This window comes from Pseudomonas sp. BF-B-15 (genome assembly GCF_019946675.1).
Lineage (GTDB): Bacteria > Pseudomonadota > Gammaproteobacteria > Pseudomonadales > Pseudomonadaceae > Aquipseudomonas > Aquipseudomonas migulae.
The window spans coordinates 1-57,671 of record NZ_JAGYFZ010000023.1; the positions used below are offsets into that span (position 1 = coordinate 1).

51 protein-coding genes (1 of these 51 running past the window's edge) are annotated in these 57,671 nt (G+C 61.1%); 27 read left to right on the top strand and 24 right to left on the bottom strand.

Annotated features, from left to right (window positions below; translation table 11 throughout):
• Positions 1-194 precede the first annotated feature (194 nt).
• The 4 genes from KGA97_RS10085 (at position 195) to trxC (ending at position 7,354) form a co-directional block, all read left to right on the top strand.
• Entirely contained in the window at positions 195-1,937 is a 1,743-nt protein-coding gene (locus KGA97_RS10085; protein ID WP_008025108.1) for a potassium/proton antiporter, read from the top strand.
• A 34-nt stretch (positions 1,938-1,971) separates the two neighbouring features.
• Complete coding sequence (gene mscK, locus KGA97_RS10090; RefSeq protein WP_223480696.1) at positions 1,972-5,322, top strand: mechanosensitive channel MscK; 3,351 nt, start codon at positions 1,972-1,974, stop codon at positions 5,320-5,322.
• A gap of 48 nt (positions 5,323-5,370) precedes the next feature.
• The gene (gene selO / locus KGA97_RS10095; RefSeq protein WP_223480697.1) at positions 5,371-6,834 is read left to right on the top strand and encodes a protein adenylyltransferase SelO; all 1,464 of its coding nucleotides are present in this window, start codon (positions 5,371-5,373) and stop codon (positions 6,832-6,834) included.
• An 85-nt stretch (positions 6,835-6,919) separates the two neighbouring features.
• Positions 6,920-7,354, top strand: a complete 435-nt coding sequence (gene trxC / locus KGA97_RS10100) for a thioredoxin TrxC (RefSeq protein WP_008042033.1) — start codon at positions 6,920-6,922, stop codon at positions 7,352-7,354.
• A 134-nt stretch (positions 7,355-7,488) separates the two neighbouring features.
• On the opposite strand, the gene KGA97_RS10105 is transcribed toward trxC, so the two are convergent.
• Positions 7,489-8,259: a ParA family protein gene (locus KGA97_RS10105; protein ID WP_008025116.1), complete on the bottom strand. Its 771-nt coding sequence runs from the start codon at positions 8,257-8,259 to the stop codon at positions 7,489-7,491.
• Positions 8,260-8,614: 355 nt separating this feature from the next.
• On the opposite strand from KGA97_RS10105, the gene KGA97_RS10110 reads away from it, so the two are divergent.
• The 22 genes from KGA97_RS10110 to KGA97_RS10215 all read left to right on the top strand — a co-directional run bounded on the left by KGA97_RS10110 (position 8,615) and on the right by KGA97_RS10215 (position 29,073).
• On the top strand, positions 8,615-9,340 hold the full coding sequence (locus KGA97_RS10110; protein ID WP_008042032.1) for a beta-ketoacyl synthase chain length factor: 726 nt from the start codon (positions 8,615-8,617) through the stop codon (positions 9,338-9,340).
• Positions 9,316-10,125 (top strand): lysophospholipid acyltransferase family protein, encoded by an 810-nt coding sequence (locus tag KGA97_RS10115; RefSeq protein ID WP_008025119.1) that lies wholly within the window; start codon positions 9,316-9,318, stop codon positions 10,123-10,125. Before KGA97_RS10110 ends, KGA97_RS10115 begins: the two co-directional genes overlap by 25 nt.
• Positions 10,106-10,366 carry a phosphopantetheine-binding protein gene (locus tag KGA97_RS10120; protein ID WP_008025122.1) on the top strand — a complete coding sequence of 87 codons (261 nt, stop codon included), beginning with the start codon at positions 10,106-10,108 and terminating at the stop codon, positions 10,364-10,366. Before KGA97_RS10115 ends, KGA97_RS10120 begins: the two co-directional genes overlap by 20 nt.
• A 9-nt stretch (positions 10,367-10,375) precedes the next feature.
• Complete coding sequence (locus KGA97_RS10125; protein ID WP_008025124.1) at positions 10,376-10,630, top strand: acyl carrier protein; 255 nt, start codon at positions 10,376-10,378, stop codon at positions 10,628-10,630.
• Complete coding sequence (locus KGA97_RS10130) at positions 10,627-11,172, top strand: hypothetical protein (protein WP_008025126.1); 546 nt, start codon at positions 10,627-10,629, stop codon at positions 11,170-11,172. Before KGA97_RS10125 ends, KGA97_RS10130 begins: the two co-directional genes overlap by 4 nt.
• Positions 11,169-12,851 carry an acyl-CoA synthetase family protein gene (locus KGA97_RS10135; RefSeq protein ID WP_223480698.1) on the top strand — a complete coding sequence of 561 codons (1,683 nt, stop codon included), beginning with the start codon at positions 11,169-11,171 and terminating at the stop codon, positions 12,849-12,851. The genes KGA97_RS10130 and KGA97_RS10135 overlap by 4 nt, the downstream gene beginning before the upstream one ends.
• 128 nt (positions 12,852-12,979) lie before the next feature.
• Positions 12,980-13,714: a glycosyltransferase family 2 protein gene (locus tag KGA97_RS10140; protein WP_008025129.1), complete on the top strand. Its 735-nt coding sequence runs from the start codon at positions 12,980-12,982 to the stop codon at positions 13,712-13,714.
• Complete coding sequence (locus tag KGA97_RS10145) at positions 13,711-14,658, top strand: glycosyl transferase (protein ID WP_192226881.1); 948 nt, start codon at positions 13,711-13,713, stop codon at positions 14,656-14,658. Before KGA97_RS10140 ends, KGA97_RS10145 begins: the two co-directional genes overlap by 4 nt.
• Positions 14,639-16,183 (top strand): histidine ammonia-lyase, encoded by a 1,545-nt coding sequence (gene hutH / locus KGA97_RS10150; protein ID WP_223480699.1) that lies wholly within the window; start codon positions 14,639-14,641, stop codon positions 16,181-16,183. Before KGA97_RS10145 ends, hutH begins: the two co-directional genes overlap by 20 nt.
• Positions 16,176-16,601: an acyl-CoA thioesterase gene (locus KGA97_RS10155; protein ID WP_223480700.1), complete on the top strand. Its 426-nt coding sequence runs from the start codon at positions 16,176-16,178 to the stop codon at positions 16,599-16,601. The genes hutH and KGA97_RS10155 overlap by 8 nt, the downstream gene beginning before the upstream one ends.
• Entirely contained in the window at positions 16,598-17,302 is a 705-nt protein-coding gene (locus tag KGA97_RS10160; RefSeq protein WP_223480701.1) for an outer membrane lipoprotein carrier protein LolA, read from the top strand. Before KGA97_RS10155 ends, KGA97_RS10160 begins: the two co-directional genes overlap by 4 nt.
• Complete coding sequence (locus KGA97_RS10165) at positions 17,286-19,625, top strand: MMPL family transporter (protein ID WP_008039903.1); 2,340 nt, start codon at positions 17,286-17,288, stop codon at positions 19,623-19,625. Before KGA97_RS10160 ends, KGA97_RS10165 begins: the two co-directional genes overlap by 17 nt.
• Positions 19,625-20,782: a hypothetical protein gene (locus KGA97_RS10170; RefSeq protein ID WP_008025140.1), complete on the top strand. Its 1,158-nt coding sequence runs from the start codon at positions 19,625-19,627 to the stop codon at positions 20,780-20,782. Before KGA97_RS10165 ends, KGA97_RS10170 begins: the two co-directional genes overlap by 1 nt.
• On the top strand, positions 20,769-22,016 hold the full coding sequence (locus tag KGA97_RS10175; protein ID WP_207284691.1) for an NAD(P)/FAD-dependent oxidoreductase: 1,248 nt from the start codon (positions 20,769-20,771) through the stop codon (positions 22,014-22,016). Before KGA97_RS10170 ends, KGA97_RS10175 begins: the two co-directional genes overlap by 14 nt.
• A complete protein-coding gene (locus tag KGA97_RS10180; RefSeq protein WP_008025142.1) occupies positions 22,013-22,738 on the top strand; it encodes a class I SAM-dependent methyltransferase in 726 nt (241 codons plus the stop codon). The genes KGA97_RS10175 and KGA97_RS10180 overlap by 4 nt, the downstream gene beginning before the upstream one ends.
• Positions 22,738-23,355 carry a hypothetical protein gene (locus KGA97_RS10185; protein ID WP_223480702.1) on the top strand — a complete coding sequence of 206 codons (618 nt, stop codon included), beginning with the start codon at positions 22,738-22,740 and terminating at the stop codon, positions 23,353-23,355. The genes KGA97_RS10180 and KGA97_RS10185 overlap by 1 nt, the downstream gene beginning before the upstream one ends.
• Positions 23,352-24,548: a beta-ketoacyl-[acyl-carrier-protein] synthase family protein gene (locus KGA97_RS10190; RefSeq protein ID WP_223480703.1), complete on the top strand. Its 1,197-nt coding sequence runs from the start codon at positions 23,352-23,354 to the stop codon at positions 24,546-24,548. Before KGA97_RS10185 ends, KGA97_RS10190 begins: the two co-directional genes overlap by 4 nt.
• Positions 24,545-25,033 (top strand): hotdog family protein, encoded by a 489-nt coding sequence (locus KGA97_RS10195; RefSeq protein WP_223480704.1) that lies wholly within the window; start codon positions 24,545-24,547, stop codon positions 25,031-25,033. The genes KGA97_RS10190 and KGA97_RS10195 overlap by 4 nt, the downstream gene beginning before the upstream one ends.
• A complete protein-coding gene (gene fabG / locus KGA97_RS10200) occupies positions 25,030-25,758 on the top strand; it encodes a 3-oxoacyl-ACP reductase FabG (protein ID WP_008039909.1) in 729 nt (242 codons plus the stop codon). The genes KGA97_RS10195 and fabG overlap by 4 nt, the downstream gene beginning before the upstream one ends.
• Positions 25,758-26,984 carry a beta-ketoacyl-ACP synthase gene (locus KGA97_RS10205; protein ID WP_223414650.1) on the top strand — a complete coding sequence of 409 codons (1,227 nt, stop codon included), beginning with the start codon at positions 25,758-25,760 and terminating at the stop codon, positions 26,982-26,984. The genes fabG and KGA97_RS10205 overlap by 1 nt, the downstream gene beginning before the upstream one ends.
• Before the next feature lie 230 nt (positions 26,985-27,214).
• Positions 27,215-28,363, top strand: a complete 1,149-nt coding sequence (locus KGA97_RS10210) for a DUF2515 family protein (protein ID WP_223480705.1) — start codon at positions 27,215-27,217, stop codon at positions 28,361-28,363.
• Entirely contained in the window at positions 28,360-29,073 is a 714-nt protein-coding gene (locus KGA97_RS10215; protein ID WP_223480706.1) for a hypothetical protein, read from the top strand. Before KGA97_RS10210 ends, KGA97_RS10215 begins: the two co-directional genes overlap by 4 nt.
• 79 nt (positions 29,074-29,152) lie before the next feature.
• Here KGA97_RS10215 and KGA97_RS10220 read toward each other — a convergent pair whose 3' ends face one another.
• Both KGA97_RS10220 and KGA97_RS10225 read right to left on the bottom strand, forming a co-directional pair.
• On the bottom strand, positions 29,153-29,416 hold the full coding sequence (locus tag KGA97_RS10220) for a DUF6124 family protein (RefSeq protein WP_008025157.1): 264 nt from the start codon (positions 29,414-29,416) through the stop codon (positions 29,153-29,155).
• A 649-nt stretch (positions 29,417-30,065) separates the two neighbouring features.
• A complete protein-coding gene (locus tag KGA97_RS10225; RefSeq protein ID WP_223480707.1) occupies positions 30,066-30,968 on the bottom strand; it encodes a LysR family transcriptional regulator in 903 nt (300 codons plus the stop codon).
• Between the two features lie 167 nt (positions 30,969-31,135).
• On the opposite strand from KGA97_RS10225, the gene KGA97_RS10230 reads away from it, so the two are divergent.
• The gene (locus tag KGA97_RS10230) at positions 31,136-32,368 is read left to right on the top strand and encodes an MFS transporter (protein ID WP_225609813.1); all 1,233 of its coding nucleotides are present in this window, start codon (positions 31,136-31,138) and stop codon (positions 32,366-32,368) included.
• On the opposite strand, the gene gspM is transcribed toward KGA97_RS10230, so the two are convergent.
• The 21 genes from gspM to KGA97_RS10335 form a co-directional block, all read right to left on the bottom strand.
• Positions 32,361-32,792 carry a type II secretion system protein GspM gene (gene gspM / locus KGA97_RS10235; RefSeq protein WP_223480708.1) on the bottom strand — a complete coding sequence of 144 codons (432 nt, stop codon included), beginning with the start codon at positions 32,790-32,792 and terminating at the stop codon, positions 32,361-32,363. The genes KGA97_RS10230 and gspM overlap by 8 nt on opposite strands.
• On the bottom strand, positions 32,789-33,895 hold the full coding sequence (gspL, locus tag KGA97_RS10240; protein WP_223480709.1) for a type II secretion system protein GspL: 1,107 nt from the start codon (positions 33,893-33,895) through the stop codon (positions 32,789-32,791). The genes gspM and gspL overlap by 4 nt, the downstream gene beginning before the upstream one ends.
• On the bottom strand, positions 33,892-34,743 hold the full coding sequence (locus KGA97_RS10245) for a type II secretion system protein GspK (protein ID WP_223480710.1): 852 nt from the start codon (positions 34,741-34,743) through the stop codon (positions 33,892-33,894). The genes gspL and KGA97_RS10245 overlap by 4 nt, the downstream gene beginning before the upstream one ends.
• Positions 34,740-35,282 carry a type II secretion system minor pseudopilin GspJ gene (gspJ, locus tag KGA97_RS10250; RefSeq protein WP_008041833.1) on the bottom strand — a complete coding sequence of 181 codons (543 nt, stop codon included), beginning with the start codon at positions 35,280-35,282 and terminating at the stop codon, positions 34,740-34,742. Before gspJ ends, KGA97_RS10245 begins: the two co-directional genes overlap by 4 nt.
• Positions 35,275-35,658 carry a type II secretion system minor pseudopilin GspI gene (gene gspI / locus KGA97_RS10255; RefSeq protein WP_223480711.1) on the bottom strand — a complete coding sequence of 128 codons (384 nt, stop codon included), beginning with the start codon at positions 35,656-35,658 and terminating at the stop codon, positions 35,275-35,277. The genes gspJ and gspI overlap by 8 nt, the downstream gene beginning before the upstream one ends.
• Positions 35,651-36,118 carry a type II secretion system minor pseudopilin GspH gene (gene gspH / locus KGA97_RS10260; protein ID WP_223480712.1) on the bottom strand — a complete coding sequence of 156 codons (468 nt, stop codon included), beginning with the start codon at positions 36,116-36,118 and terminating at the stop codon, positions 35,651-35,653. Before gspH ends, gspI begins: the two co-directional genes overlap by 8 nt.
• Before the next feature lie 3 nt (positions 36,119-36,121).
• Positions 36,122-36,577: a type II secretion system major pseudopilin GspG gene (gene gspG / locus KGA97_RS10265; protein ID WP_207284680.1), complete on the bottom strand. Its 456-nt coding sequence runs from the start codon at positions 36,575-36,577 to the stop codon at positions 36,122-36,124.
• A gap of 3 nt (positions 36,578-36,580) precedes the next feature.
• Positions 36,581-37,789, bottom strand: a complete 1,209-nt coding sequence (gene gspF, locus KGA97_RS10270) for a type II secretion system inner membrane protein GspF (RefSeq protein WP_223480713.1) — start codon at positions 37,787-37,789, stop codon at positions 36,581-36,583.
• A gap of 3 nt (positions 37,790-37,792) precedes the next feature.
• The gene (gspE, locus tag KGA97_RS10275; RefSeq protein ID WP_223480714.1) at positions 37,793-39,274 is read right to left on the bottom strand and encodes a type II secretion system ATPase GspE; all 1,482 of its coding nucleotides are present in this window, start codon (positions 39,272-39,274) and stop codon (positions 37,793-37,795) included.
• On the bottom strand, positions 39,271-41,199 hold the full coding sequence (gene gspD, locus KGA97_RS10280; protein WP_223480715.1) for a type II secretion system secretin GspD: 1,929 nt from the start codon (positions 41,197-41,199) through the stop codon (positions 39,271-39,273). The genes gspE and gspD overlap by 4 nt, the downstream gene beginning before the upstream one ends.
• 7 nt (positions 41,200-41,206) lie before the next feature.
• Positions 41,207-41,716 (bottom strand): type II secretion system protein N, encoded by a 510-nt coding sequence (locus KGA97_RS10285; protein ID WP_223480716.1) that lies wholly within the window; start codon positions 41,714-41,716, stop codon positions 41,207-41,209.
• Complete coding sequence (locus tag KGA97_RS10290; protein ID WP_223480717.1) at positions 41,713-42,255, bottom strand: cytochrome b; 543 nt, start codon at positions 42,253-42,255, stop codon at positions 41,713-41,715. The genes KGA97_RS10285 and KGA97_RS10290 overlap by 4 nt, the downstream gene beginning before the upstream one ends.
• 76 nt (positions 42,256-42,331) lie before the next feature.
• Complete coding sequence (gbpA, locus tag KGA97_RS10295; RefSeq protein ID WP_223480718.1) at positions 42,332-43,798, bottom strand: N-acetylglucosamine-binding protein GbpA; 1,467 nt, start codon at positions 43,796-43,798, stop codon at positions 42,332-42,334.
• A gap of 291 nt (positions 43,799-44,089) precedes the next feature.
• On the bottom strand, positions 44,090-45,157 hold the full coding sequence (hemE, locus tag KGA97_RS10300) for a uroporphyrinogen decarboxylase (RefSeq protein WP_008025187.1): 1,068 nt from the start codon (positions 45,155-45,157) through the stop codon (positions 44,090-44,092).
• Between the two features lie 246 nt (positions 45,158-45,403).
• Positions 45,404-46,822, bottom strand: a complete 1,419-nt coding sequence (locus tag KGA97_RS10305) for an FAD-dependent oxidoreductase (RefSeq protein WP_192226859.1) — start codon at positions 46,820-46,822, stop codon at positions 45,404-45,406.
• A gap of 33 nt (positions 46,823-46,855) precedes the next feature.
• On the bottom strand, positions 46,856-51,301 hold the full coding sequence (gene gltB, locus KGA97_RS10310) for a glutamate synthase large subunit (protein ID WP_223480719.1): 4,446 nt from the start codon (positions 51,299-51,301) through the stop codon (positions 46,856-46,858).
• Between the two features lie 350 nt (positions 51,302-51,651).
• Entirely contained in the window at positions 51,652-53,265 is a 1,614-nt protein-coding gene (locus tag KGA97_RS10315) for an AAA family ATPase (protein WP_223414669.1), read from the bottom strand.
• Positions 53,266-53,275: 10 nt separating this feature from the next.
• Positions 53,276-54,376, bottom strand: a complete 1,101-nt coding sequence (gene aroB / locus KGA97_RS10320; RefSeq protein WP_008041853.1) for a 3-dehydroquinate synthase — start codon at positions 54,374-54,376, stop codon at positions 53,276-53,278.
• A gap of 151 nt (positions 54,377-54,527) precedes the next feature.
• On the bottom strand, positions 54,528-55,046 hold the full coding sequence (gene aroK, locus KGA97_RS10325; RefSeq protein WP_032828585.1) for a shikimate kinase AroK: 519 nt from the start codon (positions 55,044-55,046) through the stop codon (positions 54,528-54,530).
• Positions 55,047-55,050: 4 nt separating this feature from the next.
• A complete protein-coding gene (pilQ, locus tag KGA97_RS10330) occupies positions 55,051-57,135 on the bottom strand; it encodes a type IV pilus secretin PilQ (protein ID WP_223480720.1) in 2,085 nt (694 codons plus the stop codon).
• Between the two features lie 13 nt (positions 57,136-57,148).
• Positions 57,149-57,671: the 3' portion of a pilus assembly protein PilP gene (locus KGA97_RS10335; RefSeq protein WP_192226856.1), read on the bottom strand. 5 nt of this gene lie beyond the right edge of the window; the window shows 523 of its 528 coding nt (coding positions 6-528); its start codon lies off the right edge, out of view; the stop codon is at positions 57,149-57,151.

Genomic DNA, 57,671 nt, shown 5'->3' on the forward strand with positions numbered 1-57,671 from the left:
GGCGATGGCGTCTGTGAAATCGCCATCGCCAGCAAGCCGGCTCCTACAAGGGATCGCGTGTAGACGGATCATGCGTAGGGCTTTTGATCTGCAAAAGCTTTTTGACAGCATCACATTTCAACAGGTTAGAATCGCTGGCACGCAGACTGCATGGTCAGTGTGTGCCCGCCTTTCAGCTTTCTGGAGTATTGCCTTTGAATGCGACGACCATCAACAGCCTGTTCTTGATCGGCGCGTTGCTGGTAGGTGCGAGCATTCTGGTGAGCTCACTTTCGTCCCGCCTCGGTATCCCGATTCTGGTGATCATCCTGGCCGTGGGCATGGCCGCCGGCGTCGATGGCGGCGGGATTATTTTCGATAACTACCCAACGGCCTATCTGGTCGGCAACCTTGCACTGGCGGTGATCCTGCTCGACGGCGGTTTGCGCACCAGGGTGTCGAGTTTTCGTGTGGCGTTATGGCCGGCGCTGTCGCTGGCCACGGTCGGGGTGTTGATCACCACCGGGCTGACCGGCATGGCCGCGGCCTGGCTGTTCGATCTGAACCTGATTCAGGGCCTGCTGATCGGCGCCATCGTCGGCTCCACGGATGCTGCGGCGGTGTTCTCGCTGCTCGGCGGCAAAGGCCTGAACGAACGGGTCACCGCCAGTCTCGAAATCGAATCCGGCAGCAACGACCCGATGGCGGTGTTCCTCACCGTCACCCTGATCGACATGCTCGCCAGCGGCCAGACCGGCCTGCACTGGAGCCTGCTGACCCACCTGCTGCGCGAGTTCGGCATCGGCGGCGTGATCGGGCTCGGTGGCGGCTGGCTGATGCTGCAACTGGTCAACCGGATCAATCTGGCCACCGGCCTCTATCCGATTCTGGTGATCGCCGGCGGCCTGGTGGTGTTCGCCCTGACCAACGCCCTGCACGGCAGCGGTTTCCTCGCGGTTTACCTGTGCGGCCTGGTGATCGGCAACCGTCCGGTACGCAGCCGCCACGGCATTCTGCACATGCTCGACGGCATGGCGTGGCTGGCGCAGATCGGCATGTTCCTGGTGCTGGGCCTGCTGGTCACGCCGCACGACTTGCTGCCGATTGCCCTGCCCGCGCTGGGCCTGGCGCTGTGGATGATCCTGTTTGCACGGCCACTGTCGGTGTTGGTCGGCCTGCTGCCCTTCAAGGCCTTCCACGGTCGAGAGAAAGCCTTCATTTCCTGGGTCGGCCTGCGCGGCGCGGTCCCGATCATTCTGGCGGTGTTCCCGCTGATGGCCGGCCTGCCCAACGCCCAGCTCTACTTCAACCTCGCCTTCTTTATTGTGCTGGTGTCGCTGCTTGTACAGGGGACGAGCCTGCCGTGGATCGCCAAACTGTTAAAGGTGACGGTGCCACCGGAACCTGCGCCGATCTCGCGCTCAGCCCTGGAAGTGCATGTCACCAGCGAGTGGGAGCTGTTCGTTTATCGCCTCGGTGCCGAAAAATGGTGCATCGGTTCGCCCCTTCGCGAACTGAAAATGCCCGAAGGCACACGCATCGCCGCACTGTTTCGTGGCCAGCAACTGCTCCATCCGTCGGGTAGTACGGTGCTCGAAGTCGATGATTTGCTCTGCGTAATCGGGCACGAACACAACCTGCCGGCCCTTGGAAAACTGTTTAGCCAGGCGCCTCAACGAGGCCTCGATTTGCGTTTCTTCGGCGACTTCGTACTCGAAGGAGATGCCCAGCTGGCGGCGGTTGCTGCCCTGTACGGATTGAAAGTCGAAGGCATCGATCCGGATATGACTCTGGCCAGCTTCATTGCTCACAAAGTGGGCGGTGCGCCAGTCGTGGGTGACCAGGTGGAGTGGAACAACACCATCTGGACCGTCGCGGTCATGGAAGGGAACAAGATCGGCAAAGTGGGCGTCAGATTCCCCGAAGGAAGTCGCCCGGGTCCGGGACTCTTCCTCTAAACTTCATTCTTCGTCTCGTTTTCGATCGGTCTCTATGTCAACCCTGCGCACCTTTTTCATCATGGCCCTGCTGGGCTTGAGTCTGTCTGTCGGCACCCTGCAAGCGGCGGAACCACCGTCCAGCGAAGCCGTGCAGGCGAGCCTGGACAAGATCGCCGACCGCAAACTGCCGGAAGCCGATCAGAAAGCCCTGCAAACGTTGCTGCAAAGCACGCTGACCCAGCTCAACAACAAGCGTGATTACGAGCGCAAGCTGGCCGATCTCAAGCAGCAACTCGCTACCGCGCCCAAGCAGAACATCGAGAACCAGCGCGAACTGACGCGCCTCAAAGCCAGCAGCGCCATCCCCGTGGCGCAACGCTATGGCAAAGAATCCGTGCAGCAGCTCGAGCAGATGCTGACCGAGCGCGCGACCCAGCAAAGTGATCTGCAGAAAGCCCTCGCTGATGCGAACAGCCTGGTCATTACCGCCCAGACCCGCCCTGAGCGCGCCCAGGCTGAAATTTCCACCAGCCAGACGCGCATCCAGCAGATCAATAACATCCTCAAGGCCGGCAAAGACAACGGCAAGACCTTGAGCAGCGAACAGCGCGACCTGCTCAATGCCGAACTCGCGGCACTGAATGCACTGATCCCGCTACGTCGCCAGGAACTGGCCGGCAACAGTCAGTTGCAGGACCTGGGCAACAGCCAGCATGACTTGCTCTCGGAAAAATCCGACCGCCTGGATCGCGAAATCCAGGAGCTGCAAAACCTGATCAACCAGAAACGCCTGGCCCAGTCCCAGGAGACGGTGACGCAGCAGTCCATCGAAGCGCAGAAGTCCGGCGGCAGCGCCCTGCTGGCCACCGAAAGTGCGGCAAACCTGAAGCTTTCGGACTACCTGCTCAAGAGCACCGACCGTCTCAACGAAGTCACCCAGCAGAACCTGCAAACCAAGCAGCAACTCGACAACGTAACCCAGAGCGATTCGGCCCTCGACGAGCAAATCAGCGTGCTCAAGGGCAGCCTGCTGCTGTCGAAAATCCTCTACAAACAGAAACAGGGCCTGCCGCGCCTCAAGGTCGACCGCGACCTGGCCGACCAGATCGCCGACATTCGCCTGTATCAGTTCGAAGTCAGCCAGCAACGGGAATTGCTCAGCAACCCGGCGACCTATGTCGACAACCTGCTGTCGACTCAGCCACCCGAGCAAGTCACCCCGCAACTGCGCAAGAGCCTGCTGGAACTGGCCACGACCCGCGCCGACCTGCTGGAGCGGCTGAACCGCGAACTGAGCGCGGTGCTCAACGAATCGATCACGCTGCAACTCAATCAGAAACAACTGCTCAGCACCGCGCAAAGCCTGCGGGCGACCCTCGACGAACAGATGTTCTGGATTCCCAGCAACAAGCCGCTCGATCTTGAATGGATGCGCGGCGTGCCGGAACGTCTGCAACGCCAGGTGGCGACCCTGCCGCTGGCGTCGAGCGTGAGTGAATTGATTGACGGCCTGACTCAGCGACCGTTGCTGTTTCTACCGTTGGTACTGGTGATCGGCGCCCTGCTGTGGCGGCGCAAAAGCCTGTATGCCCGACTGAACAAGGTTCACCAGGACATCGGCCACTTCAAACGTGACAGCCAGTTGCACACGCCGCAGGCGATTCTGGTCAATATTCTGCTGGCATTGCCGGTTGCGCTGGGCCTGGCCCTGTGTGGCCTGGCCCTGCAAATCGACGCTCGGGGGCAGAACGCCAACATGGGCGCGGCGCTGCTGCAAATGGCTCAGGCCTGGCTGGTGTTCTACACCGCCTACCGGATCCTCGCGCCGGGCGGCGTCGCCGAACTGCATTTCCGCTGGGAAAAGCCTCAGGTCGAATTCCTCCAGGGCTGGGTCCGTCGTCTCGGGCTGGTGGTCATGGCGTTGGTTGCGGTGGTGGCCGTTGCCGAGCTGCAACCGGCGGGGCTGGCCGATGACGTGCTGGGCATGCCGGTCGTACTGATCTGCTACGCCTTGATGACCTGGCTGCTCAGTCGATTGCTGATCAGCAGCCCGACGCACGAAAACGCCTCGTTGTTCCGCAAAGCGGTCGGGGTCATGTTCACCGTCCTGCCTGTCGCGTTGTTCGTGGCGGTGTGCTTCGGCTACTACTACACCGCGCTGAAGCTCAGCGACCGCTTGATCAACACGCTTTACCTGCTGATGTTCTGGCTGGTGATCGAAGCCACGTTCGTCCGCGGCCTGAGCGTTGCGGCACGCCGTCTCGCGTACCAGCGCGCCCTGGCCAAACGTCAGGCAGCGAAAGAGGCCGGCGATGGCGAAGCGGTGATCGAAGAGCCGACCCTGGACATCGAGAAGGTCAACGAGCAGTCGTTGCGCCTGATTCGCCTGGCGCTGCTCGGCGGCTTCATCGCTGCGCTGTACTGGGTCTGGTCCGATCTGATTTCGGTGTTCTCGTACCTCGACAACATCACCCTCTACGAATACACCAGCGGCACCGGCGCCAACATGAGCATGGTGCCAATCAGCATCGGTGACATGCTGGGGGCGCTGATCATCATCGGCATCACCTTCGCCCTCGCGCGCAACTTGCCAGGGCTGCTGGAAGTGTTCGTATTGTCGAAGCTGAACCTGGCGCAGGGCAGCGCCTACGCCACGACCACGCTGCTGTCTTACGTGATTGCCGGCATCGGTTTCGTCTCGACCCTGTCCACGCTCGGCGTGAGCTGGGACAAGTTGCAGTGGCTGGTGGCGGCGCTTTCGGTGGGACTTGGCTTCGGGATGCAGGAGATTTTCGCGAACTTCATCTCCGGGATCATGATCCTGTTCGAACGCCCGGTGCGGATCGGCGACACGATCACCATCGGCAACCTGTCGGGCACGGTCAGCAAGATCCGCATCCGCGCCACGACCATCACCGACTTCGACCGCAAGGACATCATCGTCCCGAACAAGACGTTCATCACCGGGCAACTGATCAACTGGTCACTGACCGACACCATTACCCGGGTGACCTTGAAGCTCGGCGTCGATTACGGTTCGGACCTGGACCTGGTGAAAGAACTGCTGCTCAAAGCCGCCCGGGACAACCCGCGCGTGCTGAAGGATCCGGAACCGCACGTGTACTTCCTGAACTTCGGCGAAAGCACCCTCGACCACGAGCTGCGCATGCATGTGCGTGACCTCGGCGACCGCAACCCGGTACTCGATGAGGTCAACCGCTTCATCAACCGCGAGTTCAAGAAGCAGCACATCAACATTTCGTTCCGGCAGATGGAGGTTTACCTGAAGAACCTGCACGGCCAGGAATACAAAATGGTGCCCATCGAGCCGGAAGCCAAAACCATCGTGCCGATGGCCGACGGCAAACCGCTGCAAGAGCCGCCGCCCGCCAAACTCGACTAACCGCCCTATCCCTAGCAGAATGCTCGGACATTCTGCTGGAGATGGCCGGTGAAAGCCCTCGACGAACTGACCTTCGATAATCGCTTCGATCGCCTGGGCGATACGTTTTCTGCCCACGTACTGCCCGAGCCCATCGACAATCCGCGCCTGGTCGTCGCGAGCCCTGCCGCCATGGCGCTGCTCGACCTTGATCCGGCCGTGGCCGAAACCCCGGAGTTCGCCGAGCTGTTCAGCGGCCACAAGCTGTGGGCCGATGCGATTCCGCGGGCGATGGTCTATTCCGGGCATCAGTTCGGCTCCTACAACCCACAACTGGGCGACGGTCGCGGACTGCTGCTGGGCGAGGTCTACAACGAGGCCGGCGAGCATTGGGACCTGCACCTCAAGGGCGCCGGTCAGACGCCTTTTTCGCGCATGGGCGATGGCCGTGCGGTGCTGCGTTCGTCGATCCGTGAGTTTCTTGCGTCCGAAGCGCTGCATGCCCTGAACATCCCGACCACCCGCGCGTTGTGCGTGATCGGCTCCGACACGCCGGTGTGGCGCGAAAAACAGGAACGCGCAGCCATGATCCTGCGCCTGTCACCGAGCCATGTGCGCTTCGGGCATTTCGAATATTTCTACTACACCAAACGCCCCGAAAAGCAGAAAGAGCTCGGCGAGCACCTGCTGGCCATGCACTTCCCGGAATGCCTCGAACAGCCAGAACCGTACCTGGCGATGTTCCGCGAAGTCGTCGAGCGCAATGCCGAGCTGATCGCCAAATGGCAGGCTTATGGCTTCTGCCACGGCGTGATGAACACCGACAACATGTCGATCCTCGGCATCACCTTCGACTTCGGCCCGTTCGCCTTCCTCGATGACTTCGACGCCAACTTCATCTGCAACCACTCCGATGATCAGGGCCGTTATTCCTTCAGCAACCAGGTGCCGATCGGCCAGTGGAACCTCAGCGCCCTGGCCCAGGCGCTGACGCCGTTCATCAGCGTCGAAGCCCTGCGCGAAACCCTCGGCCTGTATTTGCCGCTGTTCCAGGCTCACTACCTTGACCTGATGCGCCGCCGCCTCGGCTTCACCACCGCTGAAGACGATGACCAGAAACTGCTGGAGCAATTGCTGCAACTGATGCAGAACAGCGGCGTCGATTACAGCCTGTTCTTCCGCCGCCTCGGCGACGAGTCACCCGAACAGGCCGTCGCCCGCTTGCGCGACGACTTCGTCGACATCAAGGGCTTTGATGCCTGGGCAGAACGCTATGTCGCCCGTGTTGCCCGCGAAGGTGAAGTTGACCAGCAACAACGCCGCCAACGGATGCACGCGGTCAATCCGCTCTACATCCTGCGCAACTACCTGGCGCAGAAAGCCATCGACGCGGCGGAGAGCGGCGACTATTCAGAGGTTCGCCGGCTGCATGCGGTGCTGAGCAATCCGTTCGAGGAGCAACCGGGGATGGAGGGTTACGCCGAACGGCCGCCGGAGTGGGGGAAGCATTTGGAGATCAGTTGTTCCTCTTGAGTGACTTACGGAATGTCGCCTTGATAACCACCGACTTCGACTCCAGATCAGCTTCACTGATTACCCATTTATTCAGAGCCCGATTATGTCCGAACCACTCCTCATCCCCTGCCCCCACTGCAACGGCCTCAACCGCATCCCCGCCGAGCGCCTCGGCGATCAGCCGAAATGCGGGCGCTGCAAAGCCGAGGTCTTGCTGAGCAAGCCTTTCGAATTGAAACAAGGTGATTACGCCAGTCAGATCAAGGGCGATCTGCCGTTGCTGGTGGATGTGTGGGCGGACTGGTGCGGGCCGTGCAAGTCGTTTGCGCCGGTGTTTGAGCAGGCGGCCAGTCAGTTGGCGGGCAAATGCAGGCTGGCCAAGCTGGACAGCGAGGCGAATCAGCAGTTGTCGGCGCAGTTGGGGATTCGCTCGATTCCGAGCCTGATTCTGTTCAAGAACGGCCGGGAAGTGGCACGCCAGAGCGGGGCGTTTCCGTTGCCGCAGTTGATGAGCTGGTTGCGTAGCCAAGGGATTTAAGAACACCGCAATCAATTGTGGGAGCGAGCCTGCTCGCGATTGCTATCTGTCATTCAACATTGATGTTGTCTGACACACCGCTATCGCCGGCAAGCCGGTCTCGCTCCCACAGGGGTTCGGTGGTGCCGGGAAGATCAGGCATTTTCCAGCAGGCTATGCAGCTCGACGAATTGCTGGGTCAGCTTGTGCCGTGGGTCGAGGTGGATCAGCGGCGTGTTGGCCTGGTGTGATTCGCGCATGCGCACCGAAGTGCCCAGGTACACCGGCAGCACGGGCAGCCCTTCGGCAATCAACTCGTCGAGGATCTGCTGGGGCAGGCTGGCGCGGGCCTGGAACTGGTTGACGACGATGCCTTCCACTTCCAGCCCTTCGTTGTGGTCGTCCTTCAATTCTTCGATTTCCGCCAGCAAACCGTACAGTGCCTGACGCGAGAAACTGTCGCAGTCGAAGGGGATCAGCACACGATCGGCGGCAATCAAGGCAGAAACCGCATAAAAGTTTAGTGCTGGCGGCGTATCGAGGTAGATCCGGTCGTAATCTTCGGCCAGCTCGTCGAGCAGTTTGCGCAGCTTGTTGATCTTGTGTTTCGCCTCAAGCTTGGGTTGCAAGTCCGCCAGTTCGGCGGTGGCGGTGATGACGTGGAGGTTGTCGAAAGGGGTTTCGTAGATATCGACCTGGTTTTTCTTCGAAAACGGGCCTGAAGACAGCGTTTGCTTGAAGAAGTCGGCAATCCCCATCGGAATGTCATTACCGGTGAGCCCGGTGAGGTACTGGGTCGAATTGGCCTGAGCATCAAGATCCACCAACAGGGTGCGATAGCCCTCGCTGGCACTGACCGCCGCCAGATTGCAGGCAATGCTGGATTTGCCTACGCCGCCTTTCTGATTGAATACCACGCGCCGCATGTCAAAACCTCCGTGTATCAAAGAATGACCGAGTGTAGTAGTCCACGGCGTCGCTTAGCTACCTCGCCGGCACAGGGACTACGCAGTCAGGTGCAAACACTCACTGAAAAAGCCGCCTTCTTGTCCGGAAAAATGCTCTCGGCGCCGGCAGACATCCGTCCACCGATGTGAATAATGGCCAAACGACAGCTTTTCACGAACCAATCGGTACATTTCGTTGAGCAAAATGTAACCAGCATTTGCTACGCGCTCGCCGCAACGGGATAATGCGCGCCACTCGACGCTCAGCGTCACGTCAGGTGAATCGCCGATTTTGCGACTTGCCGCGTCAAGAAAGCCCGCAGGGGCGGGATGAATGTCTGTGATCAACTTCAACATCGCCCAATGGCGCGCGTGGGCCCCTGGGCTCGAAAGCGTGGACGATTGGCAGGCCTGGAGCCGACAACCGGTCGTGCTGCCAAGCTGCGATGCCGCCCCCGACGTCTCGTTTCTGCCGGCCATGCAACGGCGGCGGCTCAGCCGTCTGGCGCGGATGGCGTTCAGTGTCGGCTGGCCGTTGGCCGATGGTCGCCCTGACCTACCGTTGGTCTTTATTTCCCGCCACGGCGAAACCCCGCGCACCTTCGAAATCCTCAGCGATCTGGCCGCCGACCAGCCCCTGTCGCCGACTCAGTTCAGCCTGTCTGTGCACAACGCAGTCATCGGCCTGTGGTCGATCATGCGCGGCGAAACCAGCGAAATGACCGCGCTGGCTGCGGCCGGCGATGGCCTTGAACACGGCATGCTAGAGGCTGCGGCGCTGCTTGGCGAAGGAGCGCCCGCCGTCCTGCTGGTGGTCACCGAAGAGCAGCCACCCGAAGCCTATTCGACCTGGATCGACGACGTGCCCTTTCCCTACGCGGTGGCTTTGTTGCTCACACCGGGCAATGACTGGCAACTGTCCTTGAACAGCACTTCGGATGAGTTGTCCAAAGCCCACTGGCCCCATGCCCTGAATCTCTTGCGTACCCTGCTGGGCCAGCAGACCACCTGCCAACATGCCTGGAAAAATCGTGTATGGAACTGGCAACGCAATCGGTAACCGAAAAAAACCGCGACGCCTATTACTGGCGTTTGCTGGCCACCGCCGCAAGCTTCACCCTCTTCGGATTGGGCGGGCTTTGCCTGCGCCTGGTGGTATTCCCGGTGCTGGGCTGTCTGCCCGGCGATGCGCAGACGCACCGCTTGCGTGCGCGGCAAACCGTCAGCCGCTGTTTCTGGTTTTTCGTCCGGTTCATGGCCCGCACCGGCGTGCTGACCTACGACATCGAGGGCGCGGAAAAACTCGGCCGCCCCGGGCAAATGATCATCGCCAATCACCCGTCGCTGATCGACGTGGTGTTCCTGATCGGCCTGGTGCGCCATTCCAACTGCGTGGTCAAAAGCAGCCTGTGGGAAAACCCCTTCACCCGTGGCCCGTTACGCTGCACCGAATACATCAGCAACGACGGCAGCATGGACATGCTCGACGCCGCGGCCGACGCGCTGAAAAGCGGCCAGACCCTGATCATTTTCCCCGAAGGCACCCGCACCCAGCCCGGCGAAGCACCCGCCTTCCATCGGGGTGCGGCGTCGATCGCACTGCGCGGTGCGAAAATTCTCACACCGGTGGTCATCAAGGTCAGCCCGACCACTTTGACCAAGGCTGAACCCTGGTATCGGATCCCTAAACGTCGCGTGCACTTCAGTTTCCGTGTCGGGGCCGATATAGACCCACAGGCCTTCGCTGCACAAGGCCCGGCGCCTCAAGCCTCGCGCAAGCTCAATGATTACCTGCATCACTACTTTATTAAGGAGCTCGCCGAAGATGAGCGATCTGCACCGTGAAATAAAACTGTTGATCATCGATGCCCTTGGCCTCGAAGACATCAGCGTCGAAGACATCGGCAATGACCAGACGCTGTTCGGTGAAGGCCTGGGCCTGGACTCCGTCGACGCCCTGGAACTCGGCCTGGCGATCCAGAAAAAGTACGGCATCAAAATCGATGCCGACGCCAAGGACACCCGCAATCACTTCAGCAACGTGGCGAGCCTTGCGGCGTTCGTCACTGCAAAACAGGCAGCTTGAGACCGGACCATGCAAACTCGTGACGACATTTTCAACACCTTGCGCGATGCCTTGGTCGAACTCTTCGAGCTGGATCCAGAACGTGTCAGCCTCGACTCCAACCTGTACCAGGACCTGGAAATCGACAGCATTGACGCGGTCGACCTGATCGATCACATCAAACGCCAGACCGGCAAGAAAATCGCCGCCGAAGAATTCAAATCGGTGCGTACCGTCAGCGACGTCGTCGAGGCGGTCTACCGTCTGGTTCAGCCGGCCGCATGAGTCGACTGATCGGCCTCGGCCTGCTGCTCGCGGGGCTGCTGTACCCTTTCGCGGTGTATTTCGGCATGGAGCATTTCGCCCCGTGGCAGTTCGGCCTGCTGCTGGGCAGCCTGTGGCTGGCGCGAGCGGTGACGGGCGTGCGGCGACCAGGAAGCCTGTGGATGGCCATCGTCGCCATCGTGTTTTGCCTGTTGCTCGCCCTGTTCGACAGCCCTGCCATGCTGCGCTGGTACCCCGTGCTGATCAGCGGCTTCATGCTGGTGCTGTTCGGGTTGAGCCTGAAATTCGGCCCGCCGATGATCGAGCGTCTGGCCCGCCTGCGTGAGCCACGCTTGCCGGCCAAGGCCATTCGTTACACCCGCCAGGTCACCATTGCCTGGTGCTGGTTTTTTCTTTGCAACGGTTTGTGCGCCGCCGCCCTGACCCTCTGGGCGCCGCTGAGTTGGTGGATGTTGTACACCGGCCTGATCTCCTATGGATTGATCGGCCTGATGTTTGCCATTGAATGGCTTATACGACAACGGGTACGAGGCCACCCATGAATTGGATAAAACTTGAGCACCTGTTGCTCAAGGCTCAGCCGGAACGCGCCGTAACGGCCGGGCCGGTGCTGAATCACGCACAGTTGTGCGAACAGGCCCTGAGCCTGGCCGCCGGCCTGCAAGCGCAGGGTGTGCAGCGCATTGCCGTGCATCTGGAAGACGCCGCCGACCTGGCAATTGCCCTGCTTGGCGCCTGGCGGGCCGGGGTCAGCGTGTTGCTGCCTGCCGACCTGCAACCCCAGACGCGCCAGCGCTGGTCGAGCGAAGTCGATCTGTGGCTGACGGATCAGGCCGATGACGTTCAGTTGAGCGACTATCGCCATGCGCCGCTAAGTGCAGCAGCGCTGGACCTGGATCGCTGCACGCTTAGCCTGTGCACCTCCGGCTCCAGTGGCGCACCCAAACGCATCGACAAAAACCTGCGCCAACTGGCCAATGAAGTCGAAGCTCTGGAACACCTCTGGGGCGCCGATCTGGCTGAAGCCTGCATCATCGGCAGCGTCGCCACCCAACACATCTACGGTTTGCTGTTTCGGGTGTTGTGGCCGCTGTGTGCCGGGCGCTCGTTCGTGCGCAAGCAACTGGCCTTTCCGGAAGATTTGCAGCGCGCCAGCCGCGAACACCCGGCCTTCGCCTGGGTCGCCAGCCCGGCGCTGCTCAAACGCATGGGCGACAACCTCGACTGGCCGGCCTTGAGCGCGGTTCGTCGGGTGTTTTCCTCGGGCGGCGCATTGCCGGCCGAGGCGGCGCAAAGCCTGCAGCAACGCCTGCAACAGTGGCCGACGGAAATCTTCGGCAGCTCGGAAACCGGCGGCATTGCCTGGCGCCAGGGACTTGATTTGTGGCAGCCGTTTGCCGGCATCGAATTGAGCCAGGACAGCGATGGCGCGCTGCTCATTGCCTCGCCGTACCTGCCGCCCGGCCATATTGAACACACCGCGGATGCCGCGCGAATCGCTGCCGATGGCCGCTTCGAATTGCTGGGCCGTCTGGACCGGATCGTCAAACTGGAAGAAAAACGTATCTCCTTGCCGATGCTGGAACACGCGCTGATGGCCCACGACTGGGTCGCCGAAGCGCGCCTGGGCGTGGTTCAGGAAAATCGCGCATCACTGGGTGCGTTGCTGGTGCTGAGCGAGCAAGGTTTGCATGCCTTGCGCAATCAAGGTCGACGCACCCTCACTCAGGCATTGCGCCAACACTTGAGCCAGCATTGCGAAGCCCTTGCCTTGCCTCGACGTTGGCGTTTACTGCGGCAGTTGCCGCTGAACGCTCAGGGCAAACTGCCTCAGGCCGACGTCGAAGCGCAGTTGCTGGCGCCGCGTCCAAAGGCGCCGCAAGTGCTGGAGCAGGTCGAAGCCGATGGCGAATGGAGCCTGCAACTGGCGGTGCCACCGGACCTCGCCTACTTCAGCGGCCATTTCCCTCAGGCGCCGGTATTGCCCGGCGTGGTGCAAGTGGATTGGGCGTTGAGCCTTGGCCAACAGTTGATGAACCTGCCGGAAAAATTCGCCGGCATGGAAGTGCTGAAGTTCCAGCAACTGGTGCGCCCCGGCGATGAAATCCAGTTACACCTGCGTTTCGATCCGGTACGCAGCAAGTTGTATTTCGCCTATCGCAACGAGACCGCCACGTGTTCCAGCGGGCGGATTTTGCTGGAGGCTTCGAGTGATGCATAAATTTGGTGAGTGCTACGCACTCAATCGCGAGCAAGCCCGCTCCCACAGGGGGACGTCTTGCACAATTCCAATGTGGGAGCGGGCTTGCTCGCGAATGGGGCAACGCGGTCTCCCAGGTGTACGCCAACATGCATAACCCCTGCGCCGTCGTGCCCGTCTACAACCACGAAACCGCCATCACCACGGTGGTCGACGCCCTGATTACCTGCGGCCTGCCATGCATTCTGGTGGACGATGCCAGCAGCCCGGCCTGCGCAAAGGTGCTCGATCGCCTGGCTGAGCGCGAGATGGTCTACCTGATCCGCCTCGCCGCCAACCAGGGCAAGGGTGGCGCGGTCATGACCGGTCTGCGCGAAGCCTCACGCCTGGGCTTCAGCCACGCCTTGCAGGTGGACGCCGACGGCCAGCACGACCTGCAAGACGTCGCGACGTTCATCGAGCACTCACGCACCCATCCGCGCGAGGTGATCTGCGGCTATCCGCAATACGACGCCAGTGTGCCGAAAGGTCGGTTGTACGCCCGCTACCTGACGCACGTGATGGTGTGGATCAACACCTTGTCGTTGCAGATTCGCGATTCCATGTGCGGTTTCCGCGTCTATCCATTGTCACCGACCCTCGCCGTGATCGAATCGGCCAAAGTCGGCAAGCGCATGGACTTCGACTCGGACATTCTGGTGCGCCTGTCCTGGCGCAATCAGCCGATGCAGTGGCTGCCCACCAAGGTGCATTACCCGCTGGACGGCGTCTCGCATTTCCGCATGTTCCACGACAATGTGCTGATTTCGAGCATGCACACCCGGTTGTTCTTCGGCATGTTGCTGCGGGCGCCGGTGATCCTCTGGCGGCGGTGGCGAGCATGAGCAGCAACGTCGACAAAAAGCATTGGGCCGACCGCGAAGAGCGCGGCAGTTTCTGGCTGATGAAGCTCACTGCGTTCGGTGCCAAAGTCCTTGGCCGCCGACTGTTGAGCCCGCTGTTGTACGGCATCGTTCTGTACTTTTTCCTGTTCGGTCGCAGCGCCCGCCGCAGTGCCTGGCAATACCAGCAACGCCTCGCCGACTGGAGCGCTCGCACTGAATTGCGTCCGACCCATTGGCGGGTATTCGGTCAGTTCATGGCCTTCGCTGATTCGATGCTCGACAAACTCGACGTGTGGAACGGCAAGTTGAGCATCGAGCAGATCGAAATCGTCGACCCGGCGTTGCTGCGCAATCAGTTGCGTGGCAGCCGCGGGCAACTGCTGGTGGGCGCACACCTGGGCAATCTCGAGGTCTGCCGCGCGCTGGCGGAGATCGGCGAAAAGGTCACGATGAACGTGCTGGTGCACACCAAGCACGCCGAGCAGTTCAATCGTCTGCTGGGCGAAGCCGGGGCCACCAATCTGCGGCTGATCCAGGTCAGCGAACTGGACCCGGTGATCATGCTGCAACTGCACGAGCGCCTGGAGCGCGGCGAATGGCTGGCGATTGCCGGTGATCGCGTGCCGTTGCACGGCGGGCGCAGCGTGACCGTGGATTTCCTTGGCCATCCGGCAAAATTTCCGCAGGGGCCATGGTTGTTGGCCGGCCTGTTGAAATGCCCGGTCAACCTGATGCTGTGCCTGAAAAAACCCGACGGCGATTATCGACTGACCCTCGAACCGTTCGCCGATGCGATCACCTGGAAGCGCAGCGACCGCGAGCAGGTCATTCATCAGTGGGCGACCCGCTACGCCGAGCGCCTGGGTCACTATTGCCTCGAAGCACCTCAACAATGGTTCAACTTTTACCCTTTCTGGAAGACCGATGACGACGCCAACGCTTGAGCCGGTAACCTTCGGCGAACTCCCTTTGCGCATCGAAGACGTGCTGGCCTTGGCCAACCGTCAGGTGCCGACGCAGTTGCAGGCTGACCCTGCGTACCGCGAGCGCATCGCCAAGGGCGCACGATTCCTCGATTCCCTGCTGGACAAGGAAGGCGTGATTTATGGCGTGACCACCGGTTACGGCGATTCCTGCGTGGTCGCGGTGCCGCTGCATCACGTCGAAGCGTTGCCGCGTCATCTGTACACGTTCCACGGTTGCGGCCTGGGCAAACTGCTCGACGCCCAAGCCACCCGCGCGGTGCTGGCTGCACGTTTGCAGTCGCTGTGCCACGGCGTGTCGGGGGTTCGCATCGAGCTGCTGGAACGCCTGCAAGCATTCCTTGAACACGACATTTTGCCGCTGATCCCGGAAGAAGGTTCAGTGGGCGCCAGCGGTGATCTGACGCCGCTGTCCTATGTCGCCGCGACCTTGTCCGGCGAACGCGAAGTGATGTTCCGTGGCGAACGCCGCCAGGCCGCCGATGTGCACCGCGAACTCGGTTGGGAGCCGCTGGTGCTGCGCCCCAAAGAAGCCCTCGCGCTGATGAACGGCACCGCCGTCATGACCGGCCTCGCTTGCCTGGCCTATGCCCGCGCCGATTACCTGCTGCAACTGGCAACGCGCATCACCGCGCTGAACGTGGTCGCGCTGCAAGGCAATCCCGAGCACTTCGACGAGCGCCTGTTCGCCGCCAAACCGCATCCGGGGCAAATGCAGGTCGCCGCGTGGCTGCGCAAGGATTTGGCGATCGACGCGCCGACCGCGCCGCTGCATCGCCTGCAAGACCGTTATTCCCTGCGCTGCGCGCCGCACGTGCTCGGCGTCTTGGCCGACAGCCTGAACTGGCTGCGTTCGTTCATCGAGATCGAACTCAACAGCGCCAACGACAACCCGATCATCGACGCCGAAGCCGAGCGCGTGCTGCACGGCGGGCATTTCTATGGCGGCCACATCGCGTTCGCCATGGACAGCCTGAAAAACCTGGTGGCCAACGTGGCCGACCTGCTCGACCGTCAACTCGCGTTGCTGGTGGACGAGCGTTACAACCATGGCTTGCCGAGCAACCTTTCCGGCGCCACGGCAGATCGAGCGATGCTTAACCACGGCTTCAAAGCCGTGCAGATCGGCACCAGCGCCTGGACCGCCGAAGCGCTGAAAAACACCATGCCGGCCAGCGTGTTTTCACGCTCCACCGAATGCCACAACCAGGACAAGGTGAGCATGGGCACCATCGCTGCCCGCGATGCCATTCGTGTGCTGGAGCTGACCGAACAGGTCGCTGCCGCCACGCTGCTCGCCGCCAATCAGGGCGCGTGGCTGCGCAGCAAGGCCGAGGACGCGCGCCCGTTGCCACCGACCCTTGCTGCCATGCATGAAGAGCTGGCCAAGGACTTCCCGCCGGTCATCGAAGACCGCGCGCTGGAAGGCGAATTGCGCCTGTGCCTGAAACGGATTGCCGAGCAACACTGGAGGCTGCATGCGTAGCAAGGGAGTGCTTCACACTGATACGGAAATCCTCGTGCCGTTCTTTGACGTCGACAGCATGAACGTGGTCTGGCACGGCCATTACATCAAATACCTGGAAATCGCCCGTTGTGCGCTGCTGGATAAAATCGGCCACAACTACACGGCCATGTCCGAGTCGGGTTACGCCTGGCCGGTGATCGACCTGCAATTGCGCTATGTGCGTGGTGCCGTGTTCGGCCAAAAGCTGAACGTGCGCGCCAATCTGGTGGAGTGGGAGAACCGGCTGAAGATCAACTACCTGATCAGCGACCTGGAAACCGGCGAACGCTTGACCCGCGCCGTCTCCGTGCAGGTTGCAGTCGACATGGGCAGCCGAGAGATGCAACTCGCCTCACCCAAGATCTTCACCGACGCCGTCGCAAGGGCCCTGTCATGATTTTCTGCCACCCCCGCTCCCCTGTAGGAGCCGGCTTGCCGGCGATGCTCGTTAACGATGACGCGGGACACCTGACACTCCGCGGCGCTCTCAGGTTTTTCGCGAGCAAGCTCGCTCCTACAGTGTTGTGCCTGTTGCTGGGCATTCCAGGCCTGGCCCATGCCTTCGATCTGCAACAGCTCAGCGATCAACTGGCCAAACCCGATGTGATCCACGGCCACTTCATCCAGGAAAAACACCTGCGCGCCCTGCCCCAGCCGCTGACCAGCAAGGGCACCTTCGTTCTCGCGAAAAACCACGGCCTGCTGTGGTTGCTGAAAACGCCGCTGCAACAGGATTACCGCATCACCGGCAAAGGCATTGCGCGACGTGACGCCAGCGGCTGGCAAATGCTGCCTGGCAAGAGTGCCGGCGCCGAGCAGAACCGCTTGTTCCTCGCCGTGCTGCAAGGCGACAGCAGCGGGCTGCAACGGGACTTCGAACTGTCGCTGAGCGGTGAGGCGCAGAACTGGAAACTGACGCTGACCCCGCGTTCTCTGCTGCTCAAGCAGGTGTTCAATCAGATCAACATCACCGGTGGCGAATTGGTGAACACCATCGAGTTGCTGGAAACCCAGGGTGACAGCACCTTGCTGCGCATGCAGGACAGCACCGCCACCCAACCGTTGAGCGACGCGGAGCAACATGACTTTGCCGAGTGAACGCACGCTTCCACGGCTGTTTCTGATCCTGCTGCTGGCGGTGCTCGCGCTCGCCGGTTGGCAATGGCGGGACGGCGCGCCGCTGTCCGCCAACCTGATGGAACTGGTGCCGGGCACGGCGCCGGACGCGCTGGAACTGCGCGCCGAACAACGCATGCAAGAACCGCTGAACCGCGAAATGCTGGTGCTGGTCGGTCACACCGATCGCCAGCAAGCCGTCGCCATGGCGCAGAAACTGGGCGAGCAATGGCAGGCCAGCGGTTTGTTCGAAAAGGTCCAGTGGACCCTGCAAGCCGACTTGCCGGCGCTGCGCACGCAACTGCTGCAAGGCAGGTTGGCGATGCTCTCGGCAGCGGATCGCCAACAATTGATCGAGCACCCCGACGCGTTCATCCAGCAACGGGTGCAGGCATTGTTCGACCCATTCACCGGTTTCAGCCTGGTGGCGAGCCAGGATGACTGGCTGGGCCTGACCGGGCGCATCCAGAACAGCCAGCCGCAACACGGTTCGGTGCAACTGGACATCGGCAGCGGCGCGCTGGTTGCCGATGCCGATGGCAAGAGCTGGGTGTTGCTGCGGGCGCGCACCACCGGCAATGCTTTCGACATGAACCTGCCGCTGCAAGTGGCCGATCTGCTCAAACACAGCCGTGAAGAAGCGGCCCAGGCTGACGTGCAACTGCTGGCCGCCAGCGGTTTGCTCTACGCGGCCAACGGGCAGCGGCAAGCCACACGCGAGATAACCTGGGTCGGCGGCGGTGCCACTGTCGGCATTCTGTTGCTGTTGTTGCTGGCCTTCCGCCGTTTGCGCGTATTGCTGGCCTTCGTCCCGGTGCTGGTGGGCATGCTGTTTGGCGCGGTGGCGTGCGTGGCGCTGTTCGGCCATATGCATGTGATGACGCTGGTGCTCGGCTCCAGCCTGATCGGCGTCGCGGTCGATTACCCGCTGCACTATTTGTCCAAGAGCTGGAGCCTGAAACCCTGGCACAGCTGGCCGGCGTTGCGCCTGACCTTGCCGGGGCTGACGCTGAGCCTGATCACCAGCTGCATCGGTTACCTCGCGCTGGCCTGGACCCCCTTCCCGGCCCTGACCCAGATCGCCGTGTTCTCCGCCGCCGGCCTGCTCGGCGCCTACCTGTCTGCGGTGTGCCTGTTGCCTGCGCTGCTCAAGGGTTCGGATTTGCGCCCGGCGCAATGGCCATTGCGCGTCGCCGAGTATTTGCTGGCACTGCGCGAAAGGCTGTTGAAAATCGCCCGTACGCCCGTGCTGCTGGTGCTGCTGATTGCCTTCTGCGTGGGCGGTCTGTTGCAGCTCGATACCAAAAACGATATTCGCCAATGGGTCGGCGCACCGCAGCAATTGACCGACGAAGCCCAGACCATTGCGCGCATCACCGGCTACCAACCCACCAGCCAGTTCTTCCTGGTGCGAGCGGCCAATCAACAAGCATTGCTCGAACGCCAAACCGCGTTGAGCGAGCGGCTGGATCAGCTGGTCAATCTGAACAAACTTCAAGGCTATCTATCGCTGAACCAACTGGTCAGCCAGCCTAGCGAACAACGGCAAGTGCGCGAAGCGCTGAACAAGTTGCCGGCGTTCTGGCAACCGCTGCTCGACGTCGGCGTGCCGGTCGAAGCACTGAAAACCGAATTGGCGAAGTTGCAGGCCCTGCCGGTCGAAGACATCGACAGCGCACTGACCGGTCCGCTGGCCGAACCCTATCGCACGCTATGGCTGGGCCCGACCGAAGACGGCGTGGCGGCGATGGTCAGCCTGCAAGGCCTGAACAACCCTGCACTGCTGCGGGTGCAAGCGCTGGACTTGCCGGGGGTAGAACTGGTGGATCGTCTGGGCGAATTGAATAACGTGTTCGCCAAAACCCAGATCAGCGCTGCGGAACTGAAACTCGCCTCCTGCGTGCTGATCGTACTGGTGCTGATCCTGCCGTTCGGCCTTGGCGGCGCCTTGCGCATCGTCGCCCTGCCGTTGCTGGCGGCGCTGTGCAGCCTCGCCAGTCTCGGCTGGCTCGGACAGCCGCTGACGTTGTTCAGCCTGTTCGGCCTGCTGCTGGTGACGGCGATCAGCGTCGATTACGCGATCCTCATGCGCGAACAGGTCGGCGGCGCCGCCGTCAGCCTGCTGGGCACCTTGCTGGCGGCGTTGACCACGTGGCTGTCGTTCGGATTGCTGGCCGTGTCCAGCACGCCAGCGGTGAGCAACTTCGGGTTGTCGGTGAGCCTCGGCCTGGCGTTCAGCTTCATCCTCGCGCCGTGGGCCGGACGGCACGTGCAAGCGGCCACGGTCGCGGAGTCTGCAGCGTGATGGTCGTGTTGTTCTGGGCAATGGCCCTGGCGCTGTTCGCCGTGGCCACGCGTGTCGGGCGCCACTTCGGTTTGATCCCGATCGTCAGCCAGTTGTTGCTGGCCACCGTCGGTTTGCCGCTGCTGATGTACTTCTGGATCGAACCTCAGTGGCACTTGAGCGGCGCGACGCTGGTCGCACCGATCTGGCTGAAAAACCTCTACAGCCTGAGTTTCGCGCTGTTGCTGGGCTACATCCTCAGCGACGTGATCGACCTGCGCCTGGACCGCCAGAGCCTGAAAATCGCCCTGCCGAGTTTCTGCATTCCGTTCGCCGGCGGGCTCGCGACAGCGATCTGGCTGTTGCCGCCACAGCCGTGGATCAGCTCTTTAGCGGTCGGCCTGCTGTTCGCCATTACCGCGATTCCGGTGTTGTACCTGTACCTTCGGCATATCGATTACCCGGTCGCCGCGACCCGGCGCCTGGTGCAAACCGCGATCCTCATCGACCTCACGTGCTGGACCGTGTTCGCCATCGCCCAAGGCAGCCTGCACCTGAGCAGTTTGCTGCTGCCCTTGGTCTGCGCATGTGTGCCCTTGCTGCTGCGGGTACTCGGCTTGCGCCAGCCACGACTCTACAGCGGGTGTTTCTTCGCGTTGCTGGTGGTGGCCGAGCACTACAAGCTCAATGCGCTGATTGTCGGCATCGGTTACTTGTTGTGCATGGCCGCGCTGAAGGTGCCGCTGGTGCTGCCAATGCCGGCGGCGTGGATGAATCGCCTGCAGACCTGGATCGCGATCCCGTTGATCCTGACGTTCGGCATCGTGCAGATCAACGTCCACAGCGCCATGGACAGCCTGAGCTGGGCGCAACTGGCTGCGCTGCTGCTGTTCCCGATTGCCAGCAAACTGCTGGGCAACTGGCTGGGACTTGGCTGGGCCGGCGCTTCGTTTGCGGGCGCCAGTCGCTGGCGCGAAAGTGTGCTGCTCAATATTCGCGGCTTGAGCGAGATCGTCTTTCTCAACCTGCTGCTGCAACAACAGCTCATCAGCCCGCCGCTGTACTTTGCGCTGATGCTGATGGGTCTTATCGCGACATTGCTGCCGGCATTGGCCGGCATGCACCGAATCCCTTTGAAAGCTGCCGTCCCGGCAAGGAGCCCCCATGCCAATCGTTGAAATGGAACGTCGTCAGGTAGTGATCATCGGCGCCGGTCCATCGGGCGCCATCGCCGCCGCGCTGCTCAAGCGCAAGGGTCACGATGTTTTAGTGATCGAACGCCAGCATTTCCCACGGTTCTCCATCGGCGAAAGCCTGCTGTCGCACTGCCTGGATTTCGTCGAAGAAGCCGGCATGCTCGAGGCGGTTAACGCTGCAGGTTTCCAGCTGAAAACCGGTGCGGCGTTCGCCTGGGGCGAGCAGTACAGCGCCTTCGATTTCGGCGACACCTTCAGCAACGGCAAGCCGACCACGTTTCAAGTCCAGCGCGCCGATTTCGACAAACTGCTGGCCGATCAAGCCGCGCTGCAAGGCGCGGAAATCCGCTATGGCGAAGCGATCGTCAGCGTCGATATCGAGCGGGAAAAACCGCTGCTCGGCGTGCAGCGCGAGGATGGCAGCGAGTACCGCGTCGAGGCTGATTTCATGCTCGATGCCAGCGGCTACGGCCGCGTCCTGCCGCGCCTGCTCGACCTTGAGGCACCCTCGAATTTCCCGGTGCGCCAGGCGGTATTCACCCACGTCGAAGACCACATCGACCACCCGGGTTTCGACCGCACGAAAATCCTCGTCACCACGCATCCAACCAAACGCGATGTCTGGTTCTGGACCATCCCGTTCAGCAACGGCCGCTGCTCGGTGGGCGTGGTCGCGGCGGCGGAGCATTTTGCCGGTCGTGCCGAGAACCTGGACGATTGCCTGCGCGGTTTCATTGCCGAGACGCCAAGCCTCTCCGGCGTGTTGAACAACGCGGTGTGGGATACGCCGGCGCGCACCATCGGCGGCTACTCGGCCAACGTCAAAACCCTGCACGGCCCGGGTTTTGCGCTGCTGGGCAACGCGGCGGAGTTTCTTGACCCGGTGTTCTCCTCCGGCGTGACCATCGCCATGCGTTCGGCGAGCATGGCCGCCGGTGTTCTGCATCGCCAACTGCAAGGTGAACGTGTCGACTGGCAAACCGAGTTCGCCACACCGCTCAAGCGCGGCGTCGACACCTTCCGCTGCTACGTTGAAGGCTGGTATGCCGGGACGTTCCAGGACGTGATTTTCCATCCGGACAGCTCGCCGGACATCCGCCGCATGATCAGTTCGATCCTCGCCGGTTACGCCTGGGATGAACGCAATCCGTTCGTCGCCGAACCGAAACGCCGGCTGCGGATGCTGTCGGAACTCTGTGCAAGGGATGCCACATGAGCTACTTGAGCGACAACTACGTCGAGGAGACACGCTTCGGGTTCTGGTTCCTGCGCAGCCACACCTGGCAGCACCATGTGCTGCGTGTGGCGATCAATGACCTGCGCAGCCTGTTCAGCGAACCGTTGCCCGCCCATCCGGTGTTGCTGGATGCCGGTTGCGGCCAGGGCAAGTCGTTCCAGTACCTGCGCCAGACCTTTGCGCCACAGCGCCTGATCGGTGTAGACGCCGACCCGCACAGCCTCGACCTGAGCGGTGCAGAAGCCACCCGTCAGGGCATGGACGTGGAGTTGATCGGCAGCGACTGCGCCACGCTGGCCGTGCCGGATGCCAGCGTCGACCTGTTGTTCTGTCACCAGACCTTCCATCATCTGGTGGAACAGGACAAAGCGCTCGCCGAGTTCTACCGTGTACTCAAGCCGGGCGGTTATCTGCTGTTCGCCGAATCCACCGAGGCTTACATTGATACTTGGGTGATCCGTTGGTTGTTCCGCCATCCGATGCATGTGCAGAAGAGCGCCGCCGGGTACCTTGAAATGATTCGTCGCCAGGGTTTCGAATTCGGCCCGCACAACGTGTCTTATCCTTACTTGTGGTGGAGTCGCGCCAAGGATTTCGGCCTGCTTGAACGCTGGGGTCTGCGCCAGCCAAAACCCTTCGGCCAACGGGAAGAAACCCTGGTCAATGTGGTGGCGCGCAAACCGCTTGAAGGTGCTGTGTGATGTTCACTGTCAATCGCTCGAAGTACACACCTTGTGGGAGCGGGCTTGCTCGCGAAAGCGGTGGGTCAGCCAACATAAATGTTGAATGTAACGCCGCCTTCGCGAGCAAGCCCGCTCCCACAGGGGCGGCGGTGTTAATGCGATTTCTGCTCATTGGCGCGGTCCTGCTGATCAGCGCCTGCGCCAGCAAGGCACCGCTGCCCGAGCAAACCCCGAACCTGCCGTTGCCGCAGCAATTGCACATCCAGCGTCTGGCGGACGGCCAGCGTCAGGACTGGGTGCTGGTGATTGCGCGTGAAGGCCCGGGCATTCGCTGGTCGATGATGGACCTGCTGGGCATTCCACAGGCACGTCAGAAACTGATCGACGGTCAATGGCAAGCGGACGGCCTGTTGCCGCCCAACCCGGAAGCCCGTGAGCTGTTCGCGGCGTTGGTGTTTGCGCTGACGCCCAAGGATGAATTGCGCGGCAACTACCCAACGGCCTGGCAGCATGGCGCACAACGCTCCCTGCCCGAGTACTGGGAAGTCCGTTATTCACAACCGATGAGCTTTGAATTGAACCTGCCCAAAGGTCCGACGTACCAAGTCACGCCCCTGTCCGGTGAGACACCATGACCGCCTACCTCAACGCCCTCGGGGTGATCTGCGCCCTGGGCCGCGACAAGCACGAAGTCGCGCGCAACCTGTTTGCCGGCGATTGCTCCGGCATGCGCATCGAGTCTGGCTGGGTGCCGGAACGTTCGTTGCCGGTGGCCGCAGTGCGCGGTGATCTGGCGCCGATCCCGGCGGAACTGGTGAAGCAAAGCACCCGCAACAATCAGTTGTTGCTGGAAGCGGCGCTGCAAATCCGCGACGACATTGATCAAGCGATCCAGACCTACGGCCGCGACCGCATCGGCGTGATCCTCGGCACCAGCACGTCCGGCATCGATGAAGCCAGCCGCGGCCTGGCCCATTACATCCGCGAACATCAGTTCCCGGACTATTACGACTATCAGCAACAGGAACTCGGCGCACCGGCGAATTTCCTTGCCGACTGGCTGCAACTCAGCGGCCCGGCCTATGTGATTTCCACCGCCTGCACCTCCAGCGCCCGGGCGCTGATGAGTGCCCAGCGCCTGTTGGACCTGGGCCTGTGCGACGCAGTGTTGTGCGGCGGCGTCGACAGTTTGTGCAAGCTGACCCTCAACGGCTTCTCGGCGCTGGAGGCGGTGTCCGAACAACGTTGCAACCCGTTTTCGGTCAACCGCAACGGCATCAACATCGGTGAAGCGGCGGTGCTGTTCCTGATGACCAAAGTGGCTGGCGATAAACCATCGATTGCACTGCTCGGCAGTGGCGCCAGCTCAGATGCGCACCACATTTCCGCGCCGGAACCGACCGGCCGTGGCGCCCTGCAAGCGATGCGCAAAGCCCTGGGCCGCGCGAACCTGCAACCCGAACAGATCGGTTACCTGAACCTGCACGGCACCGCCACCCAACACAATGACGCCATGGAAAGCCTCGCGGTGTCGGCCTTGTTCCCGGCCGGCGTGCCGTGTTCTTCGACCAAACCGATGACCGGTCATACCCTCGGCGCGGCCGGCGCGCTGGAAGCGGCGTTCTGCTGGCTGAGCCTGAGCGCTGACAATCAAACACATACGTTGCCGCCACATGTCTGGGACGGCCAGCCTGACCCGCAACTGCCAGCCCTGAATTGGGTGACCCCGGCCGATCGCCTGGCGTCCATTGCACCTCGCTACCTGATGAGCAACTCCTTTGCCTTCGGTGGCAATAACGTCAGCCTGATTATCGGAGACGCCCCATGATTGACTGGCCGCTCGCCGAACTGCTGCCGCACGCTGGCGACATGATCCTCATCGATCAGATCCTCGCGTTCGATGACGAGCAGATCCACACCCGCCTCACCGTCAAGCCCGATGGCCTGTTCAACCGTCCCGACGGCAGCCTGCCGGCGTGGGTCGGCATCGAACTGATGGCCCAGAGCGTCGCCGCCTTCGCCGGCTGCCATGCGCGCCAGCGAGGCGATGCGGTGGAGCTGGGCTTCCTGCTCGGCACCCGCAAATTCGAATGCAATGTCGACCACTTTCCCGCCGGCACCGAGCTGACTATCCATGGGCTGCGTTCGCTGGAAGACGACAACGGCATGGGCGTGTTCGAATGCCACATCAACGCCCCCGGCATTCACGCTACCGCCCGTCTGAACGTGTTTCGCCCGCCGCAAGCCGCTCAATATCTTCATGAAACCCCACAAAGCTCTTTACAAGGCTTTTCACAAGGAACGCAGGCATGACTGAATCCGTACTGGTCACCGGTTCCAGCCGTGGCATCGGCCGCGCTATCGCGTTGCGTCTGGCTCAGGCCGGGCATGACATCGTGCTGCATTGCCGCAGCGGCCTGGTTGACGCCGAAGGGGTGAAGGCCGAAATCGAAGCCTTGGGCCGCAACGCACGCATCCTGCAATTCGACGTGTCTGACCGCGCCAGCTGCAAAGCCATTCTCGAAGCCGACGTGGAAAGCCATGGCGCCTATTACGGCGTGGTGCTCAACGCCGGCCTGACGCGTGACGGTGCTTTTCCGGCGCTGAGCGAGGATGATTGGGATGTGGTGATGCGCACCAACCTCGACGGTTTCTACAACGTGCTGCACCCGGTGATGATGCCGATGATCCGTCGTCGCGCCGCCGGGCGAATCGTTTGCATCACCTCGGTTTCCGGTTTGATCGGCAATCGCGGGCAGGTCAATTACAGTGCCTCCAAGGCCGGTTTGATCGGCGCGGCAAAAGCGTTGGCGATTGAACTGGGCAAGCGCAAAATCACCGTCAATTGCGTCGCACCCGGCCTGATCGACACCGCCATGCTCGACGAAAACGTGCCAGTGGAAGAACTGATGAAAATGATTCCCGCACAGCGCATGGGCACCCCGGAAGAGGTGGCCGGCGCGGTGAATTTCCTGATGTCGGCGGAAGCGTCGTACATCACCCGGCAGGTTCTGGCCGTCAACGGAGGCCTGTGCTGATGAAGCGCGTCGTCGTCACCGGCATGGCCGGCATCACCTCACTGGGCAGCGACTGGGAAACCATCGCCGGCAACTTCGCAGCCAACCGCAGCGGCATCCGCCGCATGGACGAGTGGGACCGTTTCACCGAGCTCAACACGCGCCTGGCAGGTCCCATTGATGATTTCAAAGTGCCGAGCCACTGGACCCGCAAACAACTGCGCAGCATGGGCCGCGTCTCGCGCCTGGCCGTCGGCGCGGCGGAACAGGCTTTGGCCGATGCCGGTTTGCTCGGTGACCCTTCGATCAAGGACGGGCGCATGGGCGTCGCCTGCGGCTCATCCACCGGCAGCACCGACGAAATCAAGGCATTCGGCAACATGCTGCTCAACTCGGTGGCCGAAGGCCTGAACGCCAACTCCTACGTGCGCATGATGCCGCACACCACGGCGGCCAACATCAGCATCTTCTTCGGCCTCACCGGCCGATTGATCCCGACTTCCAGTGCTTGCACCAGCGGCAGTCAGGGCATCGGTTACGCCTACGAATCGATCAAGTTCGGCCGCTTGCCCTTGATGCTCGCCGGCGGCGCCGAAGAACTGTGCCCCACCGAAGCCATGGTCTTCGACGCGCTCTACGCCACCAGCCTGAAAAACGACGCGCCGCAGACGTCACCACGCCCTTACGACAGCGCTCGCGATGGCCTGGTGATCGGTGAAGGCGGCGGCATGCTGGTGCTGGAAGAGCTCGAACACGCGCTGGCACGCGGCGCACACATTCACGCCGAACTCGTCGGCTTCGGCAGCAACGCCGACGGCCAGCACACCACCCGTCCAGAGCAGGCCACCATGCGCCGCGCCATGGAGCTGGCCCTGGAAGACGCCGGTTTGCAGCCATCGGACATCGGCTACGTCAACGGTCACGGCACCGCGACCGAACAGGGCGACATCGCCGAAACACTGGCGACCAGCAGCCTGTTCGGCGAACACATGCCGATCAGTTCACAGAAGAGCTTCCTCGGCCACACCCTCGGCGCCTGCGGAGCACTGGAATCCTGGTTCAGCATCGAAATGATGAACCGCGATTTGTACGCGCACACCTTCAACCTCGATGAGGTCGATCCGCACTGCGGCAAGCTCGATTACCTGCGCGGCGAGTTTCGGCAGATGAGTAATCAGTATGTGATGAACAACAACTTCGCGTTTGGCGGCGTCAACACCTCGCTGATCTTCAAGCGCTGGGTTTAAGCGAAATCAAATGATCGCCGCTTGCGGCGATCATTGACTCCCCCCAACAAAAAAGATGGTTTTCGACGATGGACGAGGTGCTTGAGGATATTTCCTACGCGCCTCATCGTAATTTCCTCGCGCTTTGCGCATCTCATCTGCCAGTGACTTCTGATTTTTCGTCTGCCTGATCTGAGCGGGATTTATGGCTGTTAGGGTTCAAGAATTCCCTGATAGGCAGTCCTCCAGACATGACTCAGTGTTTCAAAGTACACCCCTGCGATGAACAACGCCTGAACCACAACAGCACGCCCGTTGCTGACTGTGAATGCAAAGAAGAACTGCTTTACGGCGTCAAGACCATGGTGACCGACGTCCCCATCCTCACGTGCGCATGCCTTTGGCGTATCTACCAACGCGAAGCCGAAGAAATCGTTGCCCCCGGCGGGGTTCTGATCGCTGATCCCGTGGAACGCAATCGTGTGATAAATGCCGCTTATGCTCGGCTGTGGCTGCATGACTCGAGATTCCAGTGGGCCGGGCTCGCGGCGTTTGCTTCCAAGCAGGTTGGCTGCGGACTGCTGCATGCGGCGGACAGCATTGGGCGTATTGGCGCGGAACATCAATCCCGACAGCGCGTGCGAGATAGCCGTAGTGAATTCGGGTTGTTTACACCTGACAGGATGGCCGAACAGGCCGAAGCGCTGCGTGACTACAACGAAGCGGATGCGCGTAACCCGGTTCCGTCCGTAGATCTACGTTTCAAGGGAAATGACTTGTCGTTGGTGCAGCAACAGTTCCGGCATGTCCACGACATGATGGCGCTGGGGAACACCACGCTGTTTCTGGATATTTTCCCGCTGCATGAGTTCTATGCGAAGCGAGGCTTGAAGGAGTTGAAGAAATGCCTGGAAGTGCGAGCGGGGATTTACGGACATCCGAAGTGGCCAGTGCTTTGGCCAGCGGGGCAGAAAAAGCTCCGCTTTGGACAATTTCATCAGGAAATTATTCGTGCTTTCGAGTTGATTGATGAAGGGGATATTGCCCCAAGCGTGGAGTTTCTGGCGTGGCATGAGCAGCGCAACATCCTCCAGCCAGCCATTTACGAGGACCAGCAATTGGTGGCATTGCTGCGTACCAATCATGCTGCCTACGTGACCGGTTTTCCTACTGGCGTGGCTCAGGCTATCGAGTTGACCCTCACGAGCCAATGCCAAAGCGTTGAGGACGAACGCACCATCGGTTTTAGTTCCAACCCGCTGGCGGATTTGTCGGACATCAAGCAACGCATGCCTTTCGTACTCAGGGCTGCGGCGAGATTTAATGACATGCTAAACGACAGTAACCGAAGGGCATTAGAGCAGTCGATTCGAGAAATCGCCTCCGGTGGCGAGGCATGAATTTACGCAGCTGGCGCCGAGGAGCAGGCTGGTTGCTTCTGGCTGTTTTGGCGCTGGCCGCCATACACCAACTGAGACAGCCTTTGTGGGATGAACCGGAAGTCGCCGTGGAGATAGGCGGAACGTATGAAGAGATGCGTAATCGCTCTTCAGCCTCTTTTAGCCCGTTAATCCGTGGGCACCTGTGGCTCGGAGTTCCTATGGTGGATGCACGAATGCGATTCATCGACCCGCAGTTCGGGTTCGTCACGCCTCTGGCTCGCTTTTTCACGGTTGGATTCGACGACAATGTCATTGACGACATCCGCATGTCACCTCAAACAGAACCGTTGCTGCTCGATGATGCCCTCAAGGTCGTTCTCGACTTACAGGACCAATGGCGCGAAAAAGGCTGGGTGGCGAGGGGCCTGCGGAGCAACCCTACCATTGCCGATACACCGGAATGGCGAGCCTGGCTTCGGGACAGTGAGCGATCAGGGAGATCCTTTTGGCAGGCAGGAGACAAGTATCAAGCAATGCTGCTTCTAGGACAGTTTAGTGATTCCAGAAATCCGACCGAAGAACGCTATCTCATTACCCTTTCGGTTGCCAAACCGTGGGTACCCTTCGATGAAATTGAAGCAGGGTGGGAGCAGGTGTACTCGCTGTGCCATGGAAGTCCCAAGCCACCGCCGATCCCCGAGTGTGAAGTACTCAGTGATAAACCTTGAATTCTCGGCGATGGCTGGTTGCCCAGGATCTTTAAAGCCTCACAAGCCCCTTTCGGAACGATCAATCAAGTGGTGACAGTTAGGGTGGATCAAGGTTATCCAGCACTCGGTTCACCGCCAACTCCCCGAGCATGATTGACTGCTGAATGCCCAGCAGCGTGTTGCAATGCGATCCTTCCAGATATCTCACGAAATCGCTCGCCATGACATTCGCTGATGCCAGGGATTCACAGGCGTATTCCAGCAGGGTCTGGTTGTCGATATCGGGATTGATGAGGAAGATTTTGCTTGGTTGACGTGGAGCATCCGGATCAATGTCCGGCGGATTTTTTGTTTTAGTCATATTCCGGCTTCCTTGAAAGAGGAGCCACCGAATTGCTACTAATCAAAAGGGTGGCAGCTGTGCGCAGGTTAGTAGACCGGGGAAGCGCGAAGCCGGCGCGCCCGAAGGCGCCCTGCGCACTGCTGCCATCGAGCGCAGGTATCGAAATACCTGACTGTATGGGACGCAAATACGCTTCGCAAAACCACGGGCTACTAAACCCGATCACTGGAAATCAGTGATGCGAACCAAGTTACCGATGGCCCCCAAAGCGCACAAGCCGGCGGATTCTGGCGTAGTTGTAGGCGCTGCCGCAAGGTGTTGTAGCCTTCCGGAAGCCGTCTTAGGAAACGTCCCACAACTGCTACAGAAAGAATACAAAACCTGTAGGAGCCAGCTTGCTGGCGATAGCGGTGGATCATTCAACATCGATGTCGCCTGATATTCCGCCATCGCCGGCAAGCCGGCTCCTACAGGTTTGCGGGTGTGACGATGTTGTGGGGTTGTTCAGCTCGTTAGAGATGTCTTAGTAAACGTCCCACAACTACTACTGAAAAAATGCAAAACCTGTAGGAGCCGGCTTGCTGGCGATAGCGGTGGATCAGTCGACATCAATGCCAACTGACAATCCGCGATCGCCGGCAAGCCGGCTCCTACAGGTTTGTGTCGTTCATGACTTGAGGGGTTCGACCTTGCGCGTCAGCAGGTCCACAAACGCCTTGGCCATGGGGGATTTCTGATCCTTGCGCTGCACCAGCCACACCGCCGAAACCGCTGCAGGGTCGAGCAGAGGTCGGTACACAACGCCATCAATCCGCATCCGCTGATAAGACGCCGGCAGCACCGACACGCCGAGCCCCGCAGCCACCAACCCGATAATGGTCATCGCCTCACCCGCCTCTTGCGCGAAGTGCGGGCTGAAACCGGCATCCCGTGCCAGGCTGAGTAATTGTGCGTACAGACCACTGCCGTAACTGCGTGGGAAAAATACGAACGGTTCCAGGGCCAGAGCTGACAGGAATAATCCCTCTTCACTCTCCTGCACCAGCGGATGCTTGGAGCTGAGCACGGCCACCAGCGGCTCGCGCATCAACTCCACCACGCTGAGCGAATCCGGCAAACCCAACGGCCGCATGATCCCGACCTCGATCGACTCGTCCACCAGAGCCTCGGCCACCTGGGTGCTGCTCATTTCCCGCAGGTTCAGGTGCACCGCCGGGAACCGCTGGCGGAATGAAAAAATCGCCTGGGGAATGGTCGAGTTGAATGGCGCCGATGAAGTGAATCCGATCTTCAACTCCCCCAGCTCACCCAACTGCGCCCGCCGCGCCACATCCGCCGCCTTGTCGACCTGCGCCAGCACCAACCGCGCTTCTTCCAGAAACAATCGCCCGGCCTCACTGAGCTCGACCCGACGATTGGTTCGCTCGAACAATCGCGCACCGACTTCCTGTTCCAGCGCCTGAATCTGCTGGCTCAGCGGCGGTTGCGAGATGCCCAGCACCTGGGCGGCGCGGCCGAAGTGCAGTTCTTCGGCGACGGCAATGAAGTAGCGCAGGTGACGCAATTCCATGAAAACTCCATTAGGTCGTAAAACCTCTCAAACAGGTCGAACAATATATTGGATTGAATCATTAGGCAGCTATATGCTTTTTTCATTGCCTGACCGGCTGCGTTCCCCCGAGGTCTGAAGTGAAAACTGCTGTCGCCCCACTCGCCCATGAAGTTCCGCCCGCCGCGCTGGACGATGCCGTCTCTGAACTGAAGGAGATCTACATCGAAAAGGGCACGCCGATGTTCATGCGCACGGTACTGGCGCTGTTCTCCGGCGGCTTTGCGACCTTCGCGCTGCTGTATTGCGTGCAACCGATGATGCCGCTGCTGTCCCACGAATACTCGATTAACGCGGCGCAGAGCAGCCTGATTCTGTCGGTGGCCACGGCCATGCTCGCCATCGGCCTGCTGATCACCGGGCCGATCTCCGACCGGGTCGGGCGCAAACCGGTGATGGTGGCGGCGCTGTTTGCCGCGGCGCTGTGCACCATCGCCAGTTCCATGATGCCGAGCTGGCACGGCGTGCTGGTGATGCGCGCGTTGATCGGGTTGTCGTTGAGTGGCCTGGCGGCGGTCGCCATGACCTACCTGAGCGAAGAGATCCACCCGCAACACATCGGTCTGGCGATGGGCTTGTACATCGGTGGCAACGCGATTGGCGGGATGTGCGGGCGCTTGATTACCGGGGTGTTGATCGACTTCGTCAGCTGGCACACGGCGATGCTGGTGATCGGCGGCCTGGCACTGATCGCGGCGGCGGTGTTCTGGAAAATCCTCCCCGAATCGCGCAACTTCCGCGCCCGCTCGCTGCACCCGCGCAGCCTGCTCGACGGTTTCACCATGCACTTTCGCGACGCCGGTTTGCCGCTGTTGTTCTTAGAAGCGTTCGTGCTGATGGGCGCGTTCGTCACGCTCTTCAACTACATCGGCTATCGCCTGCTGGCCGAGCCGTACCACATGGACCAGGCCTTTGTCGGGCTGCTGTCGGTGGTGTACCTGTCGGGCATCTACAGCTCGGCGAAAATCGGTTCGCTGGCCGACAAACTCGGACGCCGCAAAATGCTCTGGTCGACCATCGTGCTGATGCTTGCCGGTCTCGCCCTGACCATGCTCACGCCGCTGCCCGTGGTGATCATCGGCATGCTGATTTTCACCTTCGGTTTCTTCGGCGCGCACTCGGTGGCCAGCAGCTGGATCGGCCGCCGCGCCACGAAGGCCAAGGGTCAGGCATCGTCGTTGTACTTGTTCAGTTACTACGCCGGGTCGAGCATCGCCGGTACGGCGGGCGGTGTGTTCTGGCACCTCGGCGGGTGGAACGGAATTGGCGTGTTCATCGGTGCGCTGCTGGTGGTGGCGTTGCTGGTTGCGTTGAAACTGGCCCGCCTGCCGCTGCTGCCGGGGAACGGTTCGACTACCTGAGCACCACTCGCGCCTCAAGCACCGCGTCACTCTTTTCCAGGGTCAGCGATTGCAAGGCGACGCCGTCACGTTCGGTGCGGTCCAGCCATTGCAGCAACGCCTTCGCGTCGCCGCTGAGGGTCAGGCGCAACACGTCGTTGTCGGTGTCCATCTGATGGATCTCAAGCCCCGCTTCTGTGGCGCTTTCGCTGACACGCAGCGACAACGACTGATGGCTGACGACGGGCGGGGGGCTTCGCGGTTGTGCCAGTTGCAGTTGCGCAGACACGGCCAGTTGCTGTTGGTGCTGGCGTTCCATGGTTTCCAGGCGTTGGCGTGTCGGTTGCCAGATCAGGCTGAACGCCACGACAGCCAATAAAAATGCGCCCATGGCCAGCAACAGTCGTTGCTCGCGAAGGGACAGCCGTTGCCAGGCCGCTTTCATGCGCGGTCCTCCACTGTAAGGGTCGCCTGCACGCGGTCGCGCTCTTTGCTCGCACTGTCGAGCCGCAGTGGCACGCCTTGTTGTCGCCCGCGCTCGCGCAGTTGTTCCAGCTCGGCAAAGCTGTTGGCGCTCAGCTGGATTTTCCAACCATCGCCGGCACGGAATTCGATGCGCCGGACCTCGACATTGCTTGCGCCGATCACTTGCTCGACCAGCGTTACCAGCTCGGCGACGCGTGTGCGCTGCGGCTCGGCGGTCTGCTGTTGAAGTGCGTTGAGCTGCGTTGCCAGATCGACGATGCGGCTCTGCTCGGGGTAAAGCGTCTTGAACCGTTGCTCGTTCTGGCTGTAGAGCCTGCGTGTTTCACTCTCCAGAAAATGGATTCGCGCAGCGCTGGCGCCCCAGGTCAGCAACAGCAACGTCAGCATCGTCAAACCGCCGAGGCGCCAGGGCAGACGTTTGTTGCGCAGGGCGAATTCGCCTTGCAGCAGATTGATGGCCTGCGCTGGACGCTGGGCCAGGTATTGATCGACATCGGTGGCGCCCTGACGCTCGTCGACCCATTGAATCCCCGCGGGCAAGGCCGGTCCCAGCAACGTCAACCCGTCGTCCGTCAACGCCAGGCGGGCCGGTAGACCTCCGCCAACCAGCCATCGACCGAACCACCAAACACCGAGTGCCTGATCCAGGGGCAAAACATCGGCATCGACGAACACCGAACGCACCTCGATGCCCTCTTCGGCCAATAACGCGAGCATCGCGGCAAACCGCTGACGGTCGATCACCATGACCGGATAACGCCCTTCCTGATCGCGAGCGCCGATGCTCAGGTGCAGCTTTTCCAACGCCTCGCTCAATTGATCTTCCACGGCAAACGCGACGGCTTGCGCGCCGGGCTGGCGTTTGGAAGGCCACGGATCGCTGCGCACCCAGCTGCACAATTCCATGGGCAACAGCAGGTCCACCGCCTGCCCGTCCAGCAACTGCACCGCTTGATTCAAGGGCATGGACTGGCGTTGCCCAGTCGAGGACCAGACGCAGCAAGGCCAGTCTGCCGACGGTTCGCCCAGGCCCTCGGCGGTCAGGTAAAGCCAGGTATTCATTGCGGCATCTCGTGGGCAGTCAAAGGAAGAAGGCGTCGTTGCAGGACGTTGAATTGGTGGGTGTCGGCGTCGCGTTCGACCTCCGTGGCCAGCCGCAAACGGCGCTGCCCCTGAGTGACCTGCACCGTGATGCGGAACCAGCGGCTGCCGGTGCCAAGTCCATGACTGCTCAGGCCTGCACCGGAGAGCAGCGGGTCTTGCGTAAAGGCCTGTACGCTGGCCCATCCCGTCGTCGAAGCCTGACGAACCAGCGCCGCAGCCGTGGTCGCGTCCACGTCATCGAGCGTCCTCAGCACCAACGCCGGGGCCGTGTTGACGTTCAGCGTTGCGTGGCCGGGCAACATCGCCACCCAAGGCTCAAGTTGACGCAGCACATGAGCATCAACCCCCGGCAGCAGGCGCAGTTGGCTCAGTTCTCGGAACGCTCCCACCTGAGCAAGTTGCAGCGGTGGAAGATCCAGCACGTCGAGCAAGCGCGCCCAGCGGTTGAGGGTGACTTGGTCGATCTGCCCCTGAGTCAACAATGAGTTGAGATTGAAGCGCCCGGCGAGGTCCTCGATATCAACGCGGATCTGCGCACCTTCGACGTCGAAGTCGGGTGTCATGCGCGCCCAGTCCTGGGTCAGGTCGACAGTTTTTTGCGAGCTCTGCGCCGCGTCCCGCAAGCGCAAAAGCGCCCAGCTTTCCCCCGCAACGGCGAGTTGGCGCATTTGAATGTGCTGCAGGGCCTGGCCGCTGCTGTGCAGCGACAGGCGATGGCTGCGTAGCAAGCCGCTGGTGATCAACATCGCCAGACTCATGACCAGCAACACGCTGATCAACGCGATGCCGCGTTGATGCCTCCTCATGGCAAGGCGCCGGGCAACAGCAATACCCGACGAATCGCCTCGAAACGACCCGTAGAGAATTGCACTTCCACCGCCATCGGCCGCTTCACGCCCCGCCCGGATGGCCAATCGCGGTTCCAACCGGACTGTGCATCAAACACCCGCCAACTCAAGTCTCGAACATCGCCCAGCAGTTTTTGCCGCTGCACGCTCGGCACCCCCTCCCCCTGACTTTCACGCCACAGCGTGCCGTTATCGAGTCGATAGGTCAGCAACTGGCGCTCGCTGCGCGGCTGGTCCAAAGGGTTGCGCCAATGGCTACGCTGCAACTGCAACACCGATTGCTGGAGCACGACAGGTTGATCGGTGGCGTGCAGCACATCCCGCTCGATCACCGCCACCGCCCGTTGCAGGCTTCGGAACTCACGCTCATGCGCCGTCGTCCCTCGTTGCACGCGCACCACGCCATCGAACAGCCCCCAACTGGCCAGGCCCAGCAACGCGAAGATCGCCATGGCGATGACCAGTTCCAGCAAGGTGAAACCGCTCTGCTTATTCATCACGATGAGGTATCCAGCCACTGGCGCGGTGTACGGTTTGCTCACGCCCGGAAAGGCTGACGTCAACTTCGACCTTGAGCAGGCGCGGATCAGGCGAAACGCTGATGCGCTGGCGCAGCAACCAGTCGCGGCGATCCATCGACACGATCCGTTGTTGCTGGTCGAGGGGCCATCCGGTTTGCAGGCGCAGTTCATTCAGATGGTTGTCTGCCAGCCACGCGGCGAAGAGCCGTTCCTCGACCGCGCCGGTTTGCCTGAGCACATATTGGCTCGCCGACAGCACGGCAGCCGCCAGCGTCGAAAAGATTGCCAGGGCCACCATGATTTCCAGCAAGGTGAAACCACGCATGCGCGAAGCAAACGGCCGGCTAGCCATCGATCACCACCTGCCCAAGGCCATCGCTGGACAGGCTGAGCCACGTCTTTTTGTCGTTGCCAAACGTCAGCGTAAAGACGCTGGTTTCATCGTTGCTGAACATCAGCAACTGAGGGGGTCCATCGTCGGCGCCAAGGGTTACCGGATGACCGTCCTGCTCAAGCCGTAGCCGCACGTTTTCGGGCCATCGATAAAAAGCCGCCAACGGTTCCCAGCCCTGAACATCGAGCTTCATCACCCGATAACCCTCGACACTCAGCCGCAGGCCGAACTCCTGGCCATCGAGCACTGCGCGTTCGCGCAACTGTTGAATCACGCCCACGATCCCGTGCGCTTCCTGCCGGGCCTGACGCGCCGGATTCGACCCGATGGCGAAGTTCACCATGCCCAACAGCACGCCGATCAAAACGATCACGATCATCAGTTCGAGCAAGGTGAATCCCCGACAACGCTGGCGCATGAGTCAGTCGCCCCAGTTGCCGATATCGGCCGCATGCCCTTCGCCACCCTTCACGCCATCGGAACCGAGGGAGTACAAGTCATAGCTGCCGTCCACCGAATGCACACCGGGATTGAGGTACTGATAGGGCGTGTTCCACGGATCGACCGGCAGGCTTTTCAGATAACCCTGAGGGTTCCAGTTCCTCGCCGCCGGCAGGCCGGAAGGTTGTTTGCTCAAGGCTTCCAGTCCCTGCTGTGTCGAGGGGTAGTTGAAGTTGTCGAGGCGATACATTTCGAGGGCCGTGGCGATGGCCTGGAGATCAATTTTGCTGGCGGTGACTTTGGCCTGGTCGGGACGGCTCATGAACTGCGGCACCACGATGGCCCCCAGCACGCCGATGATGACCACCACCACCATGATTTCGATCAGGGTAAAACCGCGTTGAGCGCGAGGGCTGTTTCTCTGTGCTGCATTCATGGGTCAATTCACCAATTGGTTGAGGCTGAGAATCGGTAGGAGGATGGCCATGACGATCAGCAGCACCACGCCGCCCATCAGCACCAGCATGGCCGGTTCAAAAAGGCTCACGACCAGTGCGATACGCGCCGCCAGGCTGCTTTCCTGTTGCTCGGCGGCCCGCACCAGCATGCGATCGAGTTCACCGGCGCGTTCGCCGCTGGCGATCATGTGCAGCATCATCGGCGGGATGTCGCCGCTCAGTTCCAGGCCGCGAGTCAGCGTTCCACCTTCACGGACCGAGCGCGCGACATCGGCCATGCGGTTGCGGATGGTCAGGTTGCCGATGACGGCCGCCGCGATCTCCAGCGCGTCCACCAATGGCACTGCACTTTTGCCGAGGATTGCCAGCGTGCTGGCGAACCGCGCGGCTTCCATCGCCCGCAACACCTCGCCCATGACCGGCAGTTTCAACGCGAGACGATGCCAGCGCAGACGCCAGGCCGGCTGACGCAGGCTCCAGCGCCAGAGGCCGAGCAACGTCGCCAGCACGCCCATCAACAGCAGAAAGTGATTGCGCAGCCCATTGCTGAGGGCGATCAGCGCCTGTGTCAGCCAGGGCAACGGCTGGCCACTGTCGACGAAGATCTTCACCACGTCCGGCACCACGTAGCCGAGCAGAAAACCAACAATCGCGACACAGGCCAACATCAGGATCAGCGGGTACACCAGGGCCATCTGGATTTTCTGCCGCGACGCCTGGCGGGCCTGGGTGTAAGCGGCCAGTTGTTCCAGCACCTGCCCCAAGTGACCGGAACGTTCGCCAGCCGCGACGGTGGCGCGGAACAATTCGGGGAACGCCTTGGGAAATTGGGCCAGCGCCGTCGACAGGGCATGACCTTCCATCACCCGACTCCTGACCGCCGACAACAGACCTGCAACCTTGCGCTTTGCGCTCTGCTTCGTCACCGCTTCAAGGGCTTCCTCCAGAGGCAGCCCCGCCTGAACGAGGGTGGACAGCTGCAAGGTCAACAACGCCAGATCCGCCGCGCTCAGACGTCCGCTGCGAGGCTGCGTCCCGGTGTCGCCACCTGCCCTGACCTCGCTCAATTCACGCGGCCACAAGCCGCGCTCGCGCATCAGTTGCCGGGCATGTCGCGGGCCGTCGGCCTCCAGTCGGCCTTTGCAGCGTCGGCCCCGGGCGTCGTCAGCGCGGTAATCGAACGTCGGCACTCGCTAGTCCTCCTGCGTCACGCGCAGTAATTCGTCGAGGCTGGTCACGCCCTCCATCACCCGCTGGCGACCGTCCTGAAACAGGCTGTGGGAGACCTTGCGCGTCTCTTCTATCAACGCCTGCTCACTCGCACCTTGATGAATCAGAACCGAGACGGCGGGCGTCACGCTGATCAGCTCGTAGATCCCGATCCGCCCGCGATAACCGTGCTGACACTGGTCGCACCCCACGGCCCTGAACAGTTGCGGTGGCGCTGCCGAATCGAGCCCTAAGCGTTCGCACGTGGCGCCATCGGCGCTGTATGCCGCTTTGCAATGGGGACACAACGTGCGCAGTAAACGCTGGGCCAGAATGCCCACCAGCGACGACGCCAGCAGGTAGGCATCGACGCCCATGTCCACCAGCCGCGTTACTGCACCGACGGCACTGTTGGTGTGCAACGTCGAGAGCACCAGGTGCCCGGTCAGCGATGCCTGGACGGCGATTTCCGCCGTCTCGCGATCACGGATTTCGCCGACCATCACCACGTCCGGATCCTGTCGCAAAATCGCCCGCAAGCCGCGGGCAAACGTCATGTCCACTTTCGGATTGACCGGCATCTGCCCCACGCCCGGCAGGTGATATTCGATGGGGTCTTCGACCGTGAGAATGTTGCGTGTCTGATCGTTCAGGCTGCTTAGCGCGGCGTACAGACTGGTGGTCTTGCCGGAACCGGTGGGCCCGGTTACCAGGAGAATGCCGTGAGGTTTTGCGAGCAACTGGCGCAACGCGGCGAGGGTATCGGCAGGCATGCCGAGTCGCGGCAATTCCAGGCGCCCGGCCTGCTTGTCGAGCAGGCGCAGCACCACCCGTTCGCCGTGGGCCGAAGGCAGCGTAGAGACCCGCACATCGACTTCGTGCCCGGCCAGTCGCAGGGCCATTCGACCATCCTGCGGGACCCGTTTTTCAGCAATGTCCAGGCGCGCCATGACCTTGATCCGCGACACCAGCAAGGTGGCCAGTTCACGTCGGGGCCTGAGCATTTCGCGCAATTGCCCGTCGACGCGCATGCGTACCGACAGGTACTGCTCGAAAGTTTCCAGGTGCACGTCCGACGCGTGCTCGCGCACCGCTTCGCTGAGCAGTGCGTTGATCAACCGGATGATCGGCGCGTCGCCCTGCTGCTCCAGCAGGTCGGCAGTTTGCGGGACTTGATCGACCAGGCTGAGCAGGTCCAGCTCTTCGTCCAGCCCTTGGGCAACCTGCTCGGCCGCGCTCTGACCTTCGCGATAAGCGACGGCCAGACGTGCGGCGAACACATCAGGCTCAAGCACCCGCATCGGCAGATCCCGAGCGCTTGCCCGACGGGCTTCCGACAAGGCCGTGAGCGGCGCATTGGCGCGCAGTACAAGGCTTGAGCCCGGCCCGTCGCGCTCCAGCAGTACGCCGAAACGCCGGGCGAAACCGAAGGGCAATGGCTGGAGGGATTCACGCAATTCGCTCATGGCGATTCCGCCGCTTGCTTACGCAAATCGAACACGGGGGCGTCGGGCGCGGGGTCGAACAATTGACGCGCCTCGGCCGGCAGCAGCAAGGAGTTGTTCCCTCGCGCGCCGGGCTTGCTCAATTCACGCAGCGCGTTGTAACGCTGCTGGCTGACGTCTGACAGGTCTTCCTTGCTGCGCACGATGGTTGGCCGCAAAAACACCATCAGGTTACTTTTGGTCTGGGTGTCGCGGGTCCAGCGAAACAGCGCACCGAGGTAGGGAATGTCGCGCAGCAACGGCACCCCGCTCTGTTGGGTGCGGACGCTGTCCCTGATCAGCCCGCCGATGACGATGATTTCGCCATCGTCCGCCAGGATCGTGCTCTTGAGCGCACGTTTGTTGGTGATCAGGTCCGAAGAATCGATGCCCGATACCGAAGGCGCGATGTCCGACACTTCCTGCGCGACCTCCAGGCGCAACGTCGAGCCTTCGTTGATGTACGGCTTGATCTTCAGGCTGATGCCCACGTCCTTGCGCTCGACGGTGGTGAACGGATTTTCCGCACCGTTGCTGTTGGTGGCGTAGGAGCCGGTCTTGAACGGGACGTTTTGGCCGACGATGATTTCTGCCTCCTGATTGTCCAGGGTCAGCAGGCTCGGCGTGGACAGCAGGTTGCTGCGGGTGTTGCTGGCCAGCGCCGAAACCAACGCGCCGAAGCGGTCACTACCCAGTCGCAGGACGGCCCCTTCCGGCGCGGATTTTTTCTCGTCAAAGTTCAGCCCGCCGATGATCGGAATGTCGGTGCCGGGGAAGTTGATGAAGCCTTTTGCATCGCTGCCGCTGACACTCCACTGAACACCCACGGCCTCGGCGATGTCCCCGGAAATCTCGACGATGGCGGCATGGATCAGCACCTGCGCCCGAGGCTGATCCAACTGACGCACGATGTCCTCGATGGTGCGGATTTGTGCGGGTTCGGCAATCAGCACCAGCGCATTCTGGCTTTCGTCGGCCTTGATCATGAACGTCGTGCCGGGTGAGTTATCCCGGGCGCCGCCGACGGCTGTTGCCGGCTTTCGGCCCTGCCCCATCGTTTCGAGGACTTCGGCCAATTGCCTGGCATCGCTGTGACGCAGGCGAATCACCCGCGCATTGTCGAGGGTGGCGGTCGCGGGGGTATCGAGACGGCGTGCGAGGTCGATCAGGCGCTGGCGAACCGACGGTGGACCAATGAGAATCAGCCGATTGGTTCTGGCGTCGGCCAGTACCTGGATCGCCGTATCAGCGCTGCGTTTGCCCAGCGAGGACTCCATCACAGTCGCCACATCAGCAGCCTGTGCGTGCTGCATTTGCACCACGGCATGCTGGTTGTTCTGCCCGGAATCCAGTTGCCGGACCACCTGCGCGATACGGTTCACATTGGCCGCAGTATCGGTGACCACCAGCGCATTGGCTGACACCGAAGGACCGACATAGCCGTTGGCCGACACCAGCGGCCGAACCAGGCCGGCAATGTCGGAAGCGCTGCTGGTGTTCAGTTCGACGACCTGGGTGATGAATTGCGAAGCCGTGGCGTTTTTTGCAATGCCTTGGCCGGCGCGGGTTTTCGCTTCGGTGACCGGCGTAATCAGGATCCGGTCACCCTCGTCGATGACCGTGAAGTTGTGGGCATCCAGCACCGAATAAAACAATCGGCGAACACCTTCGCGGTCGAGGGCCTGACGGGACATGACGGTGATGCGCCCGGAGACTCTGGGATCAAGCACCACCGTGGTCCCGAGAATGGTGGAGATTTCCTCGACGATGTCGCGCAGCTCGGCATTGTTCATCGCCAGTTGCCATTTTTCTTCCTCGGCCCGTACCGCGCCGTGAAAGAGTGACAGCGCCAACGCGGCGAGAAAAAGCAGGGTGCGCAACGCCTTCGCGCTGATGGAAAAGTTCATGGGTTGATCACTCTGACGGCCCGGAGAGCGGGCGTAGAAAATGCGCAGGAGTCGCGGGGGCCGGAGCCTCGGTTTGCGCGTCTAATCGACGCAAGAGCTGCGTGGCAGACGTCTGCAGCGTCAGCACTTCTTCTCGCCCCTTGTTCCACAACACCGCCCGATTCGCCTCGACGCGGCGCAGGACGCTGCCGCCCGGCAACGGATCGCCCACCTGATAAATCCGTGAGCCTTGAGCGTCTGCCAGCAGCGCTCTGGACAACCCTGTGGCCAGGACAAAACTGGCCTGCAGGGTCAGCGGCTCGGCGCTGGCCAACAACGTGGCTCCCGCCGTCAGACCGAGCACCGTCGCCACCGCAGTGGTATCCAGAGGTGCAGGGGACGGTGGCGTCGCTATCGTTGAAACGACAAGCATCGGTGCGACACGGCTTTGACGAAACCCCCACTCTTGCCACACCAGGAAGGCTCCGTACGCGACGGTCACCAGCAGCAGGCCGAGGGTGCAGAGTCGCCCGTTCACTCGGTGCGGCCACTGCCAAACTTGCTGCACAAGGACATTCGCCGCAGTACGCGGTGACCGCACAGTTCATGGAAAATCACCGCACCGACATGCATCGCGATCAGCAGTGAAAGCACCAGGCACGACCAAACGTGAATGGTGTCAAACAGCGCGATAAGCGCTGGATCACTCAGCGGCTGCGCAATATCGACCCACCCGAATACATCAATCGGGCGGTCCATCATCAACACACCGGTCACCAGCACGACAGTCACCGTCAGGTAGATCAGCGTGTGGGCAAACAGCGCGAGTTTTTCCATGGGCGACAAGGTGTTCACGCTCGTCTGCCGGGCGTGAACGACAAAAATAAACAGCCGCCAGACAAAAAACGGGATGAACACCGTCGTCAGCGACACATTGATAAAGGCAACCCGCTCACCGACGCGGGCTGGCACGTCCACGCAGGCCACATAGAACCCCGACGCCAGCGTCCAGATGATCACCGCCGCCGATATCCAGTGCAGCCATACGCGTTGGGTGGAGTAACCCAAAACCGTCATATTCAACTCGACTTTCAACAGGAAGATGAGCCTTCAGGCAATCCTGTTCCGGATCGCCTGAAGTGTTACGAGAGACTTAGATTTTGTCCCACGCCATGTGCCAGTGCGCCCCTACACCGGGCTCAAAGCCGTTGGCCGTCGGGGTGTATTGCTTGCAGTAACCGGACGCGGGGAATGGCTTGCATTCGAAGATTTCATTGGTCTTCGGTTGCAGCACTTTGGTGCCGGCGGTGTACTCGCTGATGCCTTCGGGGAACACGAAGTCGTGCTCGATGCCCGCGCCTTCACCGGTCATGTGGGTGGGTTGGGTGTCCTGGCGAGTGGTGCGGCCATCCAGCGTGGTGCCGACCAGCGTCAGGGTGTGTTTGCCGGGATTGCTGCGAACATCCATGGTCAGCCAGGTCGGACCGCTGTCTACCTGCTTCGCGACGGAACCGACCGGCTTGTTGTTCTCGTCGAACAAGGTCGCTTCGACGTTCATCGCACGGTTCGAGATCATGCTGAACTGGACGTTGGCCAGGCCTTTGTCCAGAACGTATTCGGCTTGCTGGGAGGCCACCGACATGCGCGCGGCGGTGTCTTCCTTCATGTCCAGCTGAACTTCGAATCGGGTTACGCCGCTTTCTTTCTGGGCGTAGAGGGTGTTGTTACCCCGGACCGGTTCGATGTTGCCGCTCTCATCACGAATACCGGCACGGATAAGCGATTGGGTGCTGTTGATTTTTTCTGCGAGTTTGAACGCCCAGTTGTTCGGCGAGCCTTCCTCGGCAGTGTCGATGGAGATCTCGACGTCGAAATTCGGGCTGACACCGTTGGCAGAGAATGCACGGGCCTTGACCTTGTCGCCGATCTGCAATTGGGCCGATGGCGTGATGCCGCCAACGGAAGACCAGCCACCGGGCAACGACGGTTCGCCGAGGATGTTCACATCGACAGCGTTGTAAAACGCCGCGTCGGTATCACCGACGGTCCAGATCCCGAGGATGACGTGCTGACCGGATTTGTCGTCAGGAATGTTGCAGTTGTGTTTGGCGCCGGACACCGGCAGCTGATGACTCCCCTCGACGACGCAGAACGGGGTGCTTTCGAACGAGGCGCGCTTGAGGGATTCGTTAACGTTCCAGCCGTTGCGAGTGATGAAGTACTCATGCTTGGTGGCCGGGTGAGCCTGGGTGTAGCGCCATTGGAAATCGATGTTGCGGTCTTTGATTTCCGTTAATTGCCAACGGGTAGCGGACTGAGCATCCATAGCGGAGAACGATGGATGACCGCCACTCGGAATCTTGCCATCGATCGGCCCTTGCAAAGGCGCACCGCCTGTACCGGCCGGAAAACCTTTGAATGTTTCGCCAACACTTTGAGGCTCGTATTGCGCGGAACCGCAGTTAGTGTTTACCCCTTTCTGGCACAGCAGTGCGCGCGAAGGCGGCACTTCCATATAGCCATGGGCCGAAACAGTTTGAGACGCCAACATTGCCGATAACAGGATCATTGAAGAGGAGCATGCGGTTAGCGCACCTCCCTTGTAGAAGGTCTTTTTCATGAGTGTGTTCCAGACTACTTATCGAAAATTAAGGCGCCACAAGGACGCCGCTGTTCGTAATCTCGTTCGGTGAGCTGCACCGGACGAAGGTCTGAAACCTTACGGAGATGGACACGAATTCTATGTAGGACAAGTCGCCGTTTAGATGGGGATTACTCTCTCTCTTCACTTGTCTGACAAAGAGAGAAAACATTCTTACAGGATGAAACGGATTAGGCTGGCACACGGTATTTCAGACAAAAAAAAGCCTGCCCGGCGTTGGCCGGACAGGCTTGATGGAACCTGCGAGGACTACTCGTGATACTGCGCCGACAGCTCATGCACCGCGCGCAGGAACGCACCCGCATGTTCCGGATCGACTTCCGGCGTAATGCCATGACCCAGGTTGAACACGTGGCCGCTGCCCTTGCCGTAGCTGGCGAGGATCCGTCCGACTTCGGTACGAATGGCTTCCGGTTTGGCGTAGAGCACGGTCGGGTCCATGTTGCCTTGCAAGGCAACTTTGTCGCCAACGCGAGCCCGGGCATTGCCGATATCGCACGTCCAGTCCAGGCCCAGCGCATCAGCACCGGCATCAGCGATGCTTTCCAGCCACAGGCCGCCGTTCTTGGTGAACAGGATGACCGGAACCTTGCGGCCTTCGTGTTCGCGGATCAGGCCGCTGACGATTTTGCGCATGTAGGCCAGGGAGAATTCCTGGTACGCCGCCGCCGACAGGTTGCCGCCCCACGTGTCGAAAATCTGCACCGCTTGCGCGCCGGCCATGATCTGGCCGTTGAGGTACGAGGTCACCGACTGCGCCAGCTTGTCCAGCAGCAGGTGCATAGCTTGCGGGTTGTCGTAGAGCATGGCTTTGGTCTTGCGGAAGTCTTTCGACGAGCCGCCTTCGACCATATAGGTGGCCAGGGTCCATGGGCTGCCGGAGAAACCGATCAGCGGTACACGACCGTTCAGTTCGCGGCGGATGGTGCTGACCGCGTCCATCACGTAACCGAGGTCTTTGTGCGGATCAGGAATCGGCAGGGCTTCGATGTCGGCCATCGTGCTGACGACTTTTTTGAAGCGCGGACCTTCACCGGTTTCGAAGTACAGGCCCTGGCCCATGGCGTCCGGGATGGTGAGGATGTCGGAGAACAGGATTGCCGCATCCAGTTGCGGATAGCGGTCGAGCGGTTGCATGGTGACTTCGCAAGCGAACGCCGGGTTCATGCACAGGCTCATGAAGTCGCCGGCCTTGGCACGGCTGGCGCGGTATTCAGGCAAGTAGCGACCGGCCTGACGCATCATCCACACAGGGGTGACGTCTACAGGTTGCTTGAGCAGGGCGCGAAGGAAACGGTCGTTCTTCAGGGCAGTCATGTCGGCATCCGGAAAAAAAGTGCGGGCATTTTCTCAGAGCTCGACGCAAAAGGCACGGATGCAGGTCAGCCTTTTGTCTATCGGGTCAATTTGTCGCGGGGGAACCACATCTTCGCAACACCACAAAGCACTGTAGGAGCTGGCTTGCCGGCGATGCGGACACCTCGGTCTGTCAGTCAGACCGAAGTGATGCTATCGCTGGCAAGCCAGCTCCTACAGGGGTTGCATTCCAATGTTGGAGTGCGATCAGACGCCCAGGTAGTCCAGGATCCCTTCAGCCGCATTGCGGCCTTCGAAGATCGCCGTCACCACCAGGTCGGAACCGCGAACCATATCGCCACCGGCGAAGATTTTCGGGTTGCTGGTCTGGTGCTTGAACTGACCTTGTTCAGGCGCAACTACGCGGCCCTGGCTGTCGGTCTGGATGCTGAACTGCTCGAACCACGGCGCCGGGCTTGGACGGAAACCGAAAGCGATGACCACGGCGTCGGCCGGGATGATCTCTTCGGAGCCCGGGATCGGCTCGGGGCTGCGACGGCCACGGGCGTCCGGCTCGCCGAGACGGGTCTCGACCACCTTCACGCCTTCAACCTTGTCTTCACCCACGATGGCGATCGGCTGGCGGTTGTAGAGGAATTTCACGCCTTCTTCCTTGGCGTTCTTCACCTCTTTGCGCGAGCCAGGCATGTTCGCCTCGTCACGACGATACGCACAGGTCACCGACTTGGCGCCCTGGCGGATCGACGTACGGTTGCAGTCCATCGCCGTGTCGCCGCCGCCCAGTACCACAACCTTCTTGCCTTTCATGTCGACGAAATCTTCTGGCGACTTTTCAAAGCCCAGGTTGCGGTTGACGTTGGCGATCAGGAAGTCCAGCGCGTCATGCACGCCCGGCAGGTCTTCACCGGCAAAGCCGCCCTTCATGTAGGTGTAGGTGCCCATGCCCATGAACACGGCATCGTATTCTTCGAGCAGTTGCTCGACGGACACGTCCTTGCCCACTTCGGTGTTCAGGCGGAACTCGATGCCCATGCCGGTGAAGACTTCGCGGCGATTGCTCAGCACGGTCTTTTCCAGCTTGAACTCCGGGATGCCGAAGGTCAGCAGACCGCCGATTTCCGGGTTCTTGTCGAACACCACCGGGGTCACGCCGCCGCGTACCAGCACGTCGGCACAACCCAGGCCGGCCGGGCCTGCGCCGATGATCGCGACACGTTTGCCGGTCGGCTTGACCTTGGACATGTCCGGGCGCCAGCCCATGGCGAACGCGGTGTCGGTGATGTACTTCTCGACCGAACCGATGGTCACCGCGCCGAAGCCGTCGTTGAGGGTGCAGGCACCCTCGCACAGACGATCCTGCGGGCACACCCGGCCGCAGACTTCCGGCAGGGTGTTGGTCTGGTGCGACAGCTCGGCGGCCTGGAGGATGTTGCCCTCGGCCACCAGTTTCAGCCAGTTCGGAATGAAGTTGTGCACCGGGCACTTCCATTCGCAATACGGGTTACCGCAACCCAGGCAGCGGTGGGCCTGATCGGCCGAATGCTGGGGTTTGAAGGGTTCGTAGATCTCCACGAACTCTTTCTTGCGTTGACGCAACAGTTTCTTCTTCGGATCTTTGCGCCCGACGTCGATGAACTGGAAGTCGTTATTCAGACGTTCAGCCATTGTTAAAACCTCATCAAACTCTTCAGGCGCATATCACTGCGGGTTGGCACGGGTGCTGGAAAGCAACGTTTTCAAGCTGGCAGCCTTGGGCTTGACCAACCAGAAACGGCGCAGGTAGTCATCGAGGTTTTCTGCGAGTTCACGACCCCACTCGCTGTCGGTTTCCTCGACGTACTCGTTCAGCACGCGTTGCAGGTGGCTACGGTAGGCTTCCATCGCTTCGCCGCTGATCCGCTGGATTTCCACCAGTTCGTGGTTGACCCGGTCAACGAAGGTGTTGTCCTGGTCGAGCACGTAGGCGAAACCGCCGGTCATGCCTGAGCCGAAGTTGTAACCGGTTTTGCCCAGGACGCAGACGAAACCACCGGTCATGTACTCGCAGCAGTGATCGCCAGTGCCTTCCACCACGGTGTGAGCACCGGAGTTACGCACTGCGAAACGCTCGCCCGCAGTGCCGGCAGCGAACAACTTGCCGCCGGTGGCGCCGTACAGGCAGGTGTTGCCGATGATGGCACTGTCCTGCGTCTTGTAGGCGCTGCCCTTCGGCGGAACGATGACCAGTTTGCCACCGGTCATGCCTTTGCCGACGTAGTCGTTGGCGTCGCCTTCCAGGTACATGTTCAAACCGCCGGCGTTCCACACACCGAAGCTCTGACCGGCCGTCCCTTTGAAGCGGAAGGTGATCGGCGCGTTCGCCATGCCTTGGTTGCCGTGCTTGCGCGCGATTTCACCGGAGATCCGCGCGCCGATCGAACGGTCGCAGTTGCAGATATCCAGCGCGAATTCGGCGCCGCTCATGTCGTTGATGGCCGAGGTGGCCATATCGATCATTTTCTCGGCCAGCAGGCCTTTGTCGAACGGCGGGTTGCGGTCGACCTGGCAGAACTGAGGCTTGTCTGCCGGGATGTGATCGCTGCCCAGCAACGGGGTCAGGTCCAGGTGGTTCTGCTTGGCGGTCTGGCCTTCGAGGACTTCCAGCAGATCGGTGCGACCGATCAGCTCTTCGAGGGAGCGCACGCCCAGCTTGGCCAGCCACTCACGGGTTTCTTCGGCGACGTAGGTGAAGAAATTCACCACCATGTCGACGGTGCCGATGTAGTGATCCTTACGCAGCTTCTCGTTCTGAGTCGCGACGCCGGTGGCGCAGTTGTTCAGGTGGCAGATACGCAGGTATTTGCAACCCAGGGCAATCATTGGCGCGGTGCCGAAACCGAAGCTTTCAGCGCCGAGGATGGCCGCCTTGATCACGTCGAGGCCGGTTTTCAGGCCGCCGTCGGTCTGTACCCGGACTTTGCCGCGCAGGTCGTTGCCACGCAGGGTCTGGTGGGTTTCGGCCAGGCCGAGTTCCCACGGAGCGCCCGCGTATTTGATCGAGGTCAGCGGCGATGCGCCGGTGCCGCCGTCGTAGCCGGAAATGGTGATCAAGTCCGCGTAGGCCTTGGCCACACCGGCGGCGATGGTGCCGACGCCCGCTTCTGCTACCAGTTTCACCGAGACCAGGGCCTTCGGGTTGACTTGTTTCAGGTCGAAAATCAGCTGCGACAAGTCTTCGATCGAATAGATGTCGTGGTGCGGTGGCGGAGAAATCAGGGTCACGCCCGGCACTGCGTAACGCAGCTTGGCGATCAGACCGTTGACCTTGCCGCCTGGCAGTTGACCGCCTTCGCCGGGCTTGGCGCCCTGGGCAACCTTGATCTGCAGCACCTCAGCGTTGACCAGGTATTCCGGGGTGACACCGAAACGGCCTGTCGCGACTTGCTTGATTTTCGAGCTCTTGATGGTGCCGTAGCGCGCCGGGTCTTCGCCGCCTTCGCCGGAGTTGGAACGCGCACCGAGGCGGTTCATGGCTTCGGCCAGGGCTTCGTGAGCTTCCGGCGACAGTGCGCCAAGCGAAATGCCGGCGGAGTCAAAGCGCTTGAGCACCGATTCCAGCGGTTCGATCTCGCTGATGTCCAGCGGCGTGGCCAGCGTCTTGACGTTGAACAGGTCGCGGATCATCGACACCGGACGGTTGTCCACCAGCGACGTGTATTCCTTGAACTTGCTGTAGTCGCCCTGCTGCACAGCGGCTTGCAGGGTGTTGACCACGTCCGGGTTGTAGGCGTGATATTCGCCACCGTGGACGAACTTCAGCAGGCCGCCTTGCTGGATCGGCTTGCGCGGGCTCCAGGCTTCGGCGGCGAGGGCTTTCTGCTCGGCTTCGATGTCGACGAAACGTGCGCCCTTGATGCGGCTCGGCACGCCACGGAAGCTCAGGTCGCAGACTTCCTCGGACAGGCCGATGGCTTCGAACAATTGAGCACCGCGGTAAGAAGCGATGGTCGAGATACCCATCTTCGACAGGATCTTCAGCAACCCTTTGGTGATGCCTTTGCGGTAGTTCTTGAACACCTCATAGAGGTCGCCCAGGACTTCACCGGTACGGATCAGGTCGCCCAGCACTTCATAAGCCAGGAACGGATAAACCGCCGAGGCGCCGAAGCCGATCAACACCGCAAAGTGGTGCGGGTCGCGTGCGGTGGCGGTTTCCACCAGGATGTTGGAGTCGCAACGCAGGCCTTTTTCGGTCAGGCGGTGGTGTACCGCGCCGGTGGCCAGGGAAGCGTGGATCGGCAACTTGCCCGGTGAAATGTGACGGTCGCTCAGGACGATCTGGGTGCGACCGGCGCGAACGGCTTCTTCAGCCTGATCGGCGACGTTGCGCACGGCAGCTTCGAGGCCGACGCTTTCGTCGTAGTTGAGGTCGATGATCGCGCGCTCGAAGCCCGGACGATCGAGGTTCATCAGCGAGCGCCACTTGGCCGGGGAAATGACCGGCGAGCTGAGGATTACGCGCGAGGCGTGTTCCGGCGACTCCTGGAAGATGTTGCGCTCGGCACCAAGGCAGATCTCCAGCGACATGACGATGGCTTCACGCAGCGGGTCGATCGGCGGGTTGGTCACCTGCGCGAACTGCTGGCGGAAATAGTCGTACGGCGTGCGCACGCGCTGGGACAGCACGGCCATCGGCGTATCGTCGCCCATGGAGCCAACGGCTTCGTAGCCTTGTTCGCCGAGCGGACGCAGCACTTGGTCGCGCTCTTCGAACGTGACCTGATACATCTTCATGTACTGCTTGAGCTGATCGACATCGTAGAACGCCGAACCGTGGTCGTTGTCTTCCATGGTCGCCTGGATGCGCAGGGCATTCTTGCGCAGCCATTGCTTGTACGGATGACGGGACTTCAGACGGTTGTCGATCGCGTCGGTGTCGAGGATCTGGCCGGTTTCGGTGTCCACGGCAAAGATCTGGCCCGGGCCAACGCGGCCCTTGGCGATCACGTCTTCAGGCTGGTAGTTCCAGACACCGATTTCCGACGCAAGGGTGATGAAACCGTTCTTGGTGGTGACCCAACGCGCCGGACGCAGACCGTTACGGTCGAGCAGGCACACCGCGTAACGACCGTCGGTCATTACCACGCCGGCCGGGCCGTCCCACGGTTCCATGTGCATCGAGTTGTATTCGTAGAACGCACGCAGGTCCGGGTCCATGGTTTCGACGTTCTGCCACGCAGGCGGAATGATCATCCGCACGCCACGGAACAGGTCGATGCCACCGGTGACCATCAGCTCGAGCATGTTGTCCATGCTGGAGGAGTCGGAACCGACGCGGTTCACCAGCGGGCCGAGTTCTTCCAGATCCATCAGATCGTTGGTGAACTTGGTGCGACGGGCCTGGGCCCAGTTGCGGTTGCCGGTGATGGTGTTGATCTCGCCGTTGTGGGCGAGGAAGCGGAATGGCTGGGCCAGCGGCCATTTCGGCAGGGTGTTGGTGGAAAAGCGCTGGTGGAACACGCAAATCGAGGTTTGCAGGCGCTGATCGCTGAGGTCTGGATAGAAGGCGGTCAAATCCGCCGGCATCATCAGGCCTTTGTAGATGATGGTCTTGTGCGAAAAGCTGCAGATGTAGTGATCGACGTCGGCGGCGTTGGCCACGGACGAGCGACGACGGGCGCTGAACAGCTTGATCGCCATGTCCTGATCGCTCAGGCCTTCACCGCCGATGTAGACCTGCTCGATCTGCGGCAGGCGCTCAAGGGCCAGGCGGCCGAGGACGCTGGTGTCGATCGGCACTTTGCGCCAGCCGACCAGGGTCAGGCCTTCGGCCAGGATCTCGCGGTTCATGTTCTCGCGAGCGGCTTCGGCTTTGACCGGGTCCTGGTTGAAGAAGACCATGCCCACCGCATATTGCTTGGGCAGTTCGACGCCGAAGGTTTCCTGGGCGATGGCTCGCAGGAACACGTCCGGCTTTTGAATCAGCAGACCGCAACCGTCACCGGTCTTGCCGTCGGCGTTGATCCCACCGCGGTGGGTCATGCAGGTCAGGGCCTCGATGGCCGTTTGCAAAAGGGTATGACTGGGCTCGCCCTGCATATGGGCTATCAGGCCGAAACCGCAGTTATCCTTGAATTCATCTGGTTGGTACAGACCTGCTTTCATAGACACTTTCTCACCAGGCTGCCTCTTATCGAGGCAAATTTCTTTTCAATTCAACCACTTACCATCCGCGCCGAACGTACGCCAGCTTTGCGGGGGCAAAAGGGAGGTCATTGTACACACCGACACAGAGGCTCACAAATTTGACGACGAAATGTCGCAAATCTATGTCGCATTTGTGAAAGGTTTAAAGCGATCTGCTGTGCTAGTCAAAACTTTTTTAATTTTGACTGCAACGACTCAAAGACTACTGTGACGCAGACACCACAAGGCACGCGGCCTGTAGAGGCGGCATGCGCTTGTAGAAATTTTGAGGTGCCGGGAGAGGCGGCCTGGGTAAGGCCGCCGAATCTTCAGCGAGTTGTTGCCAGTTCCTGTTGGACGCTGGCGACAGTGCGAGGCCAAGGTTTACCAGCCTGAACCTTCGCTGGCAAGGCCTTGATGGCGGTAACGGCTGCATCGCGGTTGGCGAAGTTACCGTAAGTGATGACGTAAAGCGGCTTGCCGTTGAGGACTTTCTTGAAATAACGGTACTCGCCGCCCTGCTCTTTCACGAAGTTTTGCGCGGTCGCCTCGGAGCTGGTGCCGAGGATCTGCACCACGTAGTTACCCGGAGCCTGACCGGCGTACCAGGTGCCGCCGGCAGCCTTGGCCGCAGCCGCAGGTTTCTCGGCAGGCTTGGCGGTTGCGACGGCCGCAGGCTTGGCTGGCGCAGGCGCTGGTGCCGGCTTCACTGCTGGCGCCGTCGGAACCGGCTTGGCCGTCGCGACCTGAGTCGGCGCTGGTGCAGGCGCTGGCGTCGGCTTGGCGGCTGGCGTCGGCGCAGGACCGGCCTGGATGCCCGCAGGAGGCGCGATGGTGGTCACGGTCGGCGGTGTAGCGCTGGAACCCTCTACCGGCACGCCATCGTCGCCCTCGGTAATGCCACCGGCGGCTTCAGCCAGCGGGCCACGCATGACCGGCTGCGAGTTGCCGACCAACGGCAATGGCATCGGTTGCGAATTACCGGCGAATTCCACGGCAGGTGCGCCGCCGCTGTTAGGTTGTGGCGTGCCCTGCCCGAGCGGCAGTTGCGCCTGTTCGTTGGCAGGTGCGCCGGTGGTCGGTGCTTTGCTGCGACCCGGCATCAACCAGGCGGCGGCTACCGCGACCACGACGACGGCGGAAATCGCCAATACGTGTTTCTTCGGCATGTTGAACCCCATACTTGGACGCTTGACCGCTGAGCGGCTGGCAATCATGGCTTCGATCATTGCATCGCGGGCAACCTGGTTGATGTTGCCAGGCCAGCCGTCGGAGCTTTCGTGAATATCAGAGATCTGTTCTGCGGTGAAAAGTTCGATACCCCGTCCAGCACCTTCAAGCCGCTGGTCCAGATATTCGCGGGTTTCTTCTTCGGTGTAAGGCTGCAGTTCGATGACGTGGAAGCGCTCTTCTTCAAGGCTCAGCGCCTCAAGTTGAGCGATCAGCGAGGATTCGCCGAACAGGAACACGTGCGGGCGGCCTTCCGGCGCACCGGCGGCCAGCTCCATCAAGGCTTCGAGCGCGGACTCGTCGAGCTGCTCGGCGTCATCCACCAGCAAATAGACTTCCTGACCGGTCAGCGCGAGCTGCACGACCTGAGCCAGAATCGCGCCGGTCTCGGCCTCGGCAACGTTCAGCGCCTGAGCCACCTGACGCAGCACGCCCGCCGCATCACCGGCGCCACGGGCGGAAACCACCACGCTTTGAACGGACTGTTTATTGGTGCTGGCCACCAGAGCCTGACGCAACAGGGTCTTGCCACTGCCTTGCGGGCCGGTGACCACCAGCAGCAACTGGCTGTAACGAGCCAGATGGTGCAGCTGACCCAGCACAGGTTTGCGCTGGGCCGGGAAGAATTTGAAGCCAGGCACCCGTGGAGCAAAAGGGTCATGACTCAACTGGTAATGGCCGAGGAAAGCCTCGTCGGCGTGCAAACTAGTCATCGGGATCTTATTAACCTTTAAGCTGAGCCAGGGCGCGGTAATCCGCTCCCAGCGTGGCCTGTAGAACCTCTTTCGGATAATCGTCGGTCACCACTGCTTCGCCCATGTGGCGCAGCAGCACCAGGCGCAAACGACCGTCGATCACTTTCTTGTCAATTGCCATGTGTTCGAGAAAATCGGCTTCAGTCATCTCTTCAGGCGGGATGACCGGCAGGCCGGCACGCTGGAACAGGCGAATGCCGCGATCACGCTCTTGCTCACTGATCCAGCCCAGACGCGTGGACATTTCCAACGCCATTACCGTACCGGCAGCGACCGCTTCACCATGCAGCCAGACACCATAGCCCATGTGGGTTTCGATGGCGTGGCCGAACGTGTGGCCCAGGTTCAACGTGGCGCGAACACCGGTTTCCTTTTCATCGGCGCCGACCACCGCCGCCTTCGCCGCGCAGGAGCGCTCGATGGCATAGGTCAGGGCGACCTGGTCCAGGGCGCGCAGGCGATCGACGTTTTCTTCGAGCCAGGTCAGGAAGGGCTCGTCGCAGATCAAGCCGTATTTGATGACTTCAGCAAGCCCGGCGGACAACTCGCGGGCCGGCAGGGTATTGAGGGAGGCGGTATCGATCAGCACCACGTTCGGCTGATAGAACGCGCCGACCATGTTTTTGCCCAGCGGATGATTGATCCCGGTCTTGCCGCCCACCGAGGAATCGACTTGCGACAACAGAGTGGTTGGAACCTGGATGAAATCGACGCCACGCTGGTAACAGGCGGCGGCAAAACCGGCCATGTCGCCAATCACGCCGCCACCGAGGGCGATCACGGTCGTGCGACGGTCGTGTCGTGCGGTCAGCAAGCCGTCGAAAATCAGTTGCAGGGTTTCCCAGGTCTTGAAGGCTTCGCCGTCGGGCAGCACCACGGAAATCACCGAATACTGCGCAAGGCTGCGGGTCAGACGTTCAAGATAGAGCGGCGCAACGGTTTCGTTGGAGATGATCGCCACTTGCCGTCCGCGAATATGCGGGGCCAGCAGCTCAGGCTGATCCAACAAACCTTCGCCAATATGAATCGGGTAGCTACGCTCGCCTAGATCGACCTTGAGTGTCTGCATGTGTCCCCACAGTGAAGATGAAATCAGGCATCCCGCCTTGAGTTATCGAGTATCCAGGGCATCTGATGGTGTGACGCCGTTCGGTAGCCATCCGCCACAACCTTGAGCGGTCGTGGCAGGACGCCGAGGATAGCGCATTTCGCGCTGCGCTTTAACGGGGAGGCAGCTGCTGCAAGCGCTCGAGAATATCGAGCACCACCATACGCGGCGGCCGCTCATCCGTTTCAACCACCAGGTCGGCGATTTCCCGATAAAGCGGATCGCGCAACTCCAGCAAATCCCGAAGGGTCTTGGCCGGGTCGGCAGTACGCAACAGAGGCCGATTGCGGTCGCGGGCAGTGCGGCCGACCTGCTGCTCCACGGAAGCGTGCAGATAAACCACCCGACCACCGGCACGCAGCGCCCGACGATTGGCTTCGCGCATGACTGCACCGCCACCGGTCGCCAGCACCACGCCGTCGCAATCGCACAGCTCGGCAATCATCGCCTGCTCGCGGTCACGAAAGCCCGGTTCGCCTTCCTTATCGAAGATCCATGGGATATTGGCGCCCGTGCGCAATTCAATTTCCTTATCGGAATCTTTGAATGGCAGGCGCAGCTCTTTGGCCAGCAACCGGCCGATGGTGCTTTTTCCAGCCCCCATCGGTCCAACAAGAATCAAATTTCGCACAGAATCAATGACTCACAGCAATCGCCTGGTTGTTCATGATACGCGGAGTGAGAAATACCAGCAGCTCGGATTTTTTCTCCGAAACCACGTCACGCCGGAAAAGGCGGCCAAGATACGGCACATCGCCGAGAAATGGCACCTTATCTACAACCTTGCTCTGAGTATTTGAGAAAACGCCACCGATTACGATGGTCTCGCCGTCATTGACCAGGACCTTGGCGTTGACCTCGTTTTTCTTGATCGGCGGTACATCCTGGACCTTGTTCAGGTAGTCCGGTTCGTCCTTGGTGACCTTGACCTCCATGATGATCCGGTTGTCCGGGGTGATCTGCGGCGTCACTTCCAGCGACAACGAGGCCTCTTTGAAGGACACCGATGTGGCGCCGCTGGAGCTGGCCTCCTGGTACGGGATCTCGGTGCCTTTGAGGATTTTTGCGGTTTCCTTGTCGGACGTGACCACTTTGGGCTGTGAGACGATTTCGCCGTTACCGGTTTTCTCCATCGCGGTCAGCTCAAGATCCAGCAGCACATTGTCGGTGATGAAGGCGATGCCGAGCCCCGAGGTATTGGCGGCGGCGCCCATATCGACGAACGGCGAGTTGGTACTGGTGCTGCCAGGCGTGCCGATGGTCGACGAAGCATCGGCGCCGTTGCTGACCCCGGACGTGTTCCAGTTGCCCTTGTTCTGCAACGAACCACCCCAGCGCACGCCGAGGCTTTTGTCATAGTCGACGTTGGCTTCGACGATTCGCGCCTCGATCATCACCTGACGCACCGGGATGTCCAGTTGCGCGACGATCCGGCGAAGCTCGTCGAGGCGATCCTGGGTCTGATAGGCAATGATGTTGTTGGTCCGGTCATCGACAGTGATCGAACCCCGCTCATCCACTTTTGCCTCGGCACTGGTCACCGACGTGAACAGCTTGGCGATATCCGCCGCCTTGGCGTAATTGACCTGCAGCAGCTCACGACGCAATGGCGCCAGATCGGCAATCTGCTTCTGCGACTCCAGCTCCTGACGTTCGCGCGCGGCAATCTCGTCGGCCGGCGCCACCAGCAACACGTTGCCGATCTTGCGCTTGTCCAGCCCCTTGGTTTTCAGCACCAGGTCCAGCGCCTGATCCCATGGCACGTTTTGCAGACGCAAGGTGATGCCGCCCTGCACCGTGTCGCTGGCCACCAGATTGAGGTTGGTGAAGTCGGCGATCAGTTGCAGCACCGAGCGCACGTCAATGTCCTGGAAGTTCAGCGAGAGCTTTTCACCGGTGTAGGCAAAACGTTCGGCGTTGCGCTTTTGCAGGTCATCGACGGTCATCGGGCGAATGCTGACGGTGAGCTTGTTGTCGGTCTGGTAGGTCGAGTAATCGAAGGCGCCGCTGGGCTCGATGCTGATGGTCGCCCGATCACCGGTGGCACTGGCGCTGACGAACTGCACCGGCGTGGCGAAATCCTTGACGTCCAGGCGCACTCGCAGAGGTTCTGGTAATTGGGTTCTGGCAAAATTAAGGACGATCCTGCCATCGCGCTCCTGAATGTCCGGGGCGATGGAAGGGTCCGACAGGTCGATGACCACGTTGCCTTCGCCTTGGGTTCCACGCTGGAAATCCACGCCGCGAATGGCCTTGCTCGCCGGCGCATAAGCCTTGGCCGGCGCCGCAGTTGCCGTGGCGACCCGCGAAGGCCTGGCGGCAGGCGCGGCAGCGTTACTGCCTCCCCGCCCGACCACAACAAACAGGTTGTTACCTTCGACCCGTGCGGTGTACGGGGTCAATTGAGTCAGGTTGATGATCAGCCGCGTGCGGTCCTTGGCTTCCACCACCGTGGCGCTGCGGGCGTTGCCGCCGCCAAGATCACGGGTCTTGCTCGCCAACCGGCTGACCACGCCAGGCAGATCCAGCGCAATCCGCGCAGGCTGCTCCGTCGTGTAACCATGGGGCTCCGGCGGCGCGCCATCGAATGACAACTTCAACTCGACGCGGTCTCCCGGCAGCGCGGCAACATCCAGCGCTTTGAGGTTGGCCGCTTGTACCATCGGCGACAGCAACGCTATCCATAGCGAAATACCGAAGGTTGCGAAAATCCTGTTCATTATTCGAGTTCCACTATGAGTGCTCTTTCAAAGGGATAGTCCGTGGCCGCTCCAGCCAGGCGCCTTCGCCGTCAGGAACGATTTCGACCACATCGACTTGCGAGCCGCTGATGGCGACGATCCGGCCATCATTGCGCCCCAGGTAATCGCCGACTTTCAGCCGATGCACACCGCCCGCCCCGCGCAACAGCGCAAAGGAGCCCGCCGCATTGGAGATCGTGCCGACCATTTCAAACTGCTCGATGTTGAAACCTTCGAGGTACTGCTTGACCCGGCTGGGGTCTGGTTTGACATTGCGTGCGCCATGTTTTTGGCCGGCCAGATCAATTCTGAGCTGCCGGGAAAACGGGCTTCGCAAGTTAGCCGCGCTGTAGGTGAACGTCGGGTAAGACCGGAATGTCGGCGTTGGTTCAATCCTGCCCGGCGCACGCAGACGCATTTCGTTCATGTAAGCGTCGAGATCACTGAAGTCATTGCTGCCATCACAACCGGCCAGGGCGGCCAACATCCCGATCATCGGAAAAATACGAACCGGG

What these genes read in the sequence shown, in the direction of transcription:
- KGA97_RS10120 (WP_008025122.1), top strand. Translation starts at nt 10,106, where the DNA reads ATGAGCGATCTGCACCGTGAAATAAAACTGTTGATCATCGATGCCCTT.
- KGA97_RS10135 (WP_223480698.1), top strand. Translation starts at nt 11,169, where the DNA reads ATGAATTGGATAAAACTTGAGCACCTGTTGCTCAAGGCTCAGCCGGAA.
- gspJ (WP_008041833.1), bottom strand. Translation starts at nt 35,282, where the DNA reads ATGAATAAGCAGAGCGGTTTCACCTTGCTGGAACTGGTCATCGCCATG.
- KGA97_RS10215 (WP_223480706.1), top strand. Translation starts at nt 28,360, where the DNA reads ATGAATTTACGCAGCTGGCGCCGAGGAGCAGGCTGGTTGCTTCTGGCT.
- KGA97_RS10170 (WP_008025140.1), top strand. Translation starts at nt 19,625, where the DNA reads ATGGTCGTGTTGTTCTGGGCAATGGCCCTGGCGCTGTTCGCCGTGGCC.
- gspE (WP_223480714.1), bottom strand. Translation starts at nt 39,274, where the DNA reads ATGAGCGAATTGCGTGAATCCCTCCAGCCATTGCCCTTCGGTTTCGCC.
- gbpA (WP_223480718.1), bottom strand. Translation starts at nt 43,798, where the DNA reads ATGAAAAAGACCTTCTACAAGGGAGGTGCGCTAACCGCATGCTCCTCT.
- KGA97_RS10305 (WP_192226859.1), bottom strand. Translation starts at nt 46,822, where the DNA reads ATGGCTGAACGTCTGAATAACGACTTCCAGTTCATCGACGTCGGGCGC.
- KGA97_RS10160 (WP_223480701.1), top strand. Translation starts at nt 16,598, where the DNA reads ATGATTTTCTGCCACCCCCGCTCCCCTGTAGGAGCCGGCTTGCCGGCG.
- hemE (WP_008025187.1), bottom strand. Translation starts at nt 45,157, where the DNA reads ATGACTGCCCTGAAGAACGACCGTTTCCTTCGCGCCCTGCTCAAGCAA.
- KGA97_RS10165 (WP_008039903.1), top strand. Translation starts at nt 17,286, where the DNA reads ATGACTTTGCCGAGTGAACGCACGCTTCCACGGCTGTTTCTGATCCTG.
- KGA97_RS10290 (WP_223480717.1), bottom strand. Translation starts at nt 42,255, where the DNA reads ATGACGGTTTTGGGTTACTCCACCCAACGCGTATGGCTGCACTGGATA.
- gspI (WP_223480711.1), bottom strand. Translation starts at nt 35,658, where the DNA reads ATGGCTAGCCGGCCGTTTGCTTCGCGCATGCGTGGTTTCACCTTGCTG.
- KGA97_RS10205 (WP_223414650.1), top strand. Translation starts at nt 25,758, where the DNA reads ATGAAGCGCGTCGTCGTCACCGGCATGGCCGGCATCACCTCACTGGGC.
- aroB (WP_008041853.1), bottom strand. Translation starts at nt 54,376, where the DNA reads ATGCAGACACTCAAGGTCGATCTAGGCGAGCGTAGCTACCCGATTCAT.
- KGA97_RS10180 (WP_008025142.1), top strand. Translation starts at nt 22,013, where the DNA reads ATGAGCTACTTGAGCGACAACTACGTCGAGGAGACACGCTTCGGGTTC.
- gspM (WP_223480708.1), bottom strand. Translation starts at nt 32,792, where the DNA reads ATGAAAGCGGCCTGGCAACGGCTGTCCCTTCGCGAGCAACGACTGTTG.
- KGA97_RS10220 (WP_008025157.1), bottom strand. Translation starts at nt 29,416, where the DNA reads ATGACTAAAACAAAAAATCCGCCGGACATTGATCCGGATGCTCCACGT.
- pilQ (WP_223480720.1), bottom strand. Translation starts at nt 57,135, where the DNA reads ATGAACAGGATTTTCGCAACCTTCGGTATTTCGCTATGGATAGCGTTG.
- KGA97_RS10105 (WP_008025116.1), bottom strand. Translation starts at nt 8,259, where the DNA reads ATGCGGCGCGTGGTATTCAATCAGAAAGGCGGCGTAGGCAAATCCAGC.
- KGA97_RS10225 (WP_223480707.1), bottom strand. Translation starts at nt 30,968, where the DNA reads ATGGAATTGCGTCACCTGCGCTACTTCATTGCCGTCGCCGAAGAACTG.
- KGA97_RS10185 (WP_223480702.1), top strand. Translation starts at nt 22,738, where the DNA reads ATGTTCACTGTCAATCGCTCGAAGTACACACCTTGTGGGAGCGGGCTT.
- gspG (WP_207284680.1), bottom strand. Translation starts at nt 36,577, where the DNA reads ATGAATGCAGCACAGAGAAACAGCCCTCGCGCTCAACGCGGTTTTACC.
- mscK (WP_223480696.1), top strand. Translation starts at nt 1,972, where the DNA reads ATGTCAACCCTGCGCACCTTTTTCATCATGGCCCTGCTGGGCTTGAGT.
- KGA97_RS10110 (WP_008042032.1), top strand. Translation starts at nt 8,615, where the DNA reads ATGTCTGTGATCAACTTCAACATCGCCCAATGGCGCGCGTGGGCCCCT.
- KGA97_RS10115 (WP_008025119.1), top strand. Translation starts at nt 9,316, where the DNA reads ATGGAACTGGCAACGCAATCGGTAACCGAAAAAAACCGCGACGCCTAT.
- gspL (WP_223480709.1), bottom strand. Translation starts at nt 33,895, where the DNA reads ATGAATACCTGGCTTTACCTGACCGCCGAGGGCCTGGGCGAACCGTCG.
- KGA97_RS10145 (WP_192226881.1), top strand. Translation starts at nt 13,711, where the DNA reads ATGAGCAGCAACGTCGACAAAAAGCATTGGGCCGACCGCGAAGAGCGC.
- KGA97_RS10125 (WP_008025124.1), top strand. Translation starts at nt 10,376, where the DNA reads ATGCAAACTCGTGACGACATTTTCAACACCTTGCGCGATGCCTTGGTC.
- KGA97_RS10140 (WP_008025129.1), top strand. Translation starts at nt 12,980, where the DNA reads ATGCATAACCCCTGCGCCGTCGTGCCCGTCTACAACCACGAAACCGCC.
- gltB (WP_223480719.1), bottom strand. Translation starts at nt 51,301, where the DNA reads ATGAAAGCAGGTCTGTACCAACCAGATGAATTCAAGGATAACTGCGGT.
- KGA97_RS10175 (WP_207284691.1), top strand. Translation starts at nt 20,769, where the DNA reads ATGCCAATCGTTGAAATGGAACGTCGTCAGGTAGTGATCATCGGCGCC.
- fabG (WP_008039909.1), top strand. Translation starts at nt 25,030, where the DNA reads ATGACTGAATCCGTACTGGTCACCGGTTCCAGCCGTGGCATCGGCCGC.
- KGA97_RS10210 (WP_223480705.1), top strand. Translation starts at nt 27,215, where the DNA reads ATGACTCAGTGTTTCAAAGTACACCCCTGCGATGAACAACGCCTGAAC.
- gspH (WP_223480712.1), bottom strand. Translation starts at nt 36,118, where the DNA reads ATGCGCCAGCGTTGTCGGGGATTCACCTTGCTCGAACTGATGATCGTG.
- KGA97_RS10315 (WP_223414669.1), bottom strand. Translation starts at nt 53,265, where the DNA reads ATGACTAGTTTGCACGCCGACGAGGCTTTCCTCGGCCATTACCAGTTG.
- KGA97_RS10245 (WP_223480710.1), bottom strand. Translation starts at nt 34,743, where the DNA reads ATGAGGAGGCATCAACGCGGCATCGCGTTGATCAGCGTGTTGCTGGTC.
- gspD (WP_223480715.1), bottom strand. Translation starts at nt 41,199, where the DNA reads ATGAACTTTTCCATCAGCGCGAAGGCGTTGCGCACCCTGCTTTTTCTC.
- trxC (WP_008042033.1), top strand. Translation starts at nt 6,920, where the DNA reads ATGTCCGAACCACTCCTCATCCCCTGCCCCCACTGCAACGGCCTCAAC.
- hutH (WP_223480699.1), top strand. Translation starts at nt 14,639, where the DNA reads ATGACGACGCCAACGCTTGAGCCGGTAACCTTCGGCGAACTCCCTTTG.
- KGA97_RS10130 (WP_008025126.1), top strand. Translation starts at nt 10,627, where the DNA reads ATGAGTCGACTGATCGGCCTCGGCCTGCTGCTCGCGGGGCTGCTGTAC.
- KGA97_RS10155 (WP_223480700.1), top strand. Translation starts at nt 16,176, where the DNA reads ATGCGTAGCAAGGGAGTGCTTCACACTGATACGGAAATCCTCGTGCCG.
- KGA97_RS10190 (WP_223480703.1), top strand. Translation starts at nt 23,352, where the DNA reads ATGACCGCCTACCTCAACGCCCTCGGGGTGATCTGCGCCCTGGGCCGC.
- KGA97_RS10195 (WP_223480704.1), top strand. Translation starts at nt 24,545, where the DNA reads ATGATTGACTGGCCGCTCGCCGAACTGCTGCCGCACGCTGGCGACATG.